This window comes from Pseudolactococcus chungangensis CAU 28 = DSM 22330 (assembly GCF_002441885.1).
GTDB lineage: Bacteria > Bacillota > Bacilli > Lactobacillales > Streptococcaceae > Pseudolactococcus > Pseudolactococcus chungangensis.
The window spans coordinates 1-54,593 of the sequence record NZ_JXJT01000011.1 but is presented as its reverse complement, the minus strand read 5'-3'; the positions used below and the strand labels follow the sequence as shown (position 1 = coordinate 54,593).

General features: G+C 39.5%; 59 protein-coding genes and 2 pseudogenes. 51 read left to right on the top strand and 10 right to left on the bottom strand.

Going from position 1 to position 54,593, the window contains the following annotated elements; genetic code table 11:
- On the bottom strand, nt 1-187 hold a 187-nt coding region (locus RR45_RS11360; RefSeq protein ID WP_218838354.1), incomplete at its 3' end, for a hypothetical protein.
- A gap of 127 nt (nt 188-314) precedes the next feature.
- Between RR45_RS11360 and RR45_RS06250 the strand changes: the two genes are divergently transcribed.
- The 9 genes from RR45_RS06250 to RR45_RS06210 all read left to right on the top strand — a co-directional run bounded on the left by RR45_RS06250 (nt 315) and on the right by RR45_RS06210 (nt 8,138).
- Nucleotides 315-767, top strand: a complete 453-nt coding sequence (locus RR45_RS06250) for a DUF536 domain-containing protein (RefSeq protein ID WP_031366378.1) — start codon at nt 315-317, stop codon at nt 765-767.
- A 218-nt stretch (nt 768-985) separates the two neighbouring features.
- The gene (gene gap, locus RR45_RS06245) at nt 986-1,999 is read left to right on the top strand and encodes a type I glyceraldehyde-3-phosphate dehydrogenase (protein WP_031366379.1); all 1,014 of its coding nucleotides are present in this window, start codon (nt 986-988) and stop codon (nt 1,997-1,999) included.
- A gap of 256 nt (nt 2,000-2,255) precedes the next feature.
- Nucleotides 2,256-2,603, top strand: coding sequence for a zinc ribbon domain-containing protein YjdM (locus RR45_RS06240; protein WP_031366380.1), 348 nt, complete (start codon nt 2,256-2,258; stop codon nt 2,601-2,603).
- Between the two features lie 64 nt (nt 2,604-2,667).
- Nucleotides 2,668-2,994 (top strand): YlbF family regulator, encoded by a 327-nt coding sequence (locus RR45_RS06235; protein WP_167362598.1) that lies wholly within the window; start codon nt 2,668-2,670, stop codon nt 2,992-2,994.
- Between the two features lie 55 nt (nt 2,995-3,049).
- Nucleotides 3,050-3,637: a P-loop nucleotide/nucleoside kinase family protein gene (locus RR45_RS06230; protein WP_031366382.1), complete on the top strand. Its 588-nt coding sequence runs from the start codon at nt 3,050-3,052 to the stop codon at nt 3,635-3,637.
- 12 nt (nt 3,638-3,649) lie between these two features.
- Nucleotides 3,650-5,668 (top strand): ATP-dependent DNA helicase RecG, encoded by a 2,019-nt coding sequence (gene recG / locus RR45_RS06225; RefSeq protein ID WP_031366383.1) that lies wholly within the window; start codon nt 3,650-3,652, stop codon nt 5,666-5,668.
- A 22-nt stretch (nt 5,669-5,690) separates the two neighbouring features.
- Entirely contained in the window at nt 5,691-6,527 is an 837-nt protein-coding gene (locus RR45_RS06220; protein WP_031366384.1) for an SDR family NAD(P)-dependent oxidoreductase, read from the top strand.
- Between the two features lie 415 nt (nt 6,528-6,942).
- Nucleotides 6,943-7,728 carry a hypothetical protein gene (locus RR45_RS06215; RefSeq protein WP_031366385.1) on the top strand — a complete coding sequence of 262 codons (786 nt, stop codon included), beginning with the start codon at nt 6,943-6,945 and terminating at the stop codon, nt 7,726-7,728.
- Nucleotides 7,725-8,138 (top strand): hypothetical protein, encoded by a 414-nt coding sequence (locus RR45_RS06210; RefSeq protein ID WP_031366386.1) that lies wholly within the window; start codon nt 7,725-7,727, stop codon nt 8,136-8,138. The genes RR45_RS06215 and RR45_RS06210 overlap by 4 nt, the downstream gene beginning before the upstream one ends.
- Before the next feature lie 53 nt (nt 8,139-8,191).
- On the opposite strand, the gene mnmE is transcribed toward RR45_RS06210, so the two are convergent.
- From mnmE to RR45_RS06190, 4 genes are all read right to left on the bottom strand, one after another.
- A complete protein-coding gene (mnmE, locus tag RR45_RS06205) occupies nt 8,192-9,559 on the bottom strand; it encodes a tRNA uridine-5-carboxymethylaminomethyl(34) synthesis GTPase MnmE (protein ID WP_031366387.1) in 1,368 nt (455 codons plus the stop codon).
- 13 nt (nt 9,560-9,572) lie between these two features.
- Complete coding sequence (locus tag RR45_RS06200) at nt 9,573-9,968, bottom strand: nuclear transport factor 2 family protein (protein WP_031366388.1); 396 nt, start codon at nt 9,966-9,968, stop codon at nt 9,573-9,575.
- A gap of 89 nt (nt 9,969-10,057) precedes the next feature.
- Nucleotides 10,058-10,915: a DegV family protein gene (locus RR45_RS06195; RefSeq protein WP_031366389.1), complete on the bottom strand. Its 858-nt coding sequence runs from the start codon at nt 10,913-10,915 to the stop codon at nt 10,058-10,060.
- On the bottom strand, nt 10,905-11,471 hold the full coding sequence (locus RR45_RS06190) for a DUF1836 domain-containing protein (RefSeq protein WP_031366390.1): 567 nt from the start codon (nt 11,469-11,471) through the stop codon (nt 10,905-10,907). The genes RR45_RS06195 and RR45_RS06190 overlap by 11 nt, the downstream gene beginning before the upstream one ends.
- A 219-nt stretch (nt 11,472-11,690) precedes the next feature.
- Here RR45_RS06190 and rpiA point away from each other — a divergent pair, with 219 nt between their 5' ends.
- On the top strand, nt 11,691-12,368 hold the full coding sequence (gene rpiA / locus RR45_RS06185) for a ribose-5-phosphate isomerase RpiA (protein WP_031366391.1): 678 nt from the start codon (nt 11,691-11,693) through the stop codon (nt 12,366-12,368).
- A 107-nt stretch (nt 12,369-12,475) separates the two neighbouring features.
- Nucleotides 12,476-13,207 (top strand): formate/nitrite transporter family protein, encoded by a 732-nt coding sequence (locus RR45_RS06180; protein ID WP_031366392.1) that lies wholly within the window; start codon nt 12,476-12,478, stop codon nt 13,205-13,207.
- Between the two features lie 43 nt (nt 13,208-13,250).
- On the opposite strand, the gene RR45_RS06175 is transcribed toward RR45_RS06180, so the two are convergent.
- Nucleotides 13,251-13,700 (bottom strand): NUDIX hydrolase, encoded by a 450-nt coding sequence (locus RR45_RS06175; protein ID WP_031366393.1) that lies wholly within the window; start codon nt 13,698-13,700, stop codon nt 13,251-13,253.
- 189 nt (nt 13,701-13,889) lie between these two features.
- Between RR45_RS06175 and mreC the strand changes: the two genes are divergently transcribed.
- Nucleotides 13,890-14,750, top strand: a complete 861-nt coding sequence (gene mreC, locus RR45_RS06170; RefSeq protein ID WP_031366394.1) for a rod shape-determining protein MreC — start codon at nt 13,890-13,892, stop codon at nt 14,748-14,750.
- A gap of 255 nt (nt 14,751-15,005) precedes the next feature.
- Here mreC and RR45_RS06165 read toward each other — a convergent pair whose 3' ends face one another.
- A complete protein-coding gene (locus RR45_RS06165; RefSeq protein ID WP_244148308.1) occupies nt 15,006-15,254 on the bottom strand; it encodes a LapA family protein in 249 nt (82 codons plus the stop codon).
- Between the two features lie 458 nt (nt 15,255-15,712).
- Between RR45_RS06165 and mreD the strand changes: the two genes are divergently transcribed.
- From mreD to folP, 25 genes and pseudogenes are all read left to right on the top strand, one after another.
- Nucleotides 15,713-16,246, top strand: a complete 534-nt coding sequence (gene mreD, locus RR45_RS06160; RefSeq protein WP_031366396.1) for a rod shape-determining protein MreD — start codon at nt 15,713-15,715, stop codon at nt 16,244-16,246.
- Between the two features lie 88 nt (nt 16,247-16,334).
- Nucleotides 16,335-17,522 carry a peptidoglycan hydrolase PcsB gene (pcsB, locus tag RR45_RS06155; RefSeq protein WP_031366397.1) on the top strand — a complete coding sequence of 396 codons (1,188 nt, stop codon included), beginning with the start codon at nt 16,335-16,337 and terminating at the stop codon, nt 17,520-17,522.
- 120 nt (nt 17,523-17,642) lie between these two features.
- A pseudogene (gene secA / locus RR45_RS06150) lies at nt 17,643-20,033 on the top strand (preprotein translocase subunit SecA); the annotation flags it as partial.
- Nucleotides 20,007-20,234 carry an SEC-C metal-binding domain-containing protein gene (locus RR45_RS11640; RefSeq protein ID WP_425268461.1) on the top strand — a complete coding sequence of 76 codons (228 nt, stop codon included), beginning with the start codon at nt 20,007-20,009 and terminating at the stop codon, nt 20,232-20,234. The pseudogene secA and the gene RR45_RS11640, both read left to right, overlap by 27 nt.
- Before the next feature lie 129 nt (nt 20,235-20,363).
- Entirely contained in the window at nt 20,364-21,389 is a 1,026-nt protein-coding gene (locus tag RR45_RS06145; RefSeq protein WP_031366399.1) for a 3-deoxy-7-phosphoheptulonate synthase, read from the top strand.
- A 127-nt stretch (nt 21,390-21,516) separates the two neighbouring features.
- Nucleotides 21,517-22,545 (top strand): 3-deoxy-7-phosphoheptulonate synthase, encoded by a 1,029-nt coding sequence (locus RR45_RS06140; protein WP_031366400.1) that lies wholly within the window; start codon nt 21,517-21,519, stop codon nt 22,543-22,545.
- Between the two features lie 303 nt (nt 22,546-22,848).
- On the top strand, nt 22,849-23,118 hold the full coding sequence (locus RR45_RS06135; protein ID WP_003139450.1) for a phosphocarrier protein HPr: 270 nt from the start codon (nt 22,849-22,851) through the stop codon (nt 23,116-23,118).
- A gap of 2 nt (nt 23,119-23,120) precedes the next feature.
- Nucleotides 23,121-24,848: a phosphoenolpyruvate--protein phosphotransferase gene (gene ptsP / locus RR45_RS06130; protein WP_031366401.1), complete on the top strand. Its 1,728-nt coding sequence runs from the start codon at nt 23,121-23,123 to the stop codon at nt 24,846-24,848.
- Nucleotides 24,849-24,991: 143 nt separating this feature from the next.
- Nucleotides 24,992-25,186: a hypothetical protein gene (locus RR45_RS06125; RefSeq protein WP_143188751.1), complete on the top strand. Its 195-nt coding sequence runs from the start codon at nt 24,992-24,994 to the stop codon at nt 25,184-25,186.
- Nucleotides 25,187-25,708: 522 nt separating this feature from the next.
- The gene (locus RR45_RS11525; protein ID WP_280522682.1) at nt 25,709-25,843 is read left to right on the top strand and encodes a hypothetical protein; all 135 of its coding nucleotides are present in this window, start codon (nt 25,709-25,711) and stop codon (nt 25,841-25,843) included.
- A gap of 177 nt (nt 25,844-26,020) precedes the next feature.
- Nucleotides 26,021-26,424, top strand: a pseudogene (locus RR45_RS06120) (cysteine peptidase family C39 domain-containing protein); the annotation flags it as partial.
- Between the two features lie 7 nt (nt 26,425-26,431).
- Nucleotides 26,432-26,632 carry a hypothetical protein gene (locus RR45_RS11635; protein WP_031366403.1) on the top strand — a complete coding sequence of 67 codons (201 nt, stop codon included), beginning with the start codon at nt 26,432-26,434 and terminating at the stop codon, nt 26,630-26,632.
- A gap of 270 nt (nt 26,633-26,902) precedes the next feature.
- Nucleotides 26,903-27,319, top strand: coding sequence for a hypothetical protein (locus RR45_RS06110; RefSeq protein WP_072353637.1), 417 nt, complete (start codon nt 26,903-26,905; stop codon nt 27,317-27,319).
- A gap of 352 nt (nt 27,320-27,671) precedes the next feature.
- The gene (locus RR45_RS06105; RefSeq protein WP_031366405.1) at nt 27,672-29,042 is read left to right on the top strand and encodes a sensor histidine kinase; all 1,371 of its coding nucleotides are present in this window, start codon (nt 27,672-27,674) and stop codon (nt 29,040-29,042) included.
- Between the two features lie 17 nt (nt 29,043-29,059).
- Nucleotides 29,060-29,782 carry a LytR/AlgR family response regulator transcription factor gene (locus tag RR45_RS06100; protein WP_244148307.1) on the top strand — a complete coding sequence of 241 codons (723 nt, stop codon included), beginning with the start codon at nt 29,060-29,062 and terminating at the stop codon, nt 29,780-29,782.
- Between the two features lie 120 nt (nt 29,783-29,902).
- Nucleotides 29,903-30,691 carry a pyruvate formate-lyase-activating protein gene (gene pflA / locus RR45_RS06095; protein WP_031366407.1) on the top strand — a complete coding sequence of 263 codons (789 nt, stop codon included), beginning with the start codon at nt 29,903-29,905 and terminating at the stop codon, nt 30,689-30,691.
- 157 nt (nt 30,692-30,848) lie between these two features.
- The gene (gene fmt / locus RR45_RS06090; RefSeq protein ID WP_031366408.1) at nt 30,849-31,787 is read left to right on the top strand and encodes a methionyl-tRNA formyltransferase; all 939 of its coding nucleotides are present in this window, start codon (nt 30,849-30,851) and stop codon (nt 31,785-31,787) included.
- A complete protein-coding gene (gene rsmB, locus RR45_RS06085) occupies nt 31,780-33,093 on the top strand; it encodes a 16S rRNA (cytosine(967)-C(5))-methyltransferase RsmB (RefSeq protein WP_031366409.1) in 1,314 nt (437 codons plus the stop codon). Before fmt ends, rsmB begins: the two co-directional genes overlap by 8 nt.
- Nucleotides 33,094-33,223: 130 nt before the next feature.
- Nucleotides 33,224-33,970, top strand: a complete 747-nt coding sequence (locus RR45_RS06080; protein ID WP_031366410.1) for a Stp1/IreP family PP2C-type Ser/Thr phosphatase — start codon at nt 33,224-33,226, stop codon at nt 33,968-33,970.
- 1 nt (nt 33,971) lies between these two features.
- Nucleotides 33,972-35,897, top strand: coding sequence for a Stk1 family PASTA domain-containing Ser/Thr kinase (gene pknB / locus RR45_RS06075; protein WP_031366411.1), 1,926 nt, complete (start codon nt 33,972-33,974; stop codon nt 35,895-35,897).
- A 152-nt stretch (nt 35,898-36,049) separates the two neighbouring features.
- Nucleotides 36,050-36,319 (top strand): 30S ribosomal protein S15, encoded by a 270-nt coding sequence (gene rpsO / locus RR45_RS06070; protein ID WP_003139422.1) that lies wholly within the window; start codon nt 36,050-36,052, stop codon nt 36,317-36,319.
- Nucleotides 36,320-36,460: 141 nt separating this feature from the next.
- Entirely contained in the window at nt 36,461-36,823 is a 363-nt protein-coding gene (gene folB, locus RR45_RS06065; RefSeq protein WP_072353636.1) for a dihydroneopterin aldolase, read from the top strand.
- Nucleotides 36,816-37,328: a 2-amino-4-hydroxy-6-hydroxymethyldihydropteridine diphosphokinase gene (folK, locus tag RR45_RS06060; RefSeq protein ID WP_031366413.1), complete on the top strand. Its 513-nt coding sequence runs from the start codon at nt 36,816-36,818 to the stop codon at nt 37,326-37,328. The genes folB and folK overlap by 8 nt, the downstream gene beginning before the upstream one ends.
- Before the next feature lie 47 nt (nt 37,329-37,375).
- A complete protein-coding gene (gene folE, locus RR45_RS06055) occupies nt 37,376-37,951 on the top strand; it encodes a GTP cyclohydrolase I FolE (RefSeq protein ID WP_031366414.1) in 576 nt (191 codons plus the stop codon).
- Nucleotides 37,948-39,375 (top strand): dihydropteroate synthase, encoded by a 1,428-nt coding sequence (folP, locus tag RR45_RS06050; RefSeq protein ID WP_084463483.1) that lies wholly within the window; start codon nt 37,948-37,950, stop codon nt 39,373-39,375. The genes folE and folP overlap by 4 nt, the downstream gene beginning before the upstream one ends.
- Before the next feature lie 72 nt (nt 39,376-39,447).
- Here the strand turns inward: folP and RR45_RS06045 are convergent, their stop codons facing one another.
- Together RR45_RS06045 and RR45_RS06040 are read right to left on the bottom strand one after the other, a co-directional pair.
- Nucleotides 39,448-40,182 (bottom strand): 3-oxoacyl-ACP reductase, encoded by a 735-nt coding sequence (locus RR45_RS06045; RefSeq protein WP_031366416.1) that lies wholly within the window; start codon nt 40,180-40,182, stop codon nt 39,448-39,450.
- Nucleotides 40,183-40,318: 136 nt separating this feature from the next.
- Complete coding sequence (locus RR45_RS06040) at nt 40,319-40,558, bottom strand: DUF2829 domain-containing protein (protein ID WP_031366417.1); 240 nt, start codon at nt 40,556-40,558, stop codon at nt 40,319-40,321.
- Between the two features lie 97 nt (nt 40,559-40,655).
- Here RR45_RS06040 and spx point away from each other — a divergent pair, with 97 nt between their 5' ends.
- The 6 genes from spx (at nt 40,656) to tig (ending at nt 45,080) form a co-directional block, all read left to right on the top strand.
- A complete protein-coding gene (gene spx, locus RR45_RS06035; RefSeq protein WP_031366418.1) occupies nt 40,656-41,051 on the top strand; it encodes a transcriptional regulator Spx in 396 nt (131 codons plus the stop codon).
- Nucleotides 41,052-41,054: 3 nt separating this feature from the next.
- Nucleotides 41,055-41,339, top strand: a complete 285-nt coding sequence (locus tag RR45_RS06030) for a UPF0223 family protein (protein ID WP_031366419.1) — start codon at nt 41,055-41,057, stop codon at nt 41,337-41,339.
- Nucleotides 41,308-42,075, top strand: a complete 768-nt coding sequence (locus tag RR45_RS06025) for an inositol monophosphatase family protein (protein ID WP_244148306.1) — start codon at nt 41,308-41,310, stop codon at nt 42,073-42,075. Before RR45_RS06030 ends, RR45_RS06025 begins: the two co-directional genes overlap by 32 nt.
- Before the next feature lie 120 nt (nt 42,076-42,195).
- Nucleotides 42,196-43,479: a UDP-N-acetylglucosamine 1-carboxyvinyltransferase gene (gene murA / locus RR45_RS06020; protein WP_031366421.1), complete on the top strand. Its 1,284-nt coding sequence runs from the start codon at nt 42,196-42,198 to the stop codon at nt 43,477-43,479.
- Nucleotides 43,472-43,660 (top strand): DNA-directed RNA polymerase subunit beta, encoded by a 189-nt coding sequence (locus RR45_RS06015; protein WP_031366422.1) that lies wholly within the window; start codon nt 43,472-43,474, stop codon nt 43,658-43,660. Before murA ends, RR45_RS06015 begins: the two co-directional genes overlap by 8 nt.
- Before the next feature lie 136 nt (nt 43,661-43,796).
- Nucleotides 43,797-45,080, top strand: a complete 1,284-nt coding sequence (gene tig / locus RR45_RS06010; RefSeq protein WP_031366423.1) for a trigger factor — start codon at nt 43,797-43,799, stop codon at nt 45,078-45,080.
- A gap of 445 nt (nt 45,081-45,525) precedes the next feature.
- Here tig and proC read toward each other — a convergent pair whose 3' ends face one another.
- Nucleotides 45,526-46,305 (bottom strand): pyrroline-5-carboxylate reductase, encoded by a 780-nt coding sequence (gene proC / locus RR45_RS06000; protein ID WP_031366425.1) that lies wholly within the window; start codon nt 46,303-46,305, stop codon nt 45,526-45,528.
- Nucleotides 46,306-46,599: 294 nt separating this feature from the next.
- On the opposite strand from proC, the gene glmU reads away from it, so the two are divergent.
- From glmU to pepC, 8 genes are all read left to right on the top strand, one after another.
- Nucleotides 46,600-47,973 (top strand): bifunctional UDP-N-acetylglucosamine diphosphorylase/glucosamine-1-phosphate N-acetyltransferase GlmU, encoded by a 1,374-nt coding sequence (gene glmU, locus RR45_RS05995; protein WP_031366426.1) that lies wholly within the window; start codon nt 46,600-46,602, stop codon nt 47,971-47,973.
- A 78-nt stretch (nt 47,974-48,051) separates the two neighbouring features.
- Entirely contained in the window at nt 48,052-48,615 is a 564-nt protein-coding gene (locus tag RR45_RS05990; RefSeq protein ID WP_031366427.1) for an NUDIX hydrolase, read from the top strand.
- The gene (gene macP, locus RR45_RS05985; RefSeq protein WP_031366428.1) at nt 48,608-48,880 is read left to right on the top strand and encodes a cell wall synthase accessory phosphoprotein MacP; all 273 of its coding nucleotides are present in this window, start codon (nt 48,608-48,610) and stop codon (nt 48,878-48,880) included. Before RR45_RS05990 ends, macP begins: the two co-directional genes overlap by 8 nt.
- A gap of 85 nt (nt 48,881-48,965) precedes the next feature.
- Nucleotides 48,966-49,646 (top strand): 5'-methylthioadenosine/adenosylhomocysteine nucleosidase, encoded by a 681-nt coding sequence (locus tag RR45_RS05980; protein WP_031366429.1) that lies wholly within the window; start codon nt 48,966-48,968, stop codon nt 49,644-49,646.
- A 3-nt stretch (nt 49,647-49,649) separates the two neighbouring features.
- Complete coding sequence (locus tag RR45_RS05975) at nt 49,650-51,089, top strand: nicotinate phosphoribosyltransferase (protein ID WP_031366430.1); 1,440 nt, start codon at nt 49,650-49,652, stop codon at nt 51,087-51,089.
- The gene (nadE, locus tag RR45_RS05970) at nt 51,086-51,913 is read left to right on the top strand and encodes an NAD(+) synthase (protein ID WP_031366431.1); all 828 of its coding nucleotides are present in this window, start codon (nt 51,086-51,088) and stop codon (nt 51,911-51,913) included. Before RR45_RS05975 ends, nadE begins: the two co-directional genes overlap by 4 nt.
- Complete coding sequence (locus tag RR45_RS05965; protein ID WP_031366432.1) at nt 51,910-52,476, top strand: nicotinate-nucleotide adenylyltransferase; 567 nt, start codon at nt 51,910-51,912, stop codon at nt 52,474-52,476. The genes nadE and RR45_RS05965 overlap by 4 nt, the downstream gene beginning before the upstream one ends.
- 131 nt (nt 52,477-52,607) lie before the next feature.
- Nucleotides 52,608-53,927: an aminopeptidase C gene (gene pepC, locus RR45_RS05960; RefSeq protein WP_031366433.1), complete on the top strand. Its 1,320-nt coding sequence runs from the start codon at nt 52,608-52,610 to the stop codon at nt 53,925-53,927.
- Nucleotides 53,928-54,593: the final 666 nt, after the last annotated feature.

The window sequence follows — 54,593 nt, the reverse complement described above, 5'->3', positions numbered from 1 at the left end:
AATTTCCCACACGATTTATTATAGAGCCGATCTTTTTTGCAATTAAGTTCAACAAAAATCTTATAAAATTTGATTGCTTTTTATAAAGAACCGCAATATAGGCGGTTCCTTTTGACTTGATAAGAAAGGATAAATAAATGTAAAATTTTAGATTGTATTTTAGCATCTTTCTGTGATAGTTATTCATTTCGTTATAATTACACATTATTAGGACGATTTGTAGTTGAAATTTCAGATAGATTTAGGATATGTAAGCCTTTGCTAGATTTTTTTGTTATAATGAATTAAAGATAAAATACCGATGGAGAAATTTAATGAAAAAAATGACTGTGACGGAATTGTCAGAAGCATTTGGTGTAACGCGTCAAGCAATGAATAACCGTATAAAAAAACTATCAGATGAATATCTGGCAAAAAATGATCGTGGCGTTACGGTAGTCAATGAAGATGGCATCAAGCGTTTGGAAAAGCATTACGGAAAAGTGATCTTAGAAGATCGGACTGATAAAAATCAAGAGGCTGAAAAAAACTCAGTTAATATTGATTTTGACAAGATTATTACACAGTTGATCGAAGACAAAAATACCGAAATTTCAAGATTGTCAGATCAGATTGCGATGAAGGACCATCAAATTGCTGAAAAAGACAAGCAGTTGGATCAGCAGCAGCAGTTAACTGCTAAAGCTTTAACTGAACGTGAACAAACTTTACTTGAATTAGAACAAGAAAAATCAAAAGGTTTCTTTGCCAAATTGTTTAGAAAGTAATCTAGTACAGATGCTTTATAAGTTCTAAAAACACCTAAAATCTAGCGAATTTAAAATCTGTTAGAAAACAAGAATCATCTAAAATTAGTGTTTCTTCTTGCATAAATGTGATAAAAAAGGTATGATTATAATGTAAGTTAAAAGTTTAACTTTCAGTTGTTATAGGTGTTAACACCTAATAAAAAATTACTGAATTCCATAAGGAGGATTTCTACAAAATGGTAGTTAAAGTTGGTATTAACGGTTTCGGCCGTATTGGTCGTCTTGCACTTCGTCGTATCGAAAATGTTGAGGGTGTTGAAGTTGCACGTATCAATGATTTGACAAACCCTGCTATGCTTGCACACTTGTTGAAATACGATACAACTCAAGGTCGTTTCAACGGTACTGTTGAAGTTGAAGAAAACGGTTTTGACGTTAACGGTAAATTCATCAAAGTTTCTCAAGAAGCTAATCCTGCAAACATCGATTGGGCTGCTGATGGCGTAGAAATCGTTCTTGAAGCAACTGGTTTCTTTGCAACTAAAGAAGCTGCTGAAAAACATTTACATGCTAACGGTGCTAAAAAAGTTGTTATCACTGCACCTGGTGGATCAGATGTTAAAACAGTTGTTTTCAACACAAACCACGATATTCTTGATGGTACTGAAACAGTAATTTCTGCTGGTTCATGTACTACTAACTGTCTTGCACCAATGGCTGACGCTTTGAACAAAAACTTTGGTCTTAAAGTTGGTACAATGACAACAGTTCACGGTTTCACTGGTGACCAAATGACGCTTGATGGTCCTCACCGTGGTGGTGACCTTCGTCGTGCGCGTACTGCATCAGAAAACATCGTTCCTAACTCTACTGGTGCTGCTAAAGCTATCGGTCTTGTTATCCCAGAATTGAACGGTAAACTTAAAGGTCATGCACAACGTGTTCCAGTTCCAACTGGTTCATTGACTGAACTTGTAACTGTTCTTGACAAAAAAGTAACTGCTGAAGAAGTAAACGCTGCTATGAAAGCTGCTGCTACTGAATCATACGGTTACAACACAGATGAAATCGTTTCATCTGATATCGTTGGTATTTCATTCGGTTCATTGTTTGACGCAACTCAAACAGAAGTTTCTGAAGCTGCTGACGGTACACAATTGGTTAAAACTGTATCATGGTACGACAACGAAATGTCATACACTTCACAACTTGTTCGTACACTTGAATACTTTGCATCAATCGCTAAATAATTTCATTTAGTTATTGGGAAAACGAGGAATGAAAATTCCCCGTTTTTTTGTACCAATAGAAAGATAAATGTGTTAAAACGTGTTCAACCAGATTTTGTGTGACAAGTCACTCAAAAAATACGGTTTATCTTTGTTACTTTGGTATTATAGTCGCTAATTTAGTGGCTTATGGAAAAACTCATAGTTACTTACTTTCTGATCGATGGTTGAGAAGTTGACTAGGAGTGAAGGTTATAAACTAGATTAAGGAAGAAAAATGACTTTACCTAAATGTCCACATTGTGGCAGTGAATATACTTACGAATTATCTGATACAACATTTGGCTGTTCAGAATGTGGGAATGAATTTACACAAGCCGATATTGATAATGCAAGTGACAAATTTGTCGTACTAGATTCAGTTGGCACTGAACTGGCTGATGGTGATGATGTGATTATCGTTCAAGATTTGCCAGTAAAAGGTATGCCTAAGCCAATCAAAAAAGGTACCAAAGCCAAAAATATCAGAATTAATGAAAATGGCAAGAATGGTCATTTCATTGATGCGAAAATTGATGGATTTGGTGCTATTGGGCTGAAAGGCTCTGTTGTCAAAAAAGGTTAAAATATTGAAGCGTGCATTGGTGCACGCTTTTTTGGTATAATAGAAATACGAGAAGGAGATGCTTATGAATATTTATGACACTATGAATCAATTAGAACGCGAATTACGTGCTTTGCCTGAATATCAAGCTGTGATTATAGCACTTGCTGCGGTTAAAGCAGACGAAACAGCAAATATTTTGTATGCAAAATTTATCGACATTCAAACAAAAATGCAAATGGGTCAACTGACGGAGCCAGAACAGCAAAATGAAGCTCAAACACTTTTTGCTGAATTACAGGCAAATCCGATTATGTCAGAATTGCTAGCTAAAGAACAGGCTTTGCAAACAATCACAAGTGATTTACAAGATATTGTCTTTAAGCCACTTCAAGAATTATACGGTCAATAATAGTACTTAGCGTGAGAAATCAAATTTCTCACTTTTTTGTTAAGGAGGATTTTGGATGAGTTTGATTGTTTTAATCGGTGCACAAGCAGTAGGAAAAATGACAGTTGGCCGGGAACTAGAAAAACAGTTAGAAGGGAAATTGCTTTATAATCATCAGACAATTGATTTATTTGCTGATTTTCTAGGATATACACCAACGACCTTTCAGTTATCGGAGGAACTGAGAAAAAGTCTATTTCAAGCTTTTGTAGACAATCTTGATACTAATCTTATCAAGCATGTGATTTTCACGGTTATGATTGATTTCTCATCGGCCGATGATTTGGATTTTCTTTCTGATATCGCGAGTATTTTTTCAGATGCTGGAGAGCCAGTCTATTTCATTGAATTGGTAGCGGATATTGCTAAACGGCGCGAACGCAATTGTCATCCAGAACGCTTAGCTGCGAAACCTTCTAAACGAGACTTGGCATTTTCGATGCAGGATTTAGAAGATTCAGTTGTTAAGTATCAGTTAGCGTCACAAGATCATCAACTAGCAGAACATTTTCCAGATGTTCAGACACTGAAGATTAATAATACCGAACTGTCGCCCGAAATGACCGTTGAGCAAGTCTTACAAGTATTTCCAAGTCTAAAATGATAAAATAGAGATATGAAACTAACGGATTCAATTCAATTCTTAAAAGGTGTAGGACCAAAATCTGCCGAGCGTTATCATCAGCTGGGAATTTTTACTGTACAAGATTTATTGCTATACTTTCCTTTTCGTTATGATGATTTCTCGTCAAAGTCTATTTTTGAATTGATTGATGGCGAGAAAACAACAATTGTCGGTCGAGTTGTGACGCCACCTAATGTTAGTTACTATGGTGCGCGTCGTAATCGTCTCACCTTTAAAATCAAGCAAGATGAAGCTGTCATTTCAGTCAGCTTTTTTAATCAGCCTTATTTACAAGATAAGGTTGAAATGGATGCTGAGATAGCCATTTATGGTAAATGGGATGCTAAGAAATTAAGTATCACTGGCATGAAAATTTTAGCACAGGTTGACAATAGTTTCCAGCCGGTCTACCATGTCATGCAAGGCGTCAAACAATCGGCTCTAGTCAATCTGTTGCAGTCTGTCTTTGAGACGGGTGTCGGTGAGTTAATCGCTGAGAATTTACCTGATGATTTGATTCAGAAATATCGCTTGATTGACCGCAAAACTGCAGTTCATGATATGCACTTTCCAATTGATGAAATCGCACACCAGCAAGCCTTACGGCGCATGAAATTTGAGGAGTTGTTTTATTTCCAAATGAAATTACAGGCTCTGCGCTATAAAGAAAAGTCTCCGACACAAGGTTTAGCTATCACGTTTAACGCTGCGCAACTAGCTGACAAAATCAATCAACTGCCTTACCATTTGACAAAGGCGCAAGACCAGTCCTTAGATGAAATTTTGGCCGATATGGCGAGTCCTTATCATATGAATCGTTTACTGCAGGGCGATGTGGGGAGTGGGAAGACGGTGGTGGCGAGTCTTGCTATGTACGCAGCGGTCACAGCAGGCTACCAGGCGGCTATGATGGTTCCGACGGAGATTCTAGCGCACCAACACTACGAAAGCCTCCGGACGCTCTTTCCTGAGCTGACAGTGGGTTTGTTGACGAGTGGGATGAAAGCTGCTGCGCGACGTGACGTGTTAGAGGGGCTTGAGAATGGTCGCATTCAGATGATTACGGGTACGCATGCGCTGATACAGGAGGCGGTAGATTATCAGAATCTGGGACTTGTGATTACGGATGAACAGCATCGTTTCGGTGTTAACCAACGGAAGGTCTTTCGTGAGAAAGGACAAAATCCAGATGTGTTGATGATGACCGCAACGCCAATTCCACGAACGCTTGCCATTACAGCATTTGGTGATATGGATGTATCAATTATAGACGAGCTGCCTGCTGGCCGAAAACCGATTACGACACGTTGGGTTAAGCATGAGCAATTAATGCCACAAATTTTGCCATGGATTGCTGATGAGGTCACAAAGGGGGCGCAGGTATATTTTATTTCGCCTTTGATTGAAGAAAGTGAAGCGTTGGACCTGAAAAATGCGACGGAGCTTTTTATGGAGTTGCAAGATTTTTTCGGTTTGACTGCAACTGTGGCATTACTGCATGGTAAGATGAAAAATGCAGAAAAAGATCAGGTGATGACTGATTTTAAGGCTAGAAAGTATGATATTTTAGTCTCAACAACGGTCATTGAAGTAGGGGTTAATGTGCCGAATGCAACGATCATGGTGATTATTGATGCTGACCGCTTTGGTTTATCACAATTACATCAGCTACGTGGCCGTGTCGGGCGTGGTGAGAAAAAATCCTACACCATTTTAGTCGCTAATCCAAAATCGGAAACTGGCAAGCGTCGCATGCAAATCATGACAGAAACGCAAAATGGTTTTATCTTAGCAGAAGAAGATCTCAAATTGCGTGGCAGTGGTGAAATCTTTGGGACGCGCCAATCGGGTCTGCCAGAATTTTCGGTTGCTGACATTGTCAATGATTACAATATTTTAGAAGTTGCTAGGCAAGAGGCAGTGGCTATCTTCAAGGATGCCCACTGGAGCGAAAATCTTAATTATCAGATGATGCTGACAGATTTAGCTGATGTTGCGGGATTTGATTAGTCGTTAAATAGAGGAGAAAAAGATGATAAAAGTAGTCGCTATTACAGGCGCTAGTAATGGTATGGGATTTGCAGCAGCGGAACTTTTTGCGAAAAAAGGATGGATTGTCTATGGTGGTGCGCGACGTGTTGAGAAAATTCCTGTTTCTGAAAATATTCATGCCCTGAAATTAGATGTGACAGACCATGATTCAAATGTTGCTTTTATCAAACAGATTATGGCAACTGAACAAGGGATTGATGTGCTGATTAACAATGCTGGCTATGGCGAATATGGTCCGGTAGAAGATACGCCACTTGACAATGCTAGAAGACAATTTGAGACGAATTTCTTTGGGGCAGCTGATTTGGCACAGCTTGTGCTACCTATCATGCGCGCACAAAAATCTGGACGAATTATCAACATTTCATCGATTGGTGGCGATGTTTACATGCCGTTAGGCGCCTATTACCACGCCACAAAAGCAGCATTACAGCAATGGAGCGACTCGCTTGACATCGAAATCGCGCCCTTTGGTGTCCGTTCCCTCATCATTCAACCTGGCGGGACACAGTCAGCTTGGAGCGACATCGCCATGGCACATGCTAGAAAAAATTTAAAGACGGATTCTGTTTATACAAGATTAGTTGACAAAGTCTCAGCCTTGCTAACAGCGAATGAACATACAAGCGGTGCTAGCTCAAGAGATTTGGCACAAGTCTTTTATAAGGCAGCCACAGATGAACGACCTAAACGACGCTATTTTAATACGCTGGGTGACCGCGCCATGGTCTGGTTAGCACGTAGTTGCCCGCGTGTTTTTAAAAAAGTTTTTATGTGGACGCTGATTTTTTGGGGGAAACGTGCGGAACGAAAATGATAAAAATAAGTGAAACATTAGGCATAATCGTTTAATGTTTTTTATTTTAGGGTGCTATAGTGAGAAAGATACTCTCACATTATAGCGCATTGTCCAGACCTAAGAGTCATTTACGGAAAGGAGAAAGAATGAATTTATTGACAAAAAAGACAATTGGAACTTAGTATTTTGAAGAAGAGTTTGCTGTCCCTCCATGTGGTTGTTGGTGCTGGTGTTGCTGCTCGTTGAATTGGGGAAATTTATTTGGATGATGAGAATATTAAATTTGCCTCTTTAATATTGAAGAGACAAATTTAATTGAAAATCTAGTCGAAATTGGCTAGCATCAGGCTTAACGGTTGTGGTAAAAGTGCTGATTTTCAGCACTTTTTTTGATATAATGAAAACATTACATGAAGGGAAAGGATAGGATAAAGTGGTTAACAACAAACAAGAGGATAAAAGTGTCTCTCAGGTCATGACTAAGGTAGGAGGAACATCTCTTAAAACTTTAGGCATTTATGTACGAAACTACAGTATTCTATTCATAATTGCTGTGGTGCTAGTAATCGTTGCATGGTTTGGTGGGAGACGGTTATTCGGGGCAATGTTTCAAGCGACATCGCCCTTTGCTCAAGAACGTAAAGACATTGCCCAGAAGAATAATATTCGAGATGCCTATTCAAGTATTATTGGCAGTGATGTTGGCGTCATTTCGCAAAATGGGATTATCAAATGGTTCAATTCAAAAGAAGCTAAGGAAATTGATATCTCTATCCCAAAATTAATCAATTATAGTCCACTATTTGATGATGATACTTATCGTAATGAATTAAAGGACGCTTTTAGTGAGTCGCTTAACCTAGATGCACTCAAGCAGTCTACTAAAAACTATAAGGTGTTTTATGATGGGGCAACAATTAGAAATAACGATAATAACTGGTATGATGTGACAGAGACAAATAAAAAAGCTATTGTCAAGGACTTAGAGCGTCAGGTACTTAATTTGAAAAAGATTGAGTTTAAGAAATGGAGTCAAGTTGGTAAATCTGATAATGTTGATTTTACAACTAAAGGTAAAGACACGGTAAAAGTAGATGGCTACTTCAAAACGGGTTATCTGATGCTAGCGAAAAACTACCATCTGACAGCAGAATATAAGTATCAGGGGAACGATTATCAACTTGTAGTGAATACTTTAAAGGTGGAAAAAGTTAAATGAAGAAATATTTAAGTAAACATCGCATATTGTTTGTGATAATTGTATTTTTAGCAATTTTGTTGTCGCTTGGTTTGGGGTACCAAAAGTTTTATGCACAAGAAGTATTGAGACAAGAGTTAAATCTGGATGGGCTTTTCGTGAACATTCAAGGTGTAGAAATCAAGACAGAGGGGAATGTTTGGGGAGAAAAGCCCTATAAAGAAATCCGAATAAAAATCCCTTCACTGGCTTCAAAAGGTGATGATACGCTGAAAGAAGGTGATAGTAAAATTAATCAAATTATTAACCGTGAGGCATTAGATGAAGGTGTGACAAAATGGCTAAAGAATGTTTTTAACAAGAAAGAAGCTAAGAAGTATAGTGACCATATTGAAGTCTGGTATCGAGATGATAAGATAGTCGATGAGTAGTAGAGCAACATTTCAAAAATAAAAAAGTTGTGCCGAAAGTTGGCACAACTTTTTTATTTCCCCAAACAAAACTGGCTAAACAACTGTGTGATTAACTCATCAGGTGCAGCATCCCCAGTAATTTCTCCGAGAATCTCCCAAGTTCGTGTCATATCAACTTGCACCAAATCAACAGGCATCCCTGCATCAAGTCCATCATTAACTGCAGTCAAAGCTTCAAGCGCTTGTTCGATTAAGGCGATGTGACGAGAATTTGACAGATAGGTCGCATCTTGCTCAACAATCCCAGCATTTTCAAAGAAAAGGTCGTTAATTTTAGCTTCGATTTTGTCAATGTTGGTGTCTTCAAGAACAGAAATTTTAATGACATCGTCAGGCAGGTCAACCGTTTCAATGTTTTCAGGCAGATCCGTCTTATTAAGTAAGACAATGCGGTTGCTATCCTCGCTAAGCTTCAATAGTTGATGGTCTTGGTCAGTTAGGGCTTCATTAGCGTTCAGGATGAGTAAGACAAGGTCTGCTTCTTCAAGTGCCTTGTGTGACCGCTCAACACCGATACGCTCCACGATATCATCTGTATCACGAATCCCAGCTGTATCTACAAGTTTCAAAGGCACACCATTGATATTGACATATTCTTCAATAACATCTCGCGTGGTGCCTGCGATATCTGTAACAATAGCTTTTTCTTCACGTAAGAGGTGGTTGAGTAGACTTGATTTACCAACGTTTGGTCGACCGATGATAGCTGTTGACAGACCTTCACGGAGAATTTTGCCCCGTTTAGCCGTTTTCAGTAAATTTTCGAGTAGCGTTTGAAAGGCTGCTGTTTTTTCACGCAGCATTCTTGTCGTCATTTCTTCGACATCATCATATTCTGGATAGTCGATATTAACTTCGACTTGTGCCAATGTTTCAAGAATCTCTTGTCGCGTTTTGTTAATCAAGTTTGATAGACTACCGTCGAGTTGTTTGACAGCGATAGTCATCGCTTGATCTGTTTTAGCACGGATAATATCCATGACAGCTTCAGCCTGTGATAAATCCATACGACCATTTAAGAAGGCACGTTTGGTAAATTCACCGGGCTCTGCCATTCTAGCACCATTTCGGAGCAAGAGTTGGAGAATTTCATTCATGACGGCAATGCCACCGTGGGTGTTAATCTCGACCACGTCTTCGCGTGTGAAAGTTTTCGGCGCTTTCATGACACCGACCATGACCTCGTCAAGAATGCGCGTGTTTTCAGTGATATGCCCATAGTTGAGTGTGTGGCTGTCACAGTTAGCTAGAGATTTTCCCGTAAAAACCTTATCAGCAATGGCAATGGCATCACTGCCTGAGAGTCGGACGATGCCGATAGCACCCTCACCGAGTGGTGTTGAGATAGCTGCGATGGTGTCAAATTCTTTTGTGATCATGTTGTTCCTATTTCTATTTTGAGGCTAAATAAGGTCTGGTTTTATCAAAAGCCATTTCATATTCTTTTATTTTGGTAATTTTTCCGTTATCTGAAAAAGTGACTTGTGATAATCCTTCAAAAACACTAGCCTTGTTTTGATAAACATAACGAAAACGCCAGTTGAAAAAGTCGGTATTTTTGAGACTATCTTCAAATTTAGCGAGAATCTCCCAATTCACCACCTGGTTTTCAGTAGGCGCTGTCCAATGCTGGAACCATTTTTGTGCTTCGGTTTTACTGATATAAGTGGCACCGTAACATTCCGTAATGATAATATCATCAGTTAAGCAAGCTAGAAACTGGGGCAAGTCCTTATTTTCCCAGCTCTGTGTGTATTGCGCAAATAGCGCATCATGTTGGCTAGTCATACCCTTATTTTAACGCAAAATACGAAAAACAGCAATTGTGGGTGCTTAGGGTGGAAGATAGCTAAAAAAGCCCGAACAGGCTTTTTCATTTAATCCAAAATTTGTGCGCCAATCCCAATCAAACCTGGTCCGGTATGAACAACAAGAGCTGGAGAAATTTGACCATATAAGACGTCTATGGCTTGTGGTATTGCTGCTTTAAGCGCTTCTACTAAAATTAAGGCCTCTTTAGCTGCATTGCCGTGAGCAACAAACAAACGAACCTTTTGGTGATTACCAACAAATGCTTTGACTAACTTGACTGATTTTTCAAGGCTTTTTTTACGACCACGTGATTTGGCAACCGTGTAGTAAATGCCGTCATCATTACAAGAAATAATCGGATTGAGGTTGAGCATATTGCCGACAATAGAGCTGACGAGGCCAATACGCCCTCCTTTTTGGAGGTATTCAAGTGTTGCAACGCTGAAGAAAATTTTACTATTTTTAACTTCGTTAGCAAGAACTTTGGCAATGGCGTTAAAACTTGAGCCAGAGGCAATTAATTCCGCTGCGCGAATGGCATGGACACCAGCGCCAATCCCGATGTTTTTTGTATCAAACATGAAAGTTTCGAGCATTGGAAAATCTTGCGCTACCAATCTGACAGAGTTAAAAGTTCCTGACAAACCACTTGAAATGGTAATTGCTAATACTTTTTCATAACCATCAGCCACGATTTGTTCGAAGATTTTTTGAATATAGGCACCTTCTGGTAAAGAAGTTTTAGGGATTTCGATAGGCAATCTATCGTAGATTTCTTCAGCAGTGATATCTAGTTTATCTGTATATTCGGCATCTTTATAGATAATTTTGAGAGGAATAACATAGAAATTATCAGCTTGCGCAATTGTTTCAGGTACATCACAACCTGAGTCAACAAGAATTGCAATTTTTTCAGATGTCATTTGAAATCTCCTTATTTTCCATAATGCTTAAACTTTCAGCAAGTTCAATGTTTTTTTGAGCGAGTAATTTGGCGGCAAGTGAAGATGTCGCTGCGGTAACGATAAAATATTCTGGTGAAATTTGCTTCGAAAATAAGCCAGGTGTGCTAATACCTTGCACCTGTTTGCCAACAACATTTAAAGCTTTTTCTAGTGCATGACAAAAAATATTATAGGCTTCATGTGTACCACTTACGCGTCCTTGGTAGACGATACCTGTTTTAATTTCAGGAATGGTCAAGACTTGTTTCAGCAAGGTAATGGCAATGAGGAAAGCCAAGTGGACACGGGAGTATTTTTTCTTAACAGGTGCAGGAATGAGTTCCAATTTCACATAGTTATTAACCATGGATTTAGTGAGGAGTGCTTGCTCTTGCTTGGGTAAGATGGGCGTCAAATACTTGCCTACCAAGCTAATGACTTGGTCCATATATAGCTCGATATCAGGTAATTCTTTCCATCGAGGTAAGGTAGCGGTCTCGATTTCTTTTCCCCAGTCAATTAATTGTTCAGACATAATGCGTTTTCTTTCTAATACTTAGTATAGGCTTCATCTAGTTTTGGATACTAGATATAGTTTACTACAAAATCAAAATATTGTAAATGCTAGGTGGCGCTATTGTATAGAGATGAATTAAATAAATGCGATAATTAAAGTGGTAAATCTTGAACCATGATATAACTTTTAAAGCAGTTTGGGCTAGTATGGCGTAAGGTTTAATGCTATAATGAATTTATGAATAATCTAAAAAAAATGGTTGGTATTGAGGCGGCGAAATTTGTTAAAGACGGGATGGTTGTTGGACTAGGGACAGGTTCAACAGCAGCATTTTTTGTGGCGGAATTAGGCCGTCGAGTTGCAGAAGAAAATCTTAAGATTGTTGGTGTGACGACATCAAGTGTAACTAATACGCAAGCGCGTGAACTTGGTATTCCGCTGAAAGATATTGATGAAGTGGATGCGATAGATTTAACAGTTGATGGTGCAGATGAAGTTGACCTTGATTTAAACGGTATCAAAGGTGGCGGAGCAGCACTATTAATGGAAAAAATTGTGGCAACTTATAGTCAGGACTACATTTGGATTGCGGATGAATCGAAATTGGTTGAGCATCTAGGTGCTTTTCCACTGCCAGTCGAAGTTGTCTCATTTGGCTGTGGACAGTTATTCCGATTATTTGATAAACTAGGATTTCGACCGACTTTCCGTCTGGACGAGACTGGTGCACGTTTAATAACGGATATGGGTAACCATATTATTGATTTGCATCTGGAGAAAATAGAAGACCCAGCTCGTTTGATTAAGTTACTTGATGAAACAGTGGGAGTTGTCGAGCATGGGCTCTTTAAAGATATGGCAAAAACTGTCATTATTGGCAGTGAAACTAACGGTGTGAAAATTATCACAAAATAACTTGAAATCGTTTCCAAAATAAGGTAAAATTGAGCTTAACAGCCGTGAAAAATGTCACGAACAAGTGAAAACGGTGATGCTAATTTAGAAAAGGTTAAGTTCATTTTATGTACACTCCAGAAGAAATTCTTGAACAAACAGCAACGACTGCAGTTATCAAGGTTAATAAACCACTTCTTACGAAATTCATTTTAGGATTCATTGGCGGTGCCATGATTTCCTTGGGCTACTTAGCATATTTACGTGTGGGAGGCGGATTTGTCGGAGCAGCCGTTTTTCCCGTCGGACTGATTGTCATTCTGCTAGCTGGCGGAGAATTGATTACAGGGAATATGATGGCAGTTGCTGTGGGGTATTTTAAGCAACGCGTGACGCTGACGGAACTCTTAAAAAACTGGGTAGTTATTACATTGGCCAACCTAGTAGGTGCGATTTTTGTAGCTTATGTTTTTGGTGTTCTAGCTGGGACATTAACGACCGGTGATGCGCTAAAAGAGACACTTCATGTCGCTCAAACGAAGTTAAATGCCAACTTTCTTGCGGCCTTTTGTTCAGGTATTGGCTGTAACTGGTTCGTTGGTTTAGCAGTCTGGCTAAGCTATGGCGCAAAAGATTTTTCAGGTAAAATTCTTGGAATCTGGTTTCCGGTGATGACTTTCGTGGTCATCGGCTTTCAGCATAGCGTTGCCAATAGCTTCCTGATCCCTTTTACTATTTTTGTTGGTCATGCATCATGGTTAGACTTCTTGAACAACTTTATCCCCGTTTATCTGGGGAATGTCGTAGGCGGTGCGATATTGATTGCTTTACTTTATAGCTTAGCTTATCGAAAACACTGAAAATGAAATCCAAAATAAAGACCTGTCGTTGGACAGGTCTTTATTATAGTGCGTTCAGATAGTCTTGCCAAGCTGTAACACCCCACTTATGACTACCCCGTTTTAATTTTTTAATGGCAATCTCAACTGGGAACCAATCAATATGATTGAAATCCTCTAAAGGGGCACCTAATACTTCATAGCCCACTGTTTCGTAGATATAGGCAGGATTATAATAGTAAGTATCCCGATGAGAAGAATAAAAATATTCATCAGCTTGCCCAAGAAATTTACCAAGTTTAGCTTTCGCCCCCAGTTCTTCATGCAATTCACGAATGAGTGCTTTTTTATGGTCTTCACCTGCCTCAATTTCTCCACCTGGTAAGAAATAAGCGCCATTTGGTGCTTGAACGAGACAAATTTCAGTGTTATCCTTACGAGCCACGATACCATAGACACCATAGCGCGCTTGATAGTCTTTATTGTCAATTTTTTTGCCAAAAGTTGGAATCATATTTTTCTCCGTCTAAGCTGTTGAGCCGAAACTCAGTTCTTTCGTTAATTTTATTAAGTCCATTCTATCAAATTTCGTTAAAATTTGATAAAATAAACAGTAGAAAATAAAAATTAATCAGAAAAAAAGTACAGAAGTGCTTAAATATTAAGTATAACAACCTAATCAGACTTGGAGATAGTTACACCATTGAAAAAAATAAATATTAGTAAAATCATAATTATTGCACTTATCATGATGATCACAGCTTGTGTCGCTATTTTAATCTCGGCACATCAATTTAATGACAACAAAAAGCCTTCAGAAATGACACTTGTCGTCAATGATACCGTTGGGGGGATAGATGGGATTATTGCAGCTCCATTTAACTTTTTCGAGAATAAGGCAGCAGAAGTTGGTAATTTGTTTTCTACCTATCAACAGAATGCTAAACTGAGCAAGAAAATAACGCAATTGACTGATAATGCAGCTGAATTGGATAGCTTGAAAGCTGAAAATAAAGAGTTAAAGGCAGCGCTTGACTTACAAAATACGTTGACAAACTATGAAAAAGTTGCATCAAACGTTATTGTTCGCAATCCTAATGCTTGGGGTGATACGATGACAATTGATAAAGGTTCATCCGATGGTCTTAAAGATGATATGATTATCATGAGTAATGGCGGTGTAGTGGGGCGGATTACGCAAGTGAATGCAACAACGTCTAAAGTTGCTTTGTTAACCTCAGATAAGGTATTGGAAAATAAAATTCCAGTCAGACTTGGTTCTGCGGAAAATCCAGCTTATGGTCTAATTACAGGTTATGATGCGCAGCAAAATGCCTTTATTATCACACAGATTTCATCGGATAATCAGTTCTCTAAAGGTGATCAGGTTGTGACGTCTGGACTTGGTGGTAAATCACCGTCCGATTTGTTGGTTGGCGACATTATCGGAGAGAAAAAGAACCAAAAAGGGAATGATAGAGAAGTCTATGTGAAACCTGCTAGTCAATTTGATAATATCCGGTTTGTTTTTGCGATTAAGCGTAGCCTGAGTGAGGCAAAATAATTGTGAGACCGTATCGCCCAGTTTTCTTAAACATACGGTAATGTATGAAAGCTCCGAAGAGATAGTCATTTCTTCGGAGTTTTTGGATTAGATTTTTTCTGTGTTTCTAAAAGTGTGATGTCAAAATAATTGTATAGTTGTAAAAAAAAATAGGACCTCTGAAAGAGGCCGTATTTGGATGCAGGTTAATAGTTGTTGTATGATTAGTCTTTTGATGGTGACTAACTTCAAAAGGCTAATTGCACTAAAATAGGATTAATCATTTTCCTTAATCTGGTCTTGTAACGCTTTGAGTTCTTTTTTAGTCTCACTTTGTGCGCTATTGACAATATGTTTAATATCATTTCGTTTAACTGCCCAACCAGTAATGACACCTAAAATATACAAGGCAATAATCAATACTAATAACGGAATATCGAGTGAGAAAAATACAAGATTAAGTGAAACCGAGTTAAGGTTTTGAAAGGCAAAAATTAAGACTAAAATGATGACAATTAATGTCAAAATACGTTTCAGTGTTGCGATTTTTTTAACTTTTCCATAAATCCTCCATTTTGTTTAACGCTGTGAGTTGAGATACACCAAAAGCAGAGTATAGAATAATCTATCTGTCTTATTATAATACATGGCATATTATAACTTGTCAATAAAGTTTATCATTAGTGTTTTAGTTTAATAATATTGACTTTTTACAATAAAAAGAGCGCATAGAAAGTCTTAATTTTCTTGAAACCAAGACAGCAATTTAGAATAGAGATAGAAAAACGAAGTAAGTAGTGATATAATTAAGATATTGACGATTCTCTATTTTGCCATACATTTATAGAAAAGGCGTAGCGTCTAGATACAGCAATAAAAATAGGGAAGTATGGAGGAAAAAAGAATTAGATGTTAGAAAAAAATAAATCAAAACAAAGTTTATCAATAGTAGATAGTAAAGAGTTTAAAAGGGTGAAAAAAATATGAGCAGGTTCTCTTTCCAATTTTTTACGCCATTCATTCTATTAATTATTATGTTACTAGATGGTCAATTGACACGCTTACTCAGTACGAATGTGACAACTGTGACATCTTGTCTTCTTTTAATTTTTTTGACTTATAGTATCTTGCAGCATAGTTACCATTATATTGTTATCGTTGCTTTTGTCATCGGTCTTATCTATGATAGCTACTATATTGGTGTCTATGGTGTTGCAAGCTTGTTGTTTCCATTAATTGCACTTTTTGTATATAATATTAGACAAACAGTTTTTGCAAATCGTTTGACGCGAATTTTTACTGTGATTATCATTGTCACCGCTTTTGAATTTTTATCAGGTGTAATCATCGTAGGGTTTCAGATTTCAAACTTTAATTTTGGTGATTACATTATTTATGAAATAGCGCCTAGTTTATGCCTCAATATTTTCTTTGCCATTGCTTTGCAATCACCCTTGGAAAAATTTTATGGCATCACAAAAGCAAAGAAAGCGTTACAAATGAAAACTAAACTGTAATACAATCGTAACATTAATTGCACTTTGAAAGCGTATAATTAAAGTTGAACCGAAAACGCGTAAGCCTTTGGAGGAAAAAGAAAACTATATGAAGAAAAAATTGATATCGGCTCTTTTGTTATCTACTGTCGTTTTAACATCCGCTTCCACAGTATTAGTTGCTATGGCCGATGAAACAGATGATAAAATCGCAAGTCAAGATGCAAAAATTGCCTCGACAAAATCTGCTGAAGCAACTGCACAATCAGAAGTCGCAGGTATTCAATCACAGGTTAATACATTATCGTCTAAACAAAGTGCTCTTAAAAAAGAGACCGACGATTTGTTAAAAGAGTCTGAAAAACTACAAACCAAAATTGGTGAACTCACTAAAGAAATTAAAGAACGTGATGAAGCACTTAAAGCACAAGCACGTTCAGCTCAGACAGATGGCTCAGCAACATCTTATGTGGATGCTGTCATCAATTCTAAATCTTTATCAGATGTCGTGACACGTGTCTCAGCTATGAGAACCGTTGTTAAAGCGAATAACGACATGATGAAACAACAAGAAACAGCTAAAGCAGATTTAGATAAAGCACAAAAAGAAAATCAGGCTAAAGCAAACGAGGGGTATAAATTGCTTGCTCAAATGAATGATCAAGCTAAAACACTCGAAACACAACAAGCACAGCTTAAAGTTGCGCAGTTGAATTTAGCAGCAGAACGCGCAACGGCAGAGGGCGATAAAGCGTCATTGCTTGAACAGAAAGCAGCAGCTCAAGCAGCAGCAACAGCAGCAGCAGCTCGCGAAAAAGCTTATAATGATCAAGTGCAAGCTTCTCGTGATAAGGCAAACGAACAGGCCAATGGTGGCGGTTCTGCTGTTACACCAGTGACACCAGTGACACCGGTGACACCAGAACCTAGTCAGCCAGTGAGACCAGATGTACCAAATCCAACACCCCCAACACCTCCACCAAGTACGGGCAATACTTATCCAGTCGGCCAGTGTACATGGGGGGCTAAGGAGTTAGCACCATGGGCTGGCAATAACTGGGGTAATGGGGGTCAATGGGCTGCCTCTGCTGCTGTAGCTGGTTTCCGGACGGGTTCTACACCACAAGTCGGTGCCATCGCTGTTTGGCAGGGTGGTTATGGTCACGTTGCGGTTGTTTATGCTGTTGAAGGTGGTCAGATTAAAGTGCAAGAATGTAACTATAATGGTAATAGTGCCATCGGTGATTACCGTGGCTGGTTTACCCCGAGCGGTGTTACATTCATCTATCCAAATTAATGGTTCAATCAAAATCGTCTTAGGACGATTTTTTTGTAATTGAAATTTAAGTTACAAAATGGTAAAATTGATAAGAGTATATTGTTTTAAGACAATGACTACGACGCTTTGGGAGATGAAATGGCTAACATTATTCAAAAAATAATTGAAAATGATAAAAAACAATTAAAAAAATTGCATAAAATGGCAGAAAAGGTAGAAAGCTATGAGACTGCTTGTGCAGCAATGTCTGATACTGAACTTCAAGCTAAAACACCAGAGTTTAAACAACGCTATCAAAATGGCGAAACGCTAGATGATTTGCTTTATGAAGCTTTCGCGGTTGCTCGCGAAGGTGCAAAACGTATTCTAGGTCTTTTTCCATACCATGTTCAAATTATGGGTGGGATTGTCTTGCATAATGGGGATGTCCCTGAGATGCGGACTGGTGAAGGTAAAACCTTAACAGCGACAATGCCAGTTTATTTGAATGCTTTGGCGGGTGAAGGTGTCCACGTTGTCACGGTCAATGAGTATCTGTCAGCGCGTGATGCAACTGAAATGGGTGAGCTTTATAATTGGCTTGGTTTAACTGTTGGAATTAACTCATCAACTAAATCAGCGATTGAAAAACGTGAGGCTTATGCTTGCGATATCACTTATTCAACTAACTCTGAGTTAGGGTTTGACTATCTACGTGATAATATGGTGACGACTTTTGAAGAGATGTCACAACGTCCATTGAATTTTGCATTAGTTGATGAAGTGGATTCGATTTTAATCGATGAAGCGCGGACACCGTTGATTATTTCAGGTCAAGCAGAAAGCTCAAGCGCCCTTTATTATCGTGCAGATCAGTTCGTGAAATCTTTGAATGGTCGTGAAGACTATGAAGAGGGTGATGATTATAAAATTGATGTGCAATCTAAAACAATTAGTTTGACAGAGGAGGGGATTGATAAAGCAGAGAAATTCTTTGCGATTGATAATCTCTATGACCTTGAAAATGCTGCATTGACTCACTTTGTAGATAATTCTCTTCGTGCAAACTATATCATGTCACTTGATTTTGACTACATGGTAGATGACAATCAAGAGGTTTTGATTGTCGATCAATTTACAGGTCGTGCGATGGAGGGCCGTCGGTTCTCTGATGGGCTTCACCAAGCGATTGAGGCCAAAGAAGGCGTGCCAATCCAAGATGAGTCTAAGACCATGGCGTCTATTACTTATCAAAACTATTTCCGGATGTATAAAAAATTGGCAGGGATGTCAGGGACAGCTAAAACAGAAGCGGAAGAATTCCGTGAAATATATAATATGCAAATCATCCCAATTCCAACAAATATGCCTATCATTCGTGTGGATCATCCAGATTTACTTTATCCTACGATTGAATCAAAATTTGCGGCTGTTGTCCGTGATGTCAAAGACCGTCATGAAAAAGGACAACCGATTTTGATTGGGACTGTTGGTGTAGAGACATCGGAGATCATTTCGCAAAAATTAGTCGAATCTGGTATTCCTCACGAAGTCTTGAATGCTAAGAATCACTTCAAAGAAGCTCAAATTATTATGAATGCCGGTCAAAAGGGTGCAGTAACCATTGCGACCAATATGGCTGGACGTGGTACCGATATTAAATTAGGTGCTGGTGTTGTGAATCATCCAGATTCTGAATATCGTGGGCTGGCTGTAATCGGTACAGAGCGTCATGAATCTCGTCGGATTGATAATCAGTTACGTGGCCGTTCTGGGCGTCAAGGAGATCCAGGTGTGTCACAATTCTATCTGTCGCTTGAAGACGATTTGATGCGTCGTTTTGGTAGTGAACGTGTAGCTGCCGTACTTGAGCGTTTCAAAATTGAGGGTGAAGATGCGGTGATTAAATCACGCATGATTACCAATCAGATTGAAGCATCACAAAAACGTGTTGAGGGTAATAACTACGATTCTCGTAAACAAGTCTTACAATATGATGATGTCATTCGTGAGCAACGTGAAGTCATTTATAAACAGCGTTACGAAGTAATCACTGCTCAAGAAAGCTTGACGCCACAGCTTTTGGGTATGTTTGAGCGGACGATTGATCGCATAATTGCGGGACAAGCACCTTTAGGTAAGTTAGATGAAACGGGCACACAGGACTTGATTGTTCAAGTGGAAAGTAGTTTTTTACCTGATGGCGAAATCACTGCATCTGATCTTGAAGGTCTGAGCTTATCTGATGTAAAAACGTTGATTTTTGATAAAGTTAAAGCTATCTATGCTGAACAAATGGAAAAATTGGCTGAACCAGATCGTCAATTAAGTTTCCAACAAGCGGTTATTCTAAGAACGGTTGACACGAATTGGTCAGATCATATCGACCAATTGGATCAAATGCGTCAAAGTGTCGGCTTACGTGGCTACGCGCAAAATAATCCGCTTGTTGAATATCAACAAGAAGCTTTTAATATGTTTAACAACATGGTAGGTGCTATCGAGTTTGAAGTGACACGTTTAATGATGAAAGCGCAAATTCATCCGCAAACAACGATTCAGCAAGATACTGGACCAAAAGTTGTGACAACGGCTTCACTAGAGAATTTGACGGATGTAACCCCATCAGAAGCATCAACAAATGACGAGACATCAGGTTTAGATTTTTCAAATGTGAAACGTAACGATCCATGTCCATGTGGCTCTGGCAAGAAATATAAAAATTGTCATGGTCGTGTTAACATCGCTTAGTAGATAAAGCAAGTTGCAAGTTTTCAAAGTAATTTATAAGTACCGATGTGCATTGAAAACAATTCCTTGAGGGTAGGAAGTCTAAGACGGATTATCCAATTAAAAGATTGAAAGATTGAAAGTAAATAAATGACATTTAAAGAAATTTCTAAAAAACTAGAGATAGAAGAAATAAAAGAATTAGGTAAACTTTCAGCGGCAACTAAAGCTTTGAAAGAAGCCCGTGACCGCGAGTTAGAAGCCATAATCAAAGGAGAAGATGACCGTATTTTATTGGTTATCGGTCCTTGTTCATCTGATAATGAAGAAGCTGCACTTGAATATGCGCGTCGTTTGGCTAAATTGCAAGAAACAGTTAAAGATAAAATTTTCATGGTGATGCGTGTTTATACGGCAAAACCACGGACTAATGGAGATGGCTATAAGGGCTTGATTCATCAGCCAGATGCGACAGCGCAACCTAACCTTTTGAATGGGATTAAAGCTGTTCGTGAATTGCATTATAAAGTCATTACTGAGACTGGTTTAACGACTGCTGATGAGATGCTTTACCCTGAAAATCTTCGCATTATCGATGATTTAGTTAGCTATATTGCAGTTGGTGCGCGTTCTGTTGAAAACCAACAGCATCGTTTTGTAGCTTCGGGCATTGATGTACCAGTTGGCTTGAAAAATCCGACATCTGGTAACCTGAATGTGATGTTCAATGGGATATATGCTGCTCAGGCACCACAAAACTTCCTATTCAACCGTACAGAAGTTGAAACGGAAGGTAATCCTTTGGCACATGCCATTCTCCGAGGCGCTTTGAATGAATATGGCAAAAACATCCCTAACTTTTATACAGATGATTTATTGGGTGCGATTGCAACTTATGAAAAAATGGGTCTTGAAAATCCATTTATTATGATTGATACTAACCATGATAACTCAGGTAAACGTTATTTGGAACAAATTCGAATTGTACGCCAAACTTTAATCAATCGTCAATGGAATCCACTGATTCAGAAATATGTTCGTGGATTCATGATTGAGTCCTATTTGGAAGATGGCCGTCAAGATGAACCGGTCGTTTTCGGAAAATCAATTACAGATCCATGTCTTGGTTGGGATAAAACAGAAAACTTGATTAACGAGATTTATCAAGAACTGTAATAGCGTATCAGACTGATGTCCATAGTCTGAGTTAAGTCAGAAATCTGACGACAAAACTGGAGCATGCTTCAGTTTTTGTTTAAAATATTTTGTCAGAATTTTATAATAATTAGAAAGAAAATTAAAAATGGGAATTCATCAAAAAGGTGCAACAATTGACATCGCATCAGTTAAATCACATGCTAAATTAGAAGGTGATATTTTAGCTAAAAAAGAAGCACGTGATGCTGAGTTAGAACGTATCATCAAAGGAGAAGATGACCGTATTTTGCTGGTCATTGGTCCTTGTTCATCAGATAATGAATCTGCGGTCCTAGAGTACGCCCATCGCTTAGCTAAGTTACAAGAGCAAGTGAAGGATAAGGTCTTTATGGTGATGCGTGTCTACACGGCTAAACCTCGGACCAATGGTGATGGCTACAAAGGCTTAATGCATCAACCAGATACATCAAAATTACCAGATCTCATCAATGGCATTCAGGCTGTTCGTGACCTACATTATAAAGTGATTACGCAGACTGGTTTGACAACCGCTGACGAAATGCTCTACCCTTCTAACTTACGCATGGTCGATGATTTAGTCAGCTACCATGCGATTGGCGCACGGTCTGTAGAGGATCAGGAACATCGTTTTGTAGCTTCAGGTATCGATGCACCAACAGGTATGAAGAATCCAACATCTGGCAACTTGAGTGTGATGTTTAATGCCATTCATGCAGCACAAAACAAACAAAATTTCTTGTTTGGCAACGCTGAAGTAGATACTGATGGTAATCCTTTGGCTCATGTGATTTTGCGCGGTGCAACAAATGAGCACGGTGAAAACGAACCGAATTACTATTACGATAATTTGCTCAAAGCAATTGACACTTATGAAAAAATGGGTCTCAAAAATCCTTTCATCATGGTAGATACTAACCATGATAACTCTGGCAAACAATTTCTTGAACAAATCCGCATTGTACGTCAAACCCTGATTAATCGCGATTGGAATGATAAAATTGAGCAAACAGTACGTGGCTTTATGATTGAATCTTATTTAGAAGATGGTCGTCAAGATGCACCTAAAGTATTTGGTCAATCTATTACTGATCCATGTCTTGGATGGGATAAGACAGAAACATTAGTTAATGAAATTTATGAGACTTTGAAATAATCCGAAGAAAATAGAGGTAAATGCCTCTTTTCTTATGTCAATTTTAAATGATATAAAACAGTTCAGAGATTTATTGATAATTAGAGATAATAAGTCAAGAGTTTTTCATAAAGGTTATACCTCAGTTTGATAGTATTTCAATGAAAAGTAGCAAGTGTCATTGAAAAACTGGTATAGCACACTTTATAAATAATTGTTGCATTTTTATTGCAAACCTTTTCATTTTATGATAAACTATTGTTGTGATGGCTTTGAAATATAACTAAAGTCAAAAATATCGAAAAAACTAAGGAGAATGCAATCATGGCATCTAAAGATTTTCACATCGTAGCTGAAACAGGTATCCACGCACGTCCTGCAACTTTGCTTGTACAAGCAGCTTCAAAATTCACTTCTGACATCAACCTTGAATATAAAGGTAAATCAGTTAACCTTAAATCAATCATGGGCGTTATGTCACTTGGTGTTGGTCAAGGTGCTGACGTTACAATTTCTGCTGAAGGTGCAGACGCTGACGATGCAATCGCTGCGATCACTGAAACAATGACAAAAGAAGGATTGGCTGGAGAATAATCATGGCAGAGAAGCTTACAGGTATTGCCGCGTCTAGCGGTGTTGCAGTTGCCAAAGCTTATCTACTTGTTCAACCGGATTTGTCATTTGAGACAGTTACTGTCGAAAATACTGACAACGAGGAAGCTCGCTTGGATGCTGCTCTTGAAGCAAGCACAGGCGAGCTTAACGTTATCCGTGAGAAAGCTGTAGAAAGCCTAGGAAACGAAGCGGCAGCGGTCTTTGACGCACATTTGATGGTGCTTGCAGATCCAGAAATGATTGGTCAAATTAAAGAAACGATTCGCGCTAAGAAAACAAACGCAGAAACAGCACTTAAAGAAGTGACAGATATGTTTATTGCGATTTTCGAAGGTATGGAAGATAACCCGTACATGCAAGAACGTGCTGCTGACATCAAAGACGTTACAAAACGTGTGCTTGCAAATCTGCTTGGCAAGAAATTGCCAAGTCCTGCAACAATTGATCAAGAAGTGATCGTCGTTGCACATGATTTGACACCATCTGACACAGCGCAACTTGACAAAAAATTTGTTAAAGCCTTTATTACAAATATCGGCGGACGGACAAGTCACTCAGCAATCATGGCTCGTACGCTAGAAATCCCTGCAGTACTTGGTACAAATAACATCACAACACTTGTGACTGATGGTCAACTTTTGGCTGTCAACGGTATCACTGGTGATGTGATCATTGACCCAACAGAAACTGAACAAGCTGAATTTATCGCTGCTGGTAAAGCTTATGCTGATCAAAAAGCAGAATGGGCTTTACTTAAAGACGCTGAAACAATGACTGCTGATGGTAAACACTTTGAATTGGCTGCCAATATTGGGACACCTAAAGACGTCGTCGGTGTGAATGACAATGGTGGTGAAGCAGTCGGTTTATACCGTACTGAGTTCCTTTACATGGACTCACAAGACTTCCCAACTGAAGATGAACAATATGAAGCCTACAAAGCAGTGCTTGAAGGCATGAATGGTAAACCAGTTGTTGTCCGTACGATGGACATCGGTGGTGACAAAGAATTGCCTTATTTCGATCTTCCGAAAGAAATGAACCCATTCCTTGGTTACCGTGCGCTTCGTATCAGCTTGTCTGAAGGTGGCGACGCGATGTTCCGCACACAATTACGTGCTTTGCTTCGTTCATCTGTTCATGGTAAACTTCGGATCATGTTCCCAATGGTTGCACTCGTAACTGAGTTCCGTGCAGCTAAAAAACTTTTCGATGAAGAAAAAGCAAACTTGCTCGCTGAAGGCGTGGCAGTTGCTGATGATATTCAAGTGGGTATCATGATCGAAATCCCAGCAGCAGCAATGCTTGCTGACCAATTTGCTAAAGAAGTAGACTTCTTCTCAATCGGTACAAACGACCTCATCCAATACACGATGGCAGCTGACCGTATGAATGAACAAGTTTCTTACCTTTACCAACCTTATAACCCTTCAATCTTGCGCTTAATCAATAACGTGATTAAAGCAGCGCATGCAGAAGGTAAATGGGCTGGTATGTGTGGCGAAATGGCTGGTGACCAAACTGCTGTACCACTTTTAGTTGGTATGGGACTTGACGAATTCTCAATGTCAGCGACATCAATCCTACAAACACGTAGCTTGATGAAACGTCTTGACACTGCGAAAATGCAAGAATTGGCTAACAAAGCCTTGACTGAATGTGCAACAATGGAAGAAGTTGTTGCTTTGGTTGAAGATTATACAAAATAAACAATAAATAATCAAAACAGAGCTAGTCGCGAAAGTGACTGGCTTTTTTGATTTTCACTTAAATTGAAGTGTGAAATGCCATTTTGGGTATTGAGGCATTTTAGTGGTTGGTTTTGTAATGGGTACAGTAAATGGTTGTTCAAATGCTAAGAAGAAAAAATAATTTTAATTTTATCCATGGGACGATAGCTGTCTTGACAGTGTTGATGTTAGTCTCTGAAATCGTGACACCTATTGTATTTCGTCAATCACTTCATTTGCCTGTTATCATCGGTATTGCTTGTGGTATTTCACTTTTTTTGAATAAGGAAAGGGCAGTTAATATGACATTGATATAAAAAATTCAGCAACTCTTATCAAAGAAAAATAATTTAAACTGACGATACAAGACGCAACTGCACAAAATTGGAGGGAGTATTTTATTTCTGATAATCCGTATAGTTCGAATGATATAGTTGAGATTGGAGATGATTATGTCATAATTGATAAACAAAAACAACAATTACTACTGCCTGAGTGGCGAATATCTGCGGTTATCGTCATGTGATTAAGAAAAGTTTCGAAAATCACAGTCTAATCATTTTCAATAGAAAGATAATAAAACGATCTTGGTTGCCAATCTATTATGCGACATATCTTTTAAATGTCTATACTTATCATATTATTTAGATAGAATAAAGTAAGGAAATGTTCAAATAAAAAGTTTGAACGTTTTTTTGTACTAAATGAGAAATACTGCATGTCATTCGTGGTATATTTTGGTCATTCATACAAATTTTAGGTTATTCGTGGCATATTTTCGTCCGTTTTTGGCATCTTGGAAAAAATAATTTTTTTTCGTGTAAAATAAGAGAATAGAGATGGTTGATGAGGGAGATGCGATGACAACTATTGAGAACACGGTATTCAGACAATTAAATGAGCAAGAATTGACATTTGTTAGTGGTGGTATATTAGGGATAACATTAAACAAGCAAGAGTTGAACACCAGATGACTCAGACGATGTTAGCTCGAGCGCTTTTTGTCAGCAAACAAGCGGTGAGATAGTGGGAAAAAAGGTGCGTGAACCGAGTGTTGCGACGGTGGTACAGCTGGGAGAGATACTTCATGTTTCTTTTGATAAATTATTGAAATAGAATTTGACCGATATAACGAATGAAAGGTGGTGAAAATGTTAAAAAGATATCAATATGTCCGACAAGTTGATACACGAGATTGTGGTGTTGCAGTACTTGCGACGGTTGCTAAACATTACGGTTCACATTTTTTTTAGCGCACCTACGTGAGCTAGCCAAAACTGATATGGAAGGGACTACAGCTCTTGGAATTGTTAAGACGGCTCAAGTGCTTAATTTTGAGACGCGTGTACTTCAAGCAGATATGACGCTTTTTGAGCTAACAGAAATACCTTATCCATTTATTGCGCATGTGACTAAAGATGATAAGTTGTTACATTACTATGTGGTATATGGTGCTAAAAAAGATAAACTCATTATTGCTGATCCGGATCCTGATGTGGGTGTGATGAAAATGTCGAAAGAAAAATTTTCGGCTGAATGGACAGGGGTAGCTATAACTCATTTTGACAGGTCAAATTAAATCAATTGCTAAATCTGCTACCCAAATTAAAGGACATAATTTTTTTCAAGTCAAAGCACAAGTCACTTCTAAGGCACCAGAAAGAAAACAATTAATTTATGGCTTACAAGGAAGAGTTTCTGGTGTCGTTGATAAAAAGACTTTCTTTCAATATTATCTGGATAAATTCTTTGATGGACATTGATGCTAGATAGAGTATAATTGCTTTGTTTGTTTGAAATATGTCCCGATTTTACATTGGCAATAAAAAAGATTTGTGTTAGAATGAAAAGAAATTATCTAAGAAAACGTTTTCTTAGATAGCTATGGACCATTATTTGATGACTGGATTGATATTATCTTGTGATGAAGTAAGGGTGGGGAAGATAAATCACCGTAAAGTGTACGTTGCATTCGGAGAAAGTATAGAAATGGCTAATGCTGTGTCTATATTTAGGAATTCAGGAGAAAAAGAATGAATGAAACAATGCCTAAAGTAAAAAAAGCTGCGATGTTACCTAACAATTTCATCATGCTTGATTTTGACAATGGTGAGCGTCGGTACTTACCTTCTCACTATCTCCAACAATACGAAAACGCCTTAGCTGGAGATAAAGCAGTGACTAAGGGGACGCGTCGAACGATTGCTGTATCGCCGAGCATTACTTTTTTCGGTAATCAGTTTGACATTCAAGATGATGGCACAGTTATCCTCAATGAAAAAGATCGGTATACACATGAGGAATTGTGGCAAAATAGTGTGGCGCGCATCTCGGATGCTAAGCATGCTATACCAGATGCAACGCATTGGAAACGCAATATCGTTATCGCCTTACTTTTAGCATCGCCTTTAGTGATTATGATGATAGTTGCTTTAATTCAAGGGTGGTAAATCTGACATGAGGAACTAGACGGTCGTGTCTAGTTTTCTTTCAGGATGAATTGTTGGACAATTCAATAATTTCTTAGATAATTTGGAAAGGTGACTTGCTAGCGCGAATGTCCAGTATTTTTAAAAATATAATCGTTATTTTCAGGAAATGAGATAAGACAAAAGTTATAAAAGAGTTAGGGGAGCTCAAAAGATGTGATAAAGGGGGAAATTAAATGGATAAAAAAATAAAAGTATTTAAGCAACTTGACAATTTTTTGGAGATGTGTGAACGTGATCTCGCCAATATTCAGGGCGGGAGAAAATGTTTTGTTTTGATACCGTTTTCTAGTTTGTTTCAGGTGATAAAGTGATGTTAGATATACTGTTGCTTGCTTTAACTTTGATTTTATATATGCTAAATGGTTCTTATATTTTATACCATTTTAGTGTACTGAAGATAAAATTTGTGTCGTTCTCGATTTTTTGTATTGTTGAATTACTTATTGTTTTACTGAGTGTTGCGGTTCATCATGGTTGGTTTCGCTTTCTCATAGAACTGGTCATGTATATCTCGCTTTTACAGCATTTCAGAAACAAAGATTTTAAAGTGAATACTTTTCTAACGATGTTTACACTAACGTTCTGCTACTTTGTAAAAATGTTTATTTCTATCTTTATTGTTAGACATATTTTTAAAATCAAAGATGATATCATTTGTGGCGTGATCGGTGATTTTTGTGTCATACCGTCTTATTTTATATTATTAAAGTGTTTGGCAATCAATCCCAAACAGCTTATCATTGCAGATCAAGAGTGGGAGTCGGATTTTGGGGATTCAGAAGACAACCTGGAGGAATTTAAGAGGGAACGTGACTTTGAACAAGAGCAAAATAAGTTGATTGTTTTTTCAGAAATTATTATGATATTTTTTTATCTCTATAACAATTTTGTCAGATTATCAGATTTCGGTAGCCGTTTCAATTTTAGATATGTTGTTTTTATCTACGTATTCTTGTTTTTTATGATGCTTCATTTAATTAATGTCAAGTATAAAGAATGGGAGAACAGCAAATTATTGATTTATAAAGATCGCCTGCTGTCAGGGTTAGCAACTTACACGCAGGAAGTAGATAAATCTTATCAATCTGTTCGTATGTTTCGACATGATTTTACGAATATTCTTGTGTCGATGCGTGAAACAATTGAAACGCAGGAAATAGAGGCAGTTAGAAAAACCTACGGTGAAATTCTGGAAAAGAGTAGCATCATCCTTGAAGAAAATCGAAAAGAAGTTGCGAAACTTTCTAATATCACTGTTTTAGAGTTAAAGAGTGTCCTTTCCGCAAAGATATTACAAGCTGAAATGAGGAATGTTACAGTTGAGTTAGAGATACCAGGGGTCATTGATAATATACGAGTAGAAAAACTGGATATTGTTAGGTTAATTGGTATTGCATTGGATAATGCCATTGATGCAGCAGTTGAAACTGAAGTAGATAAGGCAGTTATTAAAGTAGCTATTTTTAATAAAGGGTTGACGAGATATTACGTGATAGAAAATGATATGGTTCAAGAAAAGTTGCCGATACCTTTGATATTTGAGGAAGGCTATTCAACAAAAGGGGCACATCGCGGTCATGGCCTTGCCAATTTAGATGCTATTACTAGCAATTACCCAAGTGTCAGTTATCGGATACAGGCTAAAAATTATAAATTTAGAATCGAATTAGAGATGAGTTGAGGATGAAAGTTTATATATTGGAAGATGAAATTGTTCAACAATTTCGGTTGGAGAGTTTGATAAAAAACTATTTGCAGCAAAAGAAATACCCGGTTGAAGATATTGTCACGTGTGATCGCTCACGGGATCTTTTAGCATCACTTGAAGAAAGTTCCCGAAATAATATTTATTTCTTGGATATTGCTATAAAAGGCAATCAAAATGCTGGTTTAGAAATTGCTGAAAAGATTCGTAAACTAGACGCAATTGGACAAATTTCTTTTGTCACGACGCACAATGAGTTTGCATCTATTACTTATGAGTATAGGGTGAATGCACATGATTTTATTGATAAAATTTTACCACAAGAAGTTTTTGACGAGAGGATTATAGCAAATATTGATCACTATATCATGATTAATCGCCTTAAACCTTTGAATGAAGTATTTTCTTATAAAACACGAACAGGTAAGGTTATTGAAGCGTTATATGCCGAAATTCGATACTTTGAAACGACTGGAATTGCGCATAAATTACTTTTGCAAATGGATGGTGAAACCTTGACCATGTATGGCAATATGAATGAGATTGAAAAGATGTCTAATCACTTGGTGCGGGTGCATCGTTCTTTTTTGGTAAATCAATCTTTCATTAAAAAAATTTATAAAAGAGAAAAAATCATTGTGCTAGAGGATGATACAGAAATTCCAGTATCTCGAGCAGGTTTTAAACGATTGGAACAAGTTTGGCTAAAAAGATAGGGATAACATTTGTCAACGTTTTCAAAATAACGTAAAATAGAGGTAGGATAACTCTAAAAAAATAGATTCGTGTGAATCTTGACAGGTGTCGTTTTCAGAGGTCTGATTAAGAAAGTGGTGATGAAGATGGAAAATATAGGAAATGTGACAGGACTTGTCCATTCGACAGAAAGTTTCGGTAGTGTTGATGGACCAGGTGTTCGCTTTGTTATTTTTATGCAAGGCTGTAAAATGCGTTGTAAGTTTTGCCACAATCCAGACACATGGGCAATGAGTAATAGCAAGGCAAAAGAGCGAACGGTTGATGAAGTTCTTGCTGAAGCGATGAAGTTTAAATCGTTTTGGGGCAGTCGTGGTGGGATTACGGTCTCTGGCGGCGAGGCCATGTTGCAAATGGACTTTGTGACGGCTTTGTTTACGAAAGCAAAATCCCTTGGCATACATTGCACACTAGATACATGTGGGCAGCCTTTTTCAACCAAACCAGAAACATTAGCGAAAGTGGATAAACTGCTCGCTGTGACTGATTTAGTCTTGCTCGATATTAAAGAGATTAATGAGATCAGACATTATGACTTGACTGGTCATAAGAATGATAATATTATCGCTTTTTCACGTTATTTATCAGATAAGCAGGTTCCTGTATGGATTCGCCATGTTCTGGTACCAGGTGAAACAGATTTTGATGAAGATTTACAAGCATTAGGTGACTATGTCAAGACATTGTCAAATGTTGAAAAATTTGAAGTCTTGCCCTACCATACGATGGGGGAGTTCAAGTGGAGAGAGTTAGGGTGGGATTATCCGCTGATTGGTGTCAAACCACCAAGTAGCGAGCGTGTCGCCAATGCCAATTCACTCTTACAGACAGAAAATTATAAAAAATATCTGGAGCGCGTGAGCAGATAGGTATCCTAAGGTAGTGAACTGGGTTGAAAAATGAGAAATCGAGGTATCTGTTACTTCGATTTTTTAGATGACGTAGGACGCTATTAGTTTATGAAAGCAAAGCGTGATATAATAAAGTTAGACACTTTTTAAAATCAAGCATAGAAAGACAGATTCAATGACAAAAATAATTTTCATGGGAACACCAGCTTTTTCAGTACCTGTTTTAGAGGGGCTAGTTGAGAAAGGCTATGAGGTGTTAGCAGTTGTCACGCAACCGGATCGGGCAGTTGGTCGTAAAAAAGAAATTAAGATGACACCCGTCAAGGAGGCTGCTTTGCGGCATAAGTTGCCAGTTTATCAGCCTGAGAAAATCTCGGGTTCTGAGGAAATGGCAGAGTTGATGACATTAGGTGCAGATATGATCGTGACAGCGGCATTTGGTCAATTTTTACCAGAACGTTTGCTTAATTCTGTTAAACATGCTGTCAATGTTCATGCTAGTCTTTTGCCCAAGTATCGCGGTGGTGCACCTGTCCATTATGCCATCATCAAAGGGGATCAAGAGGCTGGTGTGACAATCATGGAAATGGTAAAAAAAATGGATGCAGGTGATATGATTTCGCAACGTGCCATTCCGATTACCGAAGCTGATAATGTGGGCACGATGTTTGAAAAACTCAGTCTTGTCGGTCGGGAACTTCTGCTAGATACTTTACCAGATTATCTGGCAGGTAATCTCAAACCACAGCCACAGGATGAAACAAAAGTCACCTTTTCACCTAATATCACACCAGAAGAAGAACGGATTGATTGGCAGCTTTCTGCGCGCGATATTTTCAATCAAGTGCGTGGCATGTATCCGTGGCCAGTTGCGCACACGATTTGGCAAGGGATGCGTTTTAAACTTCATGAGGTCGCATTGGCTGATTCAAGTCATGTCAATGGTATTCCAGGTCAAGTGATTGAAAAGACGAAAAAAAGTTTAATCATTGCCACAAAAAAAGGGGCTATCAGCTTAACGATTGTACAGCCAGCAGGTAAGCCTAAGATGCCTATCCAAGATTTCCTAAATGGTTTAGGAAAAAATATAAATATCGGAGATCAATTTGAGTAATAATCCGCGCCGAGTGGCGCTTTCTGTCATTAATGATGTATTAAACAATGGTGCTTATGCCAATATTGCACTTAATGAAAAAATCAAATCAGAGCATTTGACTGAGCTAGATAAAAAGTTGGTGACACAGCTTGTTTATGGTACGATTTCAAAAAAAATCACGTTGGACTGGTATACCAAGCCTTATGTCAAAAAGACTAAGAAATGGGTAAAAAATCTGTTAGCCATGACGGTTTATCAGATGATTTATATGGATCGTATTCCGACATCAGCTGCGGTTGATGAAGCGGTAAAGATTGCGAAAAAACAAGGTGATCAAAGATTATCAGGTTTTGTCAACGGTGTACTCCGTAATTTTACGCGTGCAGACCTCAGGTCTTTTGATGAGATTTCAGATTCAACGGAAAAATTAGGTATTCAATATTCGATGCCAGCTGAGTTAACACAAAAATTTGTGACACAGTTTGGATTTGAAAAGACACGTCAAATTTTTAAGAGTTTGGAAGAGCCGAGTCGTGCGAGTTTGCGCGTGAATACGACATTAACAGATGTCGAAACTGAATTTCACAAGTTATCACAAATGTTTGATATTGAAAAATCAGAACTCTCTCCGACAGGGATTGTGGCAAAATCAGGTCATTTTGCTGACTTGCTTGATTTCAATGATGGGTTAATCACGATTCAAGATGAGTCAAGTCAATTAGTCGCTGTGGCATTAGATGCACAACCGGCTGACAAGATTTTGGATGCTTGTGCGGCACCTGGTGGTAAGACCGTTCATATCGCTGAATATCTGTCAGAACAAGGACATATCGAGGCGCTAGATTTATATACTCATAAGTTGCGTTTGATTCAGCAAAATGCCACGCGTCTTCACCAGGCAGAAAAAATTAGCTTGACGCAACTAGATGCGCGTCAAAGTTTTGAAAAATTTGGTGCAGAACGCTTTGATAAAATTTTGGTTGATGCTCCGTGTTCAGGACTGGGACTAATTCGTCGCAAACCAGATATAAAGTATCGAAAAGAAACGACTGATTTTGTAAATTTACAGAAAGTTCAGCTTGAAATTCTAGAAAATACTTGCAAAACCCTTGTAAGTAGTGGTACTATAGTGTATAGTACATGTACTATTTTTGACGAAGAAAATTTCCAAGTTATTGAAAAATTCTTGGCGAAACATCCTGAATTTGAGCAAGTGCCTTTGACGCATGAAAAAGCCGATATCATAAAAAACGGCTGTATCATGCTCACGCCAGATGCTTATCATACGGATGGTTTCTTCATAGCAAAATTGTGCAAAAAATAAGATGTATGTGGCTTAAGGCACTTCATTTTTTGAAAATGCGATAAGCTGAAATGCACTTAATCTCAAATGAAATTGTTTAAAAATGATAGTGGATGAAACCGTTGTTTTTATAACTTGAATGAGGACTTGAATGAAGTACAGTATTTTGTCAGACGTTGGGCAAAAACGCATGAATAATCAGGATTATGCCGACACCTATGAAAATCAGCAGGGTGAGCGGATTTTTCTGCTTGCAGATGGTATGGGCGGCCATAAGGCCGGTAATGTGGCGAGTAAATTGACAGTTGAGGACCTTGGTAAAGCCTGGGCAGCAACTCATTTTACAGGGGAGAGCCATTCTGATGAGATTGAGTCATGGCTCCGTGCTCAAATTCGCGCTGAAAATGAGAATATCGCAAACCTTGGGAAATTGGATGATTATAAGGGGATGGGGACGACGCTTGAGGCAGTCGTCGTTCAAAAACATCAAATTATTAGTGCTCATGTTGGCGATTCTCGGACACAAGTGATTAAAAATGGAGAATTAATCCGAATCACACGTGACCATTCGCTTGTCCAAGAATTGGTAGATGCTGGTGAGATAACGGCAGATGAGGCTGAAAAACACCCGAATAAGAATATTATTACACGTTCTTTAGGCCAACCGACAGATATTGATGTTGATACCCTGACGCTTGAAATTGACGCAGATGACATTATTATCATGAGCTCTGATGGTTTGACGAATATGGTGTCGGCTGAGACAATCATAGAGACTGTAGATAATGATCAGGATGTGACCGACCAAGCGCAAGCCCTAGTTGCCCTTGCGAATGAAAATGGTGGTCTAGATAATATCACGGTTATTTTAGTCAAATTTGATAAAGGAGATCTGTAAGATGATACAAATTGGAAAAATCTATGCAGATCGTTATCGCGTGATTAGAGAAATCGGTCGTGGCGGTATGGCTAATGTCTATTTGGCAGAAGATACTTATCTAGATAACCGTCAGGTCGCGATTAAAATTTTGCGTTCAAACTTTGAAAATGACAGTTTAGCGATTGCACGTTTTCAACGTGAGGCTTATGCCATGGCAGAATTGAATCATCCGAATATTGTCGGCATCTCTGATGTCGGTGATGCAGATGATCAGCAATACATTGTCATGGAATATATTGACGGCTTGACGCTGAAACAATATATCAATGAACACGCACCGCTTGCCAATGAAGAGGCAATCAGAATTGGTGATGAAATTTTAGCTGCTATGGCTTTAGCGCATAGTAGTGGCATTATTCATCGTGATTTGAAACCGCAAAATATTCTTATCACAAAAGACGGTACAGCTAAGGTAACAGACTTTGGGATTGCTAAGGCGTTGTCTGAAACATCTTTAACACAGACAAACTCTATGTTTGGTTCTGTGCATTACCTCAGTCCGGAACAAGCTCGCGGAGGTAACGCAACACCTCAAAGTGATCTTTATGCGATAGGAATTATCATTTATGAGATGTTGACAGGTTCGATTCCTTTCGATGGCGATAGTGCTGTTACCATTGCTCTCAAGCATTTCCAAGAGAACTTGCCAAGTATCATTAATCAAAATAAAAATGTACCACAGGCTCTTGAAAATGTTGTGATTAAGGCAACGGCTAAAAAATTGTCAGATCGTTATGAGAACGTGACGGATATGCGTCGTGATTTAAATCTTGCTTTGAGTTTGGACCATGCTCATGACCCGAAATTAACTTTTGTCGAAGATGAAGATGCCACAAAGATTCTGCCTAAAATGCTGATTCCGGATAATGGTAATACGGATAAATTGGTAACAAAGGTGACACAAGATACTGCAGGAGATGGTACAACAGGTGGCATTGAGCCACTTGTTGGCACGAGTAAGAAAAAGCGAGTGCCTAGGGGTGTGATAATCGGTGGTGTGGTAGCAATTGTTTTAGCGCTTGCGGTGGTAGCGCTTATTCTGACGACACCTAAAGAAGTGAAAGTACCTGATGTGACGGGGATGACAGTTGCTCAGGCGAAAACAGTGCTCAAAAATAGCAAATTAAAGGTTGGTAGTGAGATTAAAGAAGTCAGCGTTTTGGATGAAGGTAAGGTAACGCGGACAAATCCAGAAGCTAAGACAGTTAAAAAAGAGGGATCAAGTGTCACGCTTTATGTGTCAAAAGGTGGCAATGTTATCAAGTTGAAAGACTATGTCGGTTGGGATGTTGATAAAGCGATTGATGATTTGATTCTCAAATATAATGTGGATGAAAGCCGAATCAATAAAGAATTTGTCAAGTCTGATAGTATTGATGCAGGTAAAATCATCAAGCAAACGCCTAGGAAAGATAAACTATTTGATTTAGACGGCAAGGATGATATTGTTTTCCAAGTTTCTGAAGGTAATCAAGCGGTTATGCCGACCTACCTGAATAATGGTTTGAGTATCAAGACTGTAGCGGCAATTAAGGCTGAACTTCAAAATATGGGCGTACCTGCTACAAATATCACAGTCGAATATACGCAAACGACTGACCAAAATGCAGATGGTTATGTCATTGGTTCAACTCCTGCACAAGGTGATACATTTAAAATCAAAGATACTAAGATTGTTTTGACGGTATTGCAATTTGACTCTGCAACTGCAAGCAAAGCGGCATCTGAGTCAGCGTCTCAATCTAAGTCAGAAAGTGACGCCAGTGCGTCTGCCTCGGTTTCAAAATCAATTGAAGATTCAAAAGCTAAAAGTGATGCGGATGCTAAAGCATCACAATCTGCCAGCTCGACACCTGCAAGTTCAACAACGCAATCAAAACCATAATAAAAAAACGATGTGAGTTGACAGCTCTGAAAAAAGCTGTATAATAGATAAAGTACCAACTGGTTCTGAGCTTAGCGAACGCCAAACGTTTGGCACGGAAACAGCAATAAAATCAATTGAGCACAAGCTCAATCATAAAAAGGAGAAACACAATGGCAATCTCAAAAGAGAAAAAAACTGAAATCATCAAGCAATATGCGCGTACTGAAGGTGACACTGGTTCACCTGAAGTTCAAATCGCTGTTTTGACTTGGGAAATTAACCACCTTAACGAACACATTCAAAATCATAAAAAAGACCACGCAACTTACCGTGGCTTGATGAAAAAAATCGGTCACCGTCGTAACTTGCTCGCTTACTTGCGTCAAAAAGATATCCCACGTTACCGCGAATTGATTTCATCACTTGGTCTTCGTCGTTAATGACAAGAAAAATCCTAATTTTATTGGGATTTTTTGTTTGCCTGAGATTATGGAGCTGAAAGCAAGCTAAAAATATGATAAAATAGGACTATTGAAACAAAAAACGGGGCAACTATCATTTTTGCCCCCAAAGGAGTAGCCGTGGGTCAAATACAAATTACAAATATGCGTTTTTACACGCACAATGGCGTTTTTGCTGAAGAAAAGACGCTGGGTCAACAGATTTCAGTCGATGTGACCGTCGATTATGACATTGAGCATCGGGTCAAGGACGACGACCTCACCACGACGATTTCCTATGCGGATGTGTACGACGCCATCCGAGATTATGTGACACAACATGATTTTAACCTCATGGAGTCGGTGGCAAATGGTGCATTAGACGCCTTATTGTCTGCTTTTCCAATAGCCGAAAAAATTCGACTCTCAGTTAAGAAATACTCGGTTCCGATTGCTGGGGTCTTTGATGACATTATCATTACTGTGGAGGGCAGTCATGCCTAAGGTTTATTTGAGCATCGGGACAAATCTTGGGGATAGACAGGCTAATTTACAGACAGCTGTTAATCACTTAACCAAGCGATACCCTGTGCTAGGTGTTTCTAAAATTTATGAAACACAGCCGGTCGGTGAGGTAGTTCAGGACGATTTTTATAACATTGCACTAGCCTTAGAGGTACCTGATACTTTAAAGCCTGAGGTGTTATTAACACAGACGCAGCAAATCGAAAAAGACATGAAACGGGTCAAGACCATTCATTGGGGGCCAAGAAAGATTGACCTTGATATTTTACTTTTCGGTGATGTGAGACTGGTGAGTGAAACACTCACCATTCCGCATGCTGAAATGGCAAATCGTCGTTTTGTCTTGCAACCCTTGCTGGAAGTGGCTGAACGCATTTCAGATGCTGCGACCGCGACTTTGGCACGACAATTACTTGACAAAACTGCTGACCAAAATTGGGTTCAGCCCACGAAATATGAGATAACACTTATCAATGTTGTTTAGCCCGCTACTTGGTTTTGGAGGCGACATTTTAGATTAGAAAGTATAGCATGAAGAAATTTTCTCAGGAACATCAAGAAATGCTTGAAACAGGCACAAAAAATTTGCTGCAAGCGATTGGGGATAATCCTAATCGAGATGGCTTACTCGAAACACCTAAGCGGGTAGCTAAAGCCTATGCTGAAATTTTTTCGGCAACTGGTGAGACGCAGTTTGACAATTATAAACTCTTTCCGACGGATCAAGACTCAGATATGGTCATCGTCGCAGATATTCCATTCTATGCCATGTGCGAGCACCACTTGTTGCCGTTTTTTGGGATGGTAACCGTTGGTTATGTTCCAGATGGTGAGATTATTGGTTTGAGTAAGATTCCTCGATTAGTCGATTGGGCAGCTCGTAGACCGAGCGTTCAAGAAAATCTAACGGCATTGATTTGCTCAGAAATGCAGCGAATTGTGCATCCTAAGGGTGTCGCTGTTCATATCCAATCGCGCCATATGTGTATGGAAATGCGGGGTATCAATCGTCCAGGCACCTTTACAACGACTAGCCTTTATAAAGGTATCTTGAAAACAGACGCCTTTTTACGCCAAGAATTTATGATGAAAGTGAGTGGCAAATGACTTTACCGCGTCGACTTGTTTTTGCATCAAATAATACAGCTAAGACCGCCGATGTTGCCAAATTTTTCAAACTCTATGGCATCGAGCTGATCAACTATCGTGAGCTTATGCCAGCGCAAGACTTCCCTCCAGAAACGACGAATGACCAAACCTTAAATGCGCGCATCAAAGCCCAGTTTATCCACGGTTTTCTTCCGACAGAGTATGTGTTAGCAGACGATTCAGGCATGTTTTTGCGTGCCTTTCCAGAGCGATTTGGCTTGACAACTGCTCGAGAATTTAGGGCGCTAGGGTTGACAACGGTGGCGGCAGAAAATCAGTATGTACTAGATTTATACGGTGCAGCGGATGAGCGCTCAGCCTATATGGCGGCGATTTTCGTTTTGATAACGCCTGATCATGATGTTATCACCGTCGAGGGGCGTGGTGGCGTGGCGATTTCATCTGAAAGTCGGGGGACATTTGGCAAAGGTCTGGATACGATTTTTCTGACAGAAACGGGTCAAACCATTGCCGAGCTGACGACTGCTGAACAACTCAACTACCACCACCGTGGACGTGCCACCAAACGGTTACTTGCTAAACTGCAGGACGACGACATTATTTGGCAGGCAAATGGTCATGACTTGACGCAAGAGACTGGTATGATTTATGGCGTCTTGAATGTCAGCCCTGAGTCTTTCTATAACGGCGAGCACGTCGGTGGTGTCGCTGATTCTTTGGCGCAAGCGACGCAGCAATTGGCTGATGGTGCCGATGTGATTGAGGTCGGCGGTCAAACGACAAGACCTGGTTTTGTCCCACTCACACCGGAGGAGGAGATTGCGCGGATAGTACCTGTCATTCAAGGTATCAAAAAAGCGCACCCCTACGCTGTGGTGGCTGTCGATACTTATAAGTATGAGGTCATGGTCGCAGCGATAAATGCTGGCGCTGACATTATCAATGACGTCAATGGCTTTACAGATGATACAAGGAAGTTGTCGCTTATGGCAACAACGGCTGTCGGGTTACTCACCATGTTCAACCCGAGGGACAATGAGCTGTCGTCAGATATTGCATCAGATATGATTGCCTTTTTTACGGATAATTTAGCTACTCTTGAGGCAGCGGGGATTGCACGTGAGCGCATCGCGCTTGATCCGGGTGTAGGCTATTCGAAAAATTCGGATGTGTATCAAGACTTGGCGATGATGCGTGCGGTTGAGCGCTTAACAGTTTTCAAACGCCCGATTATGACAGCCGTTTCTAATAAAGGCTGGGCAAAATTTTTATTTGATTTGCCTAAAGATGAGCGATCTGACCTGTCGCTGGTTGCAGCGACCGAAATGTATCGCTTAGGTGCCAAAATTTTACGGGTTCACGATGTCAAATCAGCCCGCCACATGACAAGTTTTGTTGAACTATTAAAAAACGCACATTAAGCCTGATCTGGCTCGATGTGCGTTTTTATTTATTGCGATTGTTCACTTATTTTTGTTACTAGCTTTTTAGAGCTATTTCAGCGTCCAACCGCCATCAATCTTAACGATTTCGCCGTGCATGTAACTTGCTTTTCCGGAGGCTAGAAAGGCTGTCAGGTCGGCAACTTCAGAAGGCTGTGCCCACCGTCCGACTGGTGTTTCACTTGCAACCCAATCTGCCATCATGCCATTATTTGTTTCGAAATCTTGTCGTGTCATGCCAGTTTGAACTGCGCCTGGGGCAATGCCGAAAATCTGTACGCCTGTCCGTGCATAATCGAGAGCAAGTTGCTTGGTAAAGCCAGCCAAGGCATGTTTACTCGTTGTATAAGCAGCGCCTCCACCACCAGCAACAAAACTAGCAATCGAGCACATGGTAACGATGATGCCTGATTTTTGTTCAATCATGTGTGGTAAAAAGTGGCGTGTGAGTTTTATGACAGGACTGAGATTGCTCGCCCAGATTTGAGTAAAGTCATCATCTGATGTCTCAAGCAAAGGCTTGTAATTGTCCAAAATACCTGCTGTATGACAAATCACATCAAAGATTTGGGGTAATTGAGCAAGTAGCGCTGTTAAATCACCTGCTAAATCAGCCTGGTAAAAGAAAAAATTGGGATACTCATGGTGTGTTTGTGGTGTCTGCTTGTCAACGCCATAAACCTGGTCACCATTTTCTAAAAAGAGTTTGCTTTGAGCTAAACCGATACCTGAGGCGCAGCCGGTAATAAGAATTTTTCGGGGGGTGTGTTGTATAACTTGGAACATGAAAATACCTCATCTGAAATTAGATATAAAAAAACGCCTCATAGCTTAGGCGACACACCGGCAACAATGTTATTTCCGGTTAAACTGTCGCTAGAGGTGTTTGACTTGTGCATGGTCGTGTGAAACAGAAAAAAAATCAGTCGACAACTTGCCAGTCATTAGCTAGGACATCGCAAGGCGTTGGACTCCACATAGAGTAGCCTTCGCCTTCTCCTGAGACGTTAATCAAAAAATAAGGTGTGACATCCAACTTCTGACCATCTGCTAATTGAATCGTATCATAGAGTTTGACGAAATTTTCAGCGCCACCCCAGCCCTGTGTTCGAACGGCTTTACCACCGTTTTTGAGAATAGGTAATATTTGTTCAAAATTCATGTCTACATTATACCAAATTTTTGGTATAATGTAGACACTACTAACTTATAATATTAGTGATATACTTGAACGAGTGTATTAGTGAAGTGAGATGATTATGATTAATTTATACTTGTCACCGAGTTGTACGTCTTGCCGAAAGGCACGTTCGTGGCTTGACAGTTACGGGGTGGCTTACGAAGAACACAATATATTAACGCAACCGATGACATCTGATGACTTGAAAGCTATTTTGTCTAAAACTGAAAATGGAACAGAAGATATTATCTCGACTCGGAGTAAAGTCTTTCAAAAATTAAATATTGATGTAGATGATTTGACGATTAATCAACTTATCGTTCTTATTTCGGAGCATCCGAGTCTGTTACGCAGACCTATTATTATGGATGACAAGCGGATGCAAATTGGTTTTAACGAAGATGAAATTCGAGCTTTTTTACCGCGTTCATATCGTCAAGCAGAATTAAGAGATGTCATGAGTTCAGGAGCCTAATAGATGTCAGCTAATAACAGCTATCAATATCCCATAGATTTGAGCTGGACAGGAGAGGAAATGGCTGCAGTCATTTCCTTTTTTAATCAAGTCGAGGATTTTTATGAATCAAAAGTATCACGTGAGGCATTTTTAACAGCCTATCACCAGTTTAAACAAGTCGTGCCATCTAAAATGGCAGAAAAGCAATTGGACCGTGAGTTTGAAAAAGCCTCAGGCTATTCAAGTTATCGTGCCCTTCAGGAGGTGACTAAAAGTGAGCGCCAATTTGTTAAACACCAAGCTTGAGTTCGCCAAAAACGTCGTTAAACAAGCAGGGGCATTTATCAGACAACATCTGTCAGATGACCTTGAAATTTCTGAAAAAACGCATTTCAACGATCTAGTGACCAATCTCGACCGAGAAGTCCAAGAGCAGATTTTGACACAAATCCAGACGACATTTCCCCAAGACCATGTTTTAGCGGAAGAAAATGACGTGAGACACGATATTAAGGATGGCAATGTCTGGGTGCTTGATCCCATTGATGGCACGACGAATTTCATCGTCCAAAGAGATAATTTTGCGGTCATGCTGGCTTACTATGAGTCGGGAATTGGTAAAATTGGTGTCATCCTGGATGTCATGAATGATAATCTTTACTGGGGTGACGGCTCAAGTACGTATAAAAATGATGTGCAGATTCGCTTGACGGCTAAGCCTTTGCGCCAAAGCCTTATCGGCGTTAATACTTATATGTATCGGACAAATGCGGGTGGCTTGTTGGACTTGAGCCACGAGAGTTTGGGCGTGCGAGCGATTGGTAGTGCAGGTATCGAGTATGTGAATATCCTAGAGGGCAAGATATGGGGATATTTCAGCAACTTATCACCATGGGACTATGCGGCGGGTGCGGTTTTAATCGCACCGTTTGGCTATATCACGCAGCAGATTGATGGTCGACCACTTATTTTTGAAGGTCGTCAGATGATAATGTCTGTTCCGAGTAATCAGTTAGACAAAATTAAGGCTTATCTTAAATAAGCCCCAATAATAGCGATAACGTTAGCTTAGCCTAGCGTTTTTTGGACTTGTCCGTATTTTCAACACGAAAAATAGAAATATGATATAATTTTGTATAAGATAAAATGTGAAAGTGAAATGATGGATAAAATAATAGTAAGCGGTGGTCACACACGATTAACAGGTCAAATTGAAATTGAGGGCGCTAAAAATGCAGTTTTGCCGCTTTTAGCTGCAACAATCCTCCCTTCTGAAGGCGAAACGGTGCTTAATAATGTACCAATTCTTAGCGATGTCTACACGATGAATGCTGTGGTGAAACATCTCAATATCCCACTCATCTTTGATGAGTCTGAAAAAAGAGTTGTGACACAAGCCACGACAGAAGTTGCGATTGAGGCGCCCTATGAATACGTCAGCCAAATGCGTGCCTCTATCGTTGTATTAGGCCCAATCCTAGCTCGAAACGGTCATGCTCGCGTATCAATGCCAGGCGGGTGTACGATCGGCTCGCGTCCGATTGATTTACACATCAGAGGCCTACAAGCCATGGGTGCAGAAATTACGCAAAACGGTGGTTTTATTGAGGCGAAAGCGGATGAACTTCATGGCGCGCATTTTTATATGGACTTTCCATCAGTCGGTGCGACACAAAATATTATGATGGCAGCCACTCTTGCCAAAGGAACCATGATTTTGGAAAACGCTGCGCGTGAACCTGAAATCGTTGATCTTGCCAATTTGCTCAATAAAATGGGGGCTAATGTTAAGGGTGCTGGGACGGATACAATCATCATCAAAGGTGTTACGCAGATGCATGGCGCACAACATAACGTCGTGCAAGACCGCATCGAAGCTGGAACATTCATGGTAGCTGCAGCCATTACTCAAGGTAACATCTTGATTTTGGATGCTGTTCGTGAGCACAACCGACCTTTGCTTTCGAAACTTTCAGAAATGGGTGTTGATATAATCCAAGAAGAGGCAGGGATTCGGATTATTGGTCCTGAAAAATTGAAACCTGTCACGGTTAAAACTTTACCGCATCCAGGTTTTCCAACGGATATGCAAGCCCAAATGACAGTTGCTCAGGCTATCGCTGAGGGTGAGTCAATGATGATTGAAACGGTTTTTGAAAACAGGTTCCAACATCTTGAAGAAATGCGTCGGATGGGACTCTTTGTTGATATTTCGAGAAATACGGCTTTGATTCAAGGTGGTGGTAGTCTGTCAGGGGCCGAAGTTCGTTCAACAGACTTGCGTGCCAGCGCTGCACTTATCTTATTAGGTATGGTGGCTGATGGGACGACGACTGTTGGCAATTTAAAACATTTAGATCGTGGCTATTATCAATTTCATGAAAAATTGGCCAGTCTAGGGGCAGATATTAAACGAATCAACGATAAGGAGACTGCTTATGTTTAAGCGGACTGTTAAATTTTTAGGGTTGCGCATTTCATTGATTTTGTTAGTCGTTATTTTAGTCATTTTGGCGATTATTTTAGGGCTCATGCTTGGTTATGGGGGTCTAGGCGGTAAAAATCCAGCTGACATCTTTAAACCAAGTGTTTGGCACGATTTTATCGCTAAATTGAGTGGCAAATAAAAGAAATCGCCTTAAATGTCCAAAAAAAGCGTCCAGAAATGGCGAATAGAGGGGACTGATTCTTGATTTTTAAGTACTTTTATGCTAAAATAAACAAGTTGAATTAAAATAGATTATAAATTTAGGAGAAATACAAATGACTGCAAGTTTTGAAAAAACTGGTGTAAATAACGGGACTTTGACGTTCACAATCGGTCAAGACATGATCGCAAAAGGCCTTGACACAGCGTTTAACAAAGTTAAAAAGAACCTAAACGTACCTGGTTTCCGTAAAGGTAAAGTATCACGTACTGTTTTCAATAAAATGTACGGTGAAGAAGCACTTTACGAAGAAGCTTTGAACGCTGTATTGCCTGAAAGCTATGAAGCAGCTGTTGCTGAAAGTGGTATTGATCCAGTTGCACAACCAAAAATTGACATTAAATCAATGAACAAAGGTGAAGATTGGGAAATCACAGCTGACGTTATCGTTAAACCTGAAGTAAAACTTGGTGACTACAAAAATCTTGAAGTCTCAGTTGATATTGAAAAAGACGTGACAGATGCTGATGTTGACGCTAAAATCGAAGCAGCTCAAAAAAATCTTGCTGAATTAGTGATTAAAGAAGATGCTGCTGAAAATGGCGACACTGTTGTCATTGATTTTGAAGGTAAAGTTGACGGTGTTGCATTTGACGGTGGCACAGCACAAAACCACAGCCTTGAATTAGGTTCAGGGTCATTCATTCCTGGTTATGAAGAACAATTAGTCGGTCATAAAGCTGGTGAAACTGTTGAAGTAACAGTTACTTTCCCAGAAGATTACCAAGCTGAAGATTTAGCTGGTAAAGAAGCTGTTTTCACGACAACAATTCATGAAGTGAAAGCTAAAGAAGTGCCAGAACTTGACGATGAATTAGCAAAAGACATCGACGAAGAAGTTGAAACTTTGGCTGAACTTAAAGCAAAATACAAAGCACAATTAACTGAAGAAAAAGAAACACAATACACTGATGCTGTTGAAACTGCTGCAATTGAAGCTGCAGTTGCTAACGCTGAAATCGTTGAATTGCCAGGCGAAATGGTTCACGATGAAGTTCACCGTGCGATGAACGAATTCCTTGGTAACATGCAACAACAAGGTATCTCAGCTGACATGTACTACCAATTAACGGGTACATCAGAAGAACAACTTCACGCACAATTTGAAGGCGATGCTGACAAACGCGTTCGTACAAACTTGGTGATTGAAGCAGTAGCAGCCGCAGAAAACTTCAAAACAACTCAAGACGAAATTGATACTGAAGTTGCTGAATTGGCTGAAACTTATAACATGCCTAAAGAACAAGTTGAAAAACTCTTGCCTGCTGACATGCTCAAACATGATATCGCAGCTAAAAAAGCAGTTGAAGTGATTACATCTACTGCAGTTGTGAAATAAAATGACTTAAAAAAACGACTTCGCGAGAGGTCGTTTTTTAAGTTTTTCTCGCCAATAAACGGTGCATGGCAATTTATTGCCTATCATAATAGCAAAGGCAAGTAAAGCACTCGGCAAGAGTTTGAACACATCAAGTTGCCACGATATCAATATAATCACATCGATAATAGAGGTAAAAATACCTGTCGAAGTCCCTGACAGCACAGACGGTATAAAGCTGAAAATAGCCAGTCCATGCACTGAAAAAAAGTAAAAGTGAAAATTATTTTGTGACAATCACATTAAAATGAAAAGCAGAGAGTTTTGAAATGGAATGTTTCATTTTCATGGGAAGTCGCTTATGATCTTGTAAGTCAACAAAAAAGCTAGGTATGAAAATCATTTCTTCTAATTCATGTGGCATAAATAGTGATGGAAAAATCAGAATAAAGTCGATTTTAGTCATCTATTGGTTCATTGTATTATTCTTCTCAATCGTCGCCGTAATGGCGTCGATTACTGTAGCAACAAAGTTGTTTTGCTCTAAGCTCACGACGCCTGCAACGGTTGTACCACCTGGGCTTGAAACATTGTCAACCAAGGTCCAAGGATTTTCGTCAGACTTGAGAATCATTTCTGCGCTGGCAAGTACGGTTTCAGCAACGATTTTAGTGCTGGTGTCTTTTGGCATACCGTGTAGGACGCCTGCACGGCTCATGGCGTCAATGAACATATAGATATAAGCAGGTGAACTACCAGCTATAGCTGTGAAAGTACCGAAATCTTTTTCAGCTAATTCGTGAACGCTACCGACACTTTCAAAAACTGCTTTGACAATGTTGAAAATATCATCCGATACATAGGCATTTCTAACAATACCTGTGGTTGATTTTTGGATGGTGGCATTGATATTTGGCATAACTCTGACGAGCGGTTGCTTATCAGATGTCATGGCGCTGAGGTCAGCTAAGGTGATACCTGCTGCAATAGAGACGATTGGTTTCTCAATCTTGTGTTCAGATAAAATATCTGCAACAACATAAGGTTTGACGGCTAGGACGATGATGTCTGAGTTCTGAATCAAGTCGGTATGGCTAGCAGAACCGTTAACACCAAGTACTTTGGCAGTTAACTGTGTCTCCTCAAAATTGCGGCCTGAGATGTGAATGCTAAATTTCTCTTTATTTAGACCTTTAATAATCGCTGACGCCATTTTCCCGGCGCCGATAAAACCAATCGTTATCATGAGTTACTCCTTATGTCTTTTTCATTATTTCTTTTATTTTACCACAATTGTTGTTTGATGTCGGGATATGTTTTTTGAAAAACTGAAAAGTTGGTGACGATTTTGTGTCTGAATGCTGTATAAAAGGGATAGAACCGCATCATTTAAGACAAAATTAAAGTTTATTGGTATAATAGGTTTAAGGATTTTGTTATTTTGACGACTCTGTGTTGTCGAAATGAAAAAATGAGAGTGGCGTGAAACTGAGGCTTTACTTAGTTGTCACAACATTTTAATATAAGGAGCATCACTACGATGAATAAATATGCCATTATTTTAGCCGCCGGAAAAGGAACTCGGATGAAGTCTGACCGACCAAAAGTTCTTCATGAAGTTGCTGGGAAGACGATGCTTGCACATGTGGTTGCGGCGACGAGTGCTATCAAACCTGAGAAAACAATTGCGATTGTCGGGCATGGCGCAACGGATGTTTTAAGCACTTTACCTGAGCATGTCGCTTATGTGAAACAAGAGGAGCAGTTGGGAACGGGTCATGCAGTCAAAATTGCTGAGCCTTTGCTAAAAAACCTGCATGGTATGACGCTTGTCATCGCAGGAGATACACCGTTAATTCGTCCTGAGACTTTGGCAGAGTTATTTGCCTATCATCAAGCTGAAAAAGCAACAGCGACGATTCTGACGGCGATAGCAGATGACCCGACAGGTTATGGTCGGATTATCAGAGAAGATGGTCATGTCTCTAAAATCGTTGAGCAAAAAGATGCTAATGACTTTGAAAAATCTGTGCAGGAAATCAATACTGGGACATATGTTTTTGATAATCGGGCACTCTTTGAGGCGCTTAGCAATATCACAACGGATAATGCGCAAGGCGAGTACTATTTGACAGATGTTATCGAGATTTTTAAAGATGATGCTAAAAAAGTTTCAGCTTTTGTCTTAGACGACTTCAATGAATCTATTGGGGTCAATGACCGTGTGGCATTGTCACAAGCTGAGAACATCATGCGTGAACGGATTAATACAAAGCATATGTTGAATGGTGTAACCTTGATTGACCCTGCAGCGACCTATATTGATGCAGATGTCGAAATTGGTGCAGATACAATTATTGAGCCTAATGTCGTGATTAAAGGGCAGACGGTCATCAGTCAAGGGGTGCATATCACATCAGGTAGTCGAATTGAGAGTTCTAGATTGCACCACAACACAGAAGTGCGTCACTCAACGGTAGAATATGCTGTGCTTGAACCCGGTGCCAATGTCGGTCCTTATGCACATCTTCGGCCAGAGACAATCTTGCATGAAAACGTTCATATTGGTAACTTCGTTGAAGTTAAAGCCTCTACACTTGGTGTTGGGACTAAGGCAGGTCATTTGACTTATATCGGCAATGCCATGGTTGGGGAACATGTTAATTTCGGTGCTGGTACGATTACGGTCAACTACGATGGTAAAAATAAATATAAGACAGAGATTGAGGATTATGCTTTTATCGGCAGTAATTCAAGCTTAATCGCACCGATTTCAATCGGTAGAAATGCGATTACGACTGCTGGTTCAGTTATCACAGATGATGTCCATGAAGACGAGATGGCATTTGGGCGTGCCCGTCAAGTCAATAAAGTTGGGCGTGCAAAACTCATGCCAAGTTACCAGGAGCTTTAATCGCTTTACTGCAGAAAATGTCAAGGTTAGCTTAATAATTATTCTGGGGTGCTAACAGACAAAAGGGGGGGGACACTAATGATGAATTTTGAAGATTTCGAAGAAAAAACGTTGAGTAGGGAAAATATTTTTAAAGGGAAAGTGATCGATGTCAAATATGATACTGTCGCTTTGCCAGGGGACTTGGGGCTTGCTAAACGAGAACTCATTTTTCATAACGGGGGTGTTGCTGTACTTGCGATAACACCAGAGCAAAAAATGATTTTGATTCGTCAGTTTCGTAAGGCTTTGGAAAAAGTGATTTATGAAATTCCAGCAGGTAAACTGGAAAATGGTGAAAATGCTGATCCAACAGCGGCGATGTTACGTGAATTAGAAGAAGAAACAGGCATGACGACTAAGTCTGTCAAAAAAATCTCTGAGTTTTACACAGCGCCTGGTTTCTGTAATGAAAAAATTTATCTTTATAAAGCGGATAATTTAACGAAAGTTGATAAGCCAAGACCACATGATGACGATGAAGTTCTGGAGTGTCACGAAGTCACTTTGGCAGAAGCAAAAGCATTAATCCAAAAAGGGGAGATTAGTGATGCCAAGACGATTTTGGCTATCCAGTATTGGGAGTTAGAGACACATGCCTAAACCTTTATTAACAGATGAAATGATTCAGCAAGCGGCTCGTGAAAAAGAACGCTTGGAGCGAGAAATTGCGCAAGCGAGACAAGATGATACCCAGCTAATCAAGAAATTTGCGCCCCAAAAAGCCCAAATGGAAAAAAATCTGGTTTATAAAAGCCGTCGTATTGAAGCTCAAAAAAGAGAAGAACGCGGGAAAAAAATCACGAAATATATCATGATTTTAGTGGTTTTATTGATTATTATCACGGTGATAGTTTTCAAATTTTAAAAAAGAATAAGTCAAAGAATTGGGCTGTAGTGTTTGAAAATAAGCACATCCTAACAGGATAAGCTATATGAGAAAGTGAGTGAAGATGAAAATAGGTATTATTGCAGCAATGGATGAGGAATTAAAAATCCTTGCAGAAACGCTGCAACATTCCGAAAAAACCAGTCATCACGGGTTTATATTTTACACAGGGATTATCGGACGGCATGATGTTGTCTTAGTTAAGTCAGGTATCGGAAAAGTCATGAGTGCAGTTGCTGTTAGCTTGCTGGTTGACTTTTTCGCTGTTGATGGCATTATTAACAGTGGCTCCGCAGGTGGTGTTGGTACAGGTCTGGCAGTTGGAGATGTCGTGATTGCAGATAAATTAGCCTATCACGATGTTGATGTGACAGCCTTTGGCTATGCTTTTGGGCAAATGGCAGGGCAGGAGCTTTACTATCACAGTAGCGCCTATTTCGTCTCGGAGTTAAAGAAAGCTGCACCCGATGCACAAGTTGGCTTAATCACTTCATCAGATTCTTTTATCTCATCTAAAGCGCAGCAGCTCGCCATTAAAACACATTTTCCTGATGTGCTGGCAGTGGAGATGGAAGGGGCATCGGTTGCTCAAGCGGCGAAAGTACTAGGCAAACCATTTGTGGTGATTCGAAGCCTTTCGGATACAGCTGATGGTCAAGCGGCAGAAAGTTTTGATGAATTTATTATCCAAGCCGGCGAAAAATCTGCGGCGACATTGATTAAAATGTTGGAAATAATGGTGTAAAATATGACAGATAATTTAGTATTGCATACCGATCTCTATCAGATCAATATGATGCAGGTTTATTTTGAACAAGGGATTTCTGAGCGCAACTCAGTGTTCGAAGTTTATTTCCGAGATATGCCTTTTAAAAATGGCTATGTCGTTTTTGCAGGTCTGGAGCGAGTTGTTGACTATCTTCGAGATTTGCATTTTGGTGTTGATGATATTACTTACTTGCGAGAGCTTGGCTATCCAGAAAACTTTTTAGACTACCTCACTGACTTACGCTTTACTTGTGATGTGAGATCGGCGCAGGAGGGGGATCTCGTTTTTGCCAACGAGCCGATTCTTCAAGTTGAAGGTCCATTGGCACAATGCCAGTTGGTCGAAACAGCGATCCTCAACATCGTCAACTTCCAAACCTTAATCGCGACCAAAGCAGCGCGGATCAAGTCGGTGATTGGAGATGAACCTCTACTTGAGTTTGGGACACGGCGGGCTCAGGAAATGGATGCTGCGATTTGGGGGACGCGTGCTGCTGTGATTGGCGGTGCGGATGCAACCTCTAACGTTCGAGCAGGTAAACTTTTTGGTATTCCGGTATCTGGCACACATGCTCACTCGCTTGTTCAAGCTTATGGTAATGACTATGATGCTTTTAAAGCCTATGCAACAACGCATCGAGATTGTGTTTTCCTAGTGGATACTTATGATACACTGAAAATCGGCGTACCTGCAGCCATTAAAGTCGCAAAAGAAATGGGTGATAGTATCAATTTTCAAGGCGTTCGCATCGACTCTGGCGACATGGCCTATATTTCAAAAAAAGTTCGTGAACAATTAGATGATGCTGGTTTTACAGAAGCGAGAATCTATGCGTCTAATGACTTAGATGAAAATACGATTCTCAATCTCAAAATGCAAAAAGCCAAAATTGATGTCTGGGGTGTGGGGACAAAACTCATTACAGCTTATGATCAACCTGCACTTGGTGCCGTTTATAAAATCGTTGCGATTGAAACGGAGACTGGTGACATGCGTGATACGATTAAACTTTCAAGTAATGCAGAGAAGGTTTCAACGCCAGGTAAAAAACAAGTTTGGCGGATTCGCAGTTTGGATAAGAACAAATCTGAGGGTGACTACATCACGTTTGCAACTGTTGACCCGAATGAATCTGATGAAATTTTTATGTTTCATCCGACTTATACGTATATCAATAAAAGATTGACAAATTTCACGGCGCGTCCTTTGTTGGTTCCGATTTTTGAAAAAGGTCACTTAATTTACGAGTTACCTAGCTTGCCCGAAATCAAGGTTTATTTCAAAGAGAAATTAGACGATTTATGGGATGAGTACAAACGTGATTTAAACCCGCAAGACTACCCGGTCGATTTGGCGCAGGATGTCTGGGAAAATAAAATGAAACTAATTGATCAAGTGAGAAGGGATGTTTACAAATGACTTTACAAGATAAAATTATCGCAGAATTAGGGGTTAAACCTGAGATTTCGCCGGAAGCAGAAGTCCGTCGCTCAGTTGATTTTTTGAAGGAGTATCTCAAGCAATATCCTTTCCTGAAGAGCCTAGTCTTGGGTATTTCAGGTGGTCAAGATTCAAGCTTAGCTGGTCGTTTGGCGCAGCTTGCCATTGAGGAATTACGTGCTGAGACAGGTGATACGACCTATCAATTTATCGCTGTTCGTCTGCCTTATGGCGTGCAACAAGATGAAGATGATGCCCAAAGGGCATTAGATTTCATCAAACCAGATGTTAGTTTGACGGTCAATATCAAGCGTGCAGTAGACGGTAAAATTGCTGCCTTGACTGAAGCTGGTCTTGCCATTACTGATTTTAACAAAGGAAATATCAAGGCACGTCAACGCATGATTACGCAGTACGCAATTGCCGGTGAGCACTCAGGGGCTGTGGTTGGAACAGATCACGCATCTGAAAACATTACTGGTTTCTTTACGAAATTTGGTGATGGTGGCGCAGATATTTTACCGCTTTTCCGTCTCAATAAACGTCAAGGCAAGCAGTTATTAGCTTATCTCAATGCAGATGAAGCGCTTTATAACAAAGTGCCAACGGCAGATTTGGAAGATGGGAAACCTGGCTTAGCTGATGAAGTCGCACTAGGTGTGACTTATGATAATATCGACGATTATTTAGAGGGACGCGAAATTGATGCAGCCGCGCGTGCTGTTATCGAAAACTGGTGGTTAAAAACAGAACATAAACGTCATTTGCCAATCACGGTTTTTGACGATTTCTGGCGCGCATGAGAATCGGTATTTTAGGGGGAAACTTTAATCCGGTTCACTATGCGCATTTGTTCATCGCAGACCAAATTCAGCAGTTATTGGCTTTAGATGAAGTGCAACTGATACCAGAAAACGAGCCACCTCATATTGATACAAAGTCAACGATTTCAGCGGAACATCGTATTAAGATGCTGCAGCTTGCCTTGCAAGACTATTCACGGTTGACATTGAACTTGTCAGAAATTGAGCGAGGTGGCAAGTCTTATACGTATGATACGCTCTCAAAATTGACGGCTGACCATCCTGAAAACGACTATTTTTTCATAATCGGTGGTGATATGGTTGATTATTTGGAAAAATGGTACAGGATTGATGAGTTGATGCAATTGGTTAAGTTTGTAGCTGTCAAACGCGACCAAACTGTTTTGACTGAGCCAAAATACCCCGTTCAAATGATTGATTTACCTTTGCTAAATATCTCCTCAAGCTATATCCGAGGGAGTATAAAAGCGAACCATCAGCCCAATTTTTTATTGCCTGCTGAGGTGTTGAACTACATTAACCAGCATGGTTTATACCAATAGAGGAAATTGTATGACGGGATGAAATTAACCTGTGCTTGAGAGACACAAGTTCTTTTTATGAGGTGAATGATTAAAGCTTTTTTTGAGAGATACACTTTTAAAAGTGCTATACTATTCTTTGGAGGATTTACATGACAGCATTAACATCAGAATTTACACAATCTTTATTTGATAATTATCAAATAGATGCGAAATATAGTGCAGTAGAAAACGCTGCGACTAAAAATGGCTTGCTCAATGCACTTGAAAATCGGGCATCACATGCCGCGAATTTGCCTGTTTTTTCAATCGACTTGACAAATGACCCCGTCAGCAACCAAAAACAATCTGGTCGTTGCTGGATGTTTGCCGCTTTGAACACTTTCCGTCATAAAATTTTGACAGAGTTCAAGTTGGAAAACTTCGAGTTGTCACAAGCCTACACGTTCTTTTGGGACAAATATGAAAAATCAAACTGGTTCCTTGAGCAAATCATTGGCACAAGTGATCTTGAAATCGGTGATCGCAAGTTGAAATTCTTGCTTGATGTGCCCCAACAAGATGGCGGACAATGGGACATGGTCGTGGCATTGTTCCAAAAATATGGTGTCGTGCCAAAAGACATCTATCCTGAGTCAATTTCATCAAGTGCCAGCCGTGAGTTGGATCAATATTTGAATAAAATCTTGCGTCAAGATGCACAAATCTTGCGTGAGTTGATTCAAAATGGTGGTGATGTGGCTGCTAAAAAAGCGGAACTTTTGCAAGAAATCTTCAACTATCTTGCCATGACACTTGGCTTGCCACCACAAAAATTCAACTTTGAATACCGAGACAAGGATGACCAATTCCATAAATTTGACAGCATCACACCGCAAGCTTTTTATGAAAAATTTGTTGATATCAAGTTGGATGACTATGTGAGTGTGATCAATGCCCCAACTGCTGACAAACCTTATAACAAATCTTACACGGTTGAATTTTTAGGGAATGTCATTGGTGCGCGTGATGTGCGTCACTTGAATGTTGACATGGACCGTTTCAAAAAATTAGCAATCGCGCAAATGCAAGCTGGTGAAACAGTTTGGTTTGGCTGTGATGTGGGTCAAGTTTCTAACCGTCAAGATGGCCTTTTGACCATGGATGCCTATGATTTCTCAGCCATGGATTTGAACTTCACACAAGATAAAGCTAGCCGTTTGGACTACTCTGAATCATTAATGACACATGCCATGGTCTTGACTGGTGTCGACCTAGATAATGCCGGCAATTCTCTTAAATGGAAAGTCGAAAATTCATGGGGCGAAAAAGTTGGTAAAAAAGGTTATTTCACAGCATCAGATGCTTGGATGGATGAATATACTTATCAAATCGTTGTCAGAAAAGAATTCCTGACTGCTGAAGAGTTGGCTGCTTATGAGGCTGAGCCGGAGGTGCTCCTCCCTTGGGATCCTATGGGTGCTTTGGCTTAAATTTTCTGGCGAACTTCTTCGTTACAGCAGGGCTCACGTACCTAAGTACGTGTCGCCATGCTGTGCCTCGATTTTCTTGAAAATTTTAGCCAAAGTTTAGCTAATTTTCTGGCGAATTTCTTCGTTACAGCATAGCCCACGTACTTAAGTACGTGTCGCTGTGCTGTGCCTCGATTTTCTTGAAAAAATTAGCCAAAGTTTAGCTAATTTTTGGGTGAATTACTTCGTTACGGTATAGCTCACGTACCTAAGTACGTGTCGCCGTTCTGTGCCTCGATTTTCTTGAAAATTTTAGCCAAAGTCTAGCTAATTTTTGGATGAATTGCTTCGTTACGGTATGGCTCACGTACCTAAGTACGTGTCGCCGTTCTGTGCCTCGACTTTTTTGAAAATTTTAGCCAAAATTTAGCTAATTTTTTGGCGAATTTCTTCGTTCTACTAATAGATAAAAACTCAGATGTTAATGGCTATCTGAGTTCAGCATGTAGACAAACCCGTACGAGAGGTGCGGGTTTGTTTTTTTGTGTAAAAATAGATATTTAACATATTAGTAGTAATAATAAGTACATTATGTTAAAATTAATTTATAAAATATAGATGATAAATTAGTAATATATTAATTGGGTTTTACGGAATAAAAACTTGACAGAAAAGGAGGGGAATCGT

What these genes read in the sequence shown, in the direction of transcription:
- pcsB (WP_031366397.1), top strand. Translation starts at nt 16,335, where the DNA reads ATGAAGAAAAAATTGATATCGGCTCTTTTGTTATCTACTGTCGTTTTA.
- glmU (WP_031366426.1), top strand. Translation starts at nt 46,600, where the DNA reads ATGAATAAATATGCCATTATTTTAGCCGCCGGAAAAGGAACTCGGATG.
- RR45_RS06200 (WP_031366388.1), bottom strand. Translation starts at nt 9,968, where the DNA reads ATGACTAGCCAACATGATGCGCTATTTGCGCAATACACACAGAGCTGG.
- RR45_RS05965 (WP_031366432.1), top strand. Translation starts at nt 51,910, where the DNA reads ATGAGAATCGGTATTTTAGGGGGAAACTTTAATCCGGTTCACTATGCG.
- RR45_RS06015 (WP_031366422.1), top strand. Translation starts at nt 43,472, where the DNA reads ATGTTTAAGCGGACTGTTAAATTTTTAGGGTTGCGCATTTCATTGATT.
- proC (WP_031366425.1), bottom strand. Translation starts at nt 46,305, where the DNA reads ATGATAACGATTGGTTTTATCGGCGCCGGGAAAATGGCGTCAGCGATT.
- RR45_RS06110 (WP_072353637.1), top strand. Translation starts at nt 26,903, where the DNA reads ATGAATGAAACAATGCCTAAAGTAAAAAAAGCTGCGATGTTACCTAAC.
- RR45_RS06210 (WP_031366386.1), top strand. Translation starts at nt 7,725, where the DNA reads ATGAAGAAATATTTAAGTAAACATCGCATATTGTTTGTGATAATTGTA.
- ptsP (WP_031366401.1), top strand. Translation starts at nt 23,121, where the DNA reads ATGGCAGAGAAGCTTACAGGTATTGCCGCGTCTAGCGGTGTTGCAGTT.
- gap (WP_031366379.1), top strand. Translation starts at nt 986, where the DNA reads ATGGTAGTTAAAGTTGGTATTAACGGTTTCGGCCGTATTGGTCGTCTT.
- RR45_RS06105 (WP_031366405.1), top strand. Translation starts at nt 27,672, where the DNA reads ATGTTAGATATACTGTTGCTTGCTTTAACTTTGATTTTATATATGCTA.
- rpiA (WP_031366391.1), top strand. Translation starts at nt 11,691, where the DNA reads ATGAATAATCTAAAAAAAATGGTTGGTATTGAGGCGGCGAAATTTGTT.
- RR45_RS06125 (WP_143188751.1), top strand. Translation starts at nt 24,992, where the DNA reads ATGCTAAGAAGAAAAAATAATTTTAATTTTATCCATGGGACGATAGCT.
- RR45_RS06040 (WP_031366417.1), bottom strand. Translation starts at nt 40,558, where the DNA reads ATGAATTTTGAACAAATATTACCTATTCTCAAAAACGGTGGTAAAGCC.
- RR45_RS06190 (WP_031366390.1), bottom strand. Translation starts at nt 11,471, where the DNA reads ATGTCTGAACAATTAATTGACTGGGGAAAAGAAATCGAGACCGCTACC.
- tig (WP_031366423.1), top strand. Translation starts at nt 43,797, where the DNA reads ATGACTGCAAGTTTTGAAAAAACTGGTGTAAATAACGGGACTTTGACG.
- RR45_RS06140 (WP_031366400.1), top strand. Translation starts at nt 21,517, where the DNA reads ATGGGAATTCATCAAAAAGGTGCAACAATTGACATCGCATCAGTTAAA.
- spx (WP_031366418.1), top strand. Translation starts at nt 40,656, where the DNA reads ATGATTAATTTATACTTGTCACCGAGTTGTACGTCTTGCCGAAAGGCA.
- folK (WP_031366413.1), top strand. Translation starts at nt 36,816, where the DNA reads ATGCCTAAGGTTTATTTGAGCATCGGGACAAATCTTGGGGATAGACAG.
- RR45_RS06175 (WP_031366393.1), bottom strand. Translation starts at nt 13,700, where the DNA reads ATGATTCCAACTTTTGGCAAAAAAATTGACAATAAAGACTATCAAGCG.
- folE (WP_031366414.1), top strand. Translation starts at nt 37,376, where the DNA reads ATGAAGAAATTTTCTCAGGAACATCAAGAAATGCTTGAAACAGGCACA.
- RR45_RS06230 (WP_031366382.1), top strand. Translation starts at nt 3,050, where the DNA reads ATGAGTTTGATTGTTTTAATCGGTGCACAAGCAGTAGGAAAAATGACA.
- rpsO (WP_003139422.1), top strand. Translation starts at nt 36,050, where the DNA reads ATGGCAATCTCAAAAGAGAAAAAAACTGAAATCATCAAGCAATATGCG.
- RR45_RS05975 (WP_031366430.1), top strand. Translation starts at nt 49,650, where the DNA reads ATGACAGATAATTTAGTATTGCATACCGATCTCTATCAGATCAATATG.
- murA (WP_031366421.1), top strand. Translation starts at nt 42,196, where the DNA reads ATGGATAAAATAATAGTAAGCGGTGGTCACACACGATTAACAGGTCAA.
- RR45_RS06180 (WP_031366392.1), top strand. Translation starts at nt 12,476, where the DNA reads ATGTACACTCCAGAAGAAATTCTTGAACAAACAGCAACGACTGCAGTT.
- RR45_RS06240 (WP_031366380.1), top strand. Translation starts at nt 2,256, where the DNA reads ATGACTTTACCTAAATGTCCACATTGTGGCAGTGAATATACTTACGAA.
- RR45_RS06045 (WP_031366416.1), bottom strand. Translation starts at nt 40,182, where the DNA reads ATGTTCCAAGTTATACAACACACCCCCCGAAAAATTCTTATTACCGGC.
- fmt (WP_031366408.1), top strand. Translation starts at nt 30,849, where the DNA reads ATGACAAAAATAATTTTCATGGGAACACCAGCTTTTTCAGTACCTGTT.
- RR45_RS06235 (WP_167362598.1), top strand. Translation starts at nt 2,668, where the DNA reads ATGAATATTTATGACACTATGAATCAATTAGAACGCGAATTACGTGCT.
- pknB (WP_031366411.1), top strand. Translation starts at nt 33,972, where the DNA reads ATGATACAAATTGGAAAAATCTATGCAGATCGTTATCGCGTGATTAGA.
- RR45_RS11525 (WP_280522682.1), top strand. Translation starts at nt 25,709, where the DNA reads ATGGTTGATGAGGGAGATGCGATGACAACTATTGAGAACACGGTATTC.
- RR45_RS05980 (WP_031366429.1), top strand. Translation starts at nt 48,966, where the DNA reads ATGAAAATAGGTATTATTGCAGCAATGGATGAGGAATTAAAAATCCTT.
- recG (WP_031366383.1), top strand. Translation starts at nt 3,650, where the DNA reads ATGAAACTAACGGATTCAATTCAATTCTTAAAAGGTGTAGGACCAAAA.
- RR45_RS06080 (WP_031366410.1), top strand. Translation starts at nt 33,224, where the DNA reads ATGAAGTACAGTATTTTGTCAGACGTTGGGCAAAAACGCATGAATAAT.
- RR45_RS06145 (WP_031366399.1), top strand. Translation starts at nt 20,364, where the DNA reads ATGACATTTAAAGAAATTTCTAAAAAACTAGAGATAGAAGAAATAAAA.
- RR45_RS06030 (WP_031366419.1), top strand. Translation starts at nt 41,055, where the DNA reads ATGTCAGCTAATAACAGCTATCAATATCCCATAGATTTGAGCTGGACA.
- macP (WP_031366428.1), top strand. Translation starts at nt 48,608, where the DNA reads ATGCCTAAACCTTTATTAACAGATGAAATGATTCAGCAAGCGGCTCGT.
- mnmE (WP_031366387.1), bottom strand. Translation starts at nt 9,559, where the DNA reads ATGATCACAAAAGAATTTGACACCATCGCAGCTATCTCAACACCACTC.
- RR45_RS05990 (WP_031366427.1), top strand. Translation starts at nt 48,052, where the DNA reads ATGATGAATTTTGAAGATTTCGAAGAAAAAACGTTGAGTAGGGAAAAT.
- RR45_RS06135 (WP_003139450.1), top strand. Translation starts at nt 22,849, where the DNA reads ATGGCATCTAAAGATTTTCACATCGTAGCTGAAACAGGTATCCACGCA.
- RR45_RS06195 (WP_031366389.1), bottom strand. Translation starts at nt 10,915, where the DNA reads ATGACATCTGAAAAAATTGCAATTCTTGTTGACTCAGGTTGTGATGTA.
- pepC (WP_031366433.1), top strand. Translation starts at nt 52,608, where the DNA reads ATGACAGCATTAACATCAGAATTTACACAATCTTTATTTGATAATTAT.
- RR45_RS06250 (WP_031366378.1), top strand. Translation starts at nt 315, where the DNA reads ATGAAAAAAATGACTGTGACGGAATTGTCAGAAGCATTTGGTGTAACG.
- nadE (WP_031366431.1), top strand. Translation starts at nt 51,086, where the DNA reads ATGACTTTACAAGATAAAATTATCGCAGAATTAGGGGTTAAACCTGAG.
- RR45_RS06220 (WP_031366384.1), top strand. Translation starts at nt 5,691, where the DNA reads ATGATAAAAGTAGTCGCTATTACAGGCGCTAGTAATGGTATGGGATTT.
- mreD (WP_031366396.1), top strand. Translation starts at nt 15,713, where the DNA reads ATGAGCAGGTTCTCTTTCCAATTTTTTACGCCATTCATTCTATTAATT.
- RR45_RS11640 (WP_425268461.1), top strand. Translation starts at nt 20,007, where the DNA reads ATGATGAAAGCGCAAATTCATCCGCAAACAACGATTCAGCAAGATACT.
- folP (WP_084463483.1), top strand. Translation starts at nt 37,948, where the DNA reads ATGACTTTACCGCGTCGACTTGTTTTTGCATCAAATAATACAGCTAAG.
- pflA (WP_031366407.1), top strand. Translation starts at nt 29,903, where the DNA reads ATGAAGATGGAAAATATAGGAAATGTGACAGGACTTGTCCATTCGACA.